Below are 52,991 nucleotides of genomic sequence, written 5' to 3'. Positions count from 1 at the left end.
TGCAGTCCTGGCCACGGACGCAGAACCCCCACCCCTCAGGGCAGCAGCGGTCGGCCCGATAGCCTTCGATTTCAAAGCCTCCACCGACCGATCGAGGAACCGTCCGATGGCGAACGGCAAGCCGGCCCGCTCCGAGACGAGCACGGGCACGGCGTACGGGTTCGTCGCCTACCTGCTGTGGGGCGCCTTCCCGCTGTACTTCCACGCGATCGAGCCCGTCGGCGCGTGGGAGGTGCTGGCGCACCGGGTGCTGTGGACGCTGCTCGTGTGTGCGGTCATCCTGGCGGTACGCCGGCGGATGGGCTTCGTGCGCGAGGTGCTGTCGGAGCCGCGCCGGCTGATAGCGCTCAGCATCGCCAGCCTCCTGATCGCCGCGAACTGGACGATCTACGTGCAGGCCGTGGTCACCGGCCACGTCACCGAGGCCGCGCTCGGCTACTTCCTGAACCCACTGGTCACCGTGGCGCTCGGCGTCGTCGTCCTGAAGGAACGGCTGCGGATGCTGCAGTGGGTGGCCGTCGCGATCGGCCTCGCCGCGTGCGTCTATCTCGGCATCGACTACGGCAAACCGCCGTGGATCGCTGTGAGCCTCGCCCTGTCGTTCGCCGGCTACGGACTGATGAAGAAACGGGTCGGTGGTCGCCTGACAGCGCTGGAGAGCCTCTCCTTCGAGACCGCGGTGCTCGCCCCGATCGCCGCGATCCTGCTGGTGGTGCTGACGATCCGCGGCGACTCCACCTTCACGACCGAGGGCACGAGCCACGCGGTCCTGCTGGCCGTGTCCGGCATCGTCACCGCCGTGCCGCTGCTGCTCTTCGCCGCTGCCGCGCGCCGCGTGCCGCTGGTGACGATCGGCTTGCTGCAGTTCCTCACCCCGATCCTGCAGCTCATCTGCGGGGTGGCACTGCTGGGCGAGCACATGTCGTCCGCGCGCTGGGTGGGATTCGGGATCGTGTGGATCGCCCTGGTGCTGCTCGTGATCGACTCCGTTCTGAGCGCGAGCAGAGGGCGCCGTATCGGCCGCTCGGCGGCCAGCCTCGCTGCCTGATGGAGCGGGTCTGGTACGCCGCGTACGGCTCGAACCTGTCCCGGGAACGGTTCAGCTACTACCTGGTAGGTGGCCGACCGGCCGGCGCCGCCCGCACCTACCCCGGCGCTCGCGATCGGACGCCGCCTGCCCGCGACCAGGCGCTGCTCTTGCCCGGACAGCTCTACTTCGCGTGGGAGTCGCCGACCTGGACCGGCGGAGTCGCCTTCTACGACCCGGCGGCGCGGGACGGTACGCCGGGCGTCGCGGCGCGCGCGTACCTGCTGTCCGTGCGGCAGTTCAGTGACGTCGCCGCGCAGGAGATGCACCGCCCACCCGGCGAGGAGGTCGATGTCGCGGGACTGCTCGCGCACGCACCGGTGGCGACGCTCGGCCCCGGCCGGTACGAGACGCTGCATCGCGTCGCAGAGCTCGAGGGGCTTCCCGTCGTGACGTTCTCCGCGCCCTGGTCGATCGAGACCGCGCCGCTCAACGCGCCCAGCACGGCGTACCTGCGCAGGATCGCGGACGGCCTGCGCGAGGCGCACGAATGGTCGACGGATGAGGTCTGCGACTACCTGCTCGCCTGCCCTGGCATGCGGCCCACCTGGGACCGCGAGTCCCTGGCGCGATCGACCGGGTAGCGCCGCGCTTCGTCACCGCCATTCGAGGAGTTCGAAGGCCTCACCGCCGGCCGGCAGCTCGTCCAGCAGGGGTCGGAAGTGCGGATCGGTGTCATGGCCATCGAACGAGATGGCGGCGATGTCGTCCTCGGCGAGCGACAGCAGACTGTCCCGGACGCACGCACGCAGCAGCACCAGCCCGTCGACCTCGCTGCGCTCACGACACTCGGCCACCACCACGGGCTCCGGCTCGTCTGCGAAGACGAAGGCAGCGGCCCTGATACGGCTCCCACCTACGACCCTGGTATGCACGAGGTCGACCTCGTCGGAGAAGTCCGCGAGCAGGTGCGCCGCGAAACCCGGCGCCACGGGAGCCCAGTCGGCGTGCATCCACTCGTAGATGTCGATCCACGCTGCGCGCAGTTCGCAGAGGTCGACGGCAGTACCCGCGACGGTCGCCACGGGCGAGCTGATGAGCCGCCTGGCGTCGGCCGTCCGCACCCGTTCGGGCGGGCAGGTCTGGTACGCGTGCGCACCCAGACCTCGCGCGAAGCGGGCGGCCTCTGAGGAGACGAACCCACGTGAGCACAGTGGCTTGGAGTCGGCGCGCAGGTCCGACAGGAACATCGCGATGCTGCGACCCAAGCCACGGCGGCGGAACTGCGGCGCCACCATGACCTCCACCCAGTACCGGTCGTCGTGGACGCGGCTGGTGAAGAGACGCCCCGCTGCCACGACCGCGCCGTTCTCCGTGCCCACGACCGCACGGGTGGCCTCGTCGCGCCAGCGGTCCGCGCGCAGGTCGATGCCCACGAGCCAGTCCGGTGCCGCTGTCACATCGCCGTCGGTCGCCAACCGGATGTCCACCACCCCATCCTGGACCGCCGGGAGGGGCAGCGACGTGATCCGGCGGCACGATCACTGGGGGCACAAGGGTGTCCGCCCGACGCCGGCGGTGGCATCCTGAGCCGATGGAGACGCTCTACGACGCCGCCGGCGGGACGGCGGGGCTGACCCGACTGGCGCAGACCTGGCACGAGCGGGTCATGGCCGACGAGGTCGTGGCCCACGCCTTCAGCCATGGGTACCGACCCGACCACACCGGACGGCTCGCGGCGTACTGGGCGGAGGCGCTCGGTGGCCCCGCGTCGTACACCGGCACGTACGGCGACGAGACTTACGTGCGCCGGCTGCACGCGGGCCAGGGGCAGCACGATGACATGGACCAGCGCGCGATCGCCTGTTTCGACCAGGCCCTCGCCGACACCGGTCTGACGCAGGATCCCCGCCTCGCCGGTGCCCTGCACGACTACTTCGCGTGGGCGACCACGACCACGATGGCGAACTACCCCCGCAGCGCGGACGACGTACCCGCGGCGCTGGGGCTGCCGCGATGGACCTGGGACGGCCTGCAGGAAGCCCAGTAAGACGTCGCCGCTTGGTGACCGGCGGGGCACGCCGGCATGGGATCAACCCCACGGACTAGGAGCATCGTGTTCGCCAGCACAACCGCCACGGACGCCGAACGGGCGGTCCCCCGCCCCGGGGATGACCTGGTCGCGCCCGCCGACGTGACCATGGACCGCGCCTTCACGCTCGACGCGCCACCACAGATCGTCTGGCCCTGGCTGGTGCAGCTCGGGAAGGCTCGAGCCGGTTGGTATCTCCCGCGGTCGGTCGAGCGCTTCGTGCCGCCCGGCCGACGCGCCGCGCGCCGCATCCTGCCGCAGTGGCAGGCCCTCGCCGTTGGGGAGGTCATCCCCGACTACGGCGGCAAGAACGAGACGTTCCGGGTCGAGCAGCTGCAACGACCGGCATCCATCGTCTACACGTCGCAGCGAGGGAGGACGACGGTGAGCTGGTCGATCACGCTCGAGCCGGACTCGGACGACGTCTCGCGCCGCACCCGGGTCTTCCTGCGTCTGTGTGCGGCGCCGGTGCGGCGCAAGCGCCTGATGGAGACCGGTGGGGAGTTCTTCGACGCGTTGACCGTGGCCCTGATGGTCGCCGGCCTGCGCGAGCGGCTCGCCGAAGCCTCGGTTGTCAGCGGATCTCTGGCGCCGACATCACGAGGACGCTGACAATCGGGACACCCCTCCACGGTTGTCAGCGGATCTCTGGCGCCGACACCACGAGGACGCTGACAATCGGGCGGCGTCAGCCGAGGACGCGCTCCAGATAGGGATTGCTGAACACCCGCCGGGGGTCCAACGTGTCGCGCAACTGCACGAAATCGTCGAATCGCGGGTACCTGGAACGAAGTTCGTCGGCGTCCAGATCGTGCATCTTGCCCCAGTGCGGCCGGGCGTCGTGGTCGCGCAGCATCGCCCAGAACGCCTCGAAGTACGCGCGGTGGTCGCGCCGGTGGTACTGGTGCACCGCGACGTACCCCGTCTCGCGCCCGTACGCCGTCGACAGCCACAGGTCGTCGGCCGCGGCGAACCGCACCTCGACGGGGAACGGGATCCGTGCATCGTGCCGGTCGCACCAGGTGTGCAGCTGACGCAGCAGCTCCGGCACCGAGGCCCGGGGCACGCTGTACTCGCTCTCCCGGAAGCGCACCGTGCGCCGCGTGGCGAAGACGTCGTACGACGTGTCGGTGTAGGTGCGTGCGGACAGCGCCCGCGCGGCGACCTGGTTCGCGGCCGGAGTGAGACGCGGCGCGCGGGTGAGCAGGCGGTTCACTCCCTCGAAGAGAGTGTTCGACAGCAGATCGTCGTCGAGCCGCGCCCGCCAGGTGGGCAGCGGATCGCGGGCACCGGCATCGAGCACTCGCGTGTTCGTCTTCGTCTGCACCCGGTCGGTGTGCGGAAACCAGTAGAACTCGAAATGGTCTGTCGTGTCGACGGTTTCGTCGAGTGACTCGAGCACGGAGTCGAGCGCGTCCGGCTGCTCGTGCGCGCGCAACAGGAACGACGGCACGCACTGGATCTGCAGCGCCGTCACGATCCCCAGCGCCCCGAGCGACAGCGCGACACCGCCCCACTCCGGGTCGCCGCGGTCGTACCGTCGTACCTCCCCGTCCGCCGTCACCAGCTCCACCCCGGTCAGTTGTCCGGCGAGACCGGTGTACGCCGCGCCCGTCCCGTGGGTGCCCGTCGAGACCGCCCCGGCGACGGTCTGCCGGTCGATGTCACCCATGTTGGTCAGCGCCAGTCCTTCGCCGGCGAGCAGCGGCCCGAGCACGTGCAGCGGCGTGCCGGCGCCGACCCACACTCGTCCGCTCCCTCGCTCGACCGACAGCAGGCCGCTCAGCCGATCCACCCGCACCAGCACGTCGGTGGCCTCGGCGATGGCGGTGAACGAGTGGCCGGACCCGACCACCTTGAGCGCTCCCCCGGCGGCACCCGTCGTACGGCACAGATCCTGCGCGTGCCGTACGTCGCGCACCATCACCTCGGTGCGAGGCCTTGCACGCACGGTGCCTGCCCAGTTCGTCCAGACCCTCATGCTCTCTTCGTCCTTCCGAGTGGCAGACATATCTTCCGAGCGGCGTACTTACAACTGCGCCACTCGACACATATGTATGCCACTCGGCGGGTGGGTGTGGTGCGCCTTGGCCGAAACCGCCAACCGTCAGCCGAAGCTGTGGCCCTCACCCCGGTAGGTCGGCACGCGTTGCACAACCGCGCCGTTCCGCACCAGCAGCAGCTCGTCGAACCGCTCGCACATCTCGCCCGCCTTCGCGTACCGGAACCACACGGGATCCCCCACCCGCAGCGATCGCGCATCCGGGCCGCGCAACGGGGTCTGCACCTCGCCGGCACCCTCCTGCCCGAAGTACGAAAGGCCCTCCGGATGAACGGGTCTCGGCACGCGCGACTTCGAGGCCGGACCGGAGGCGACGTACCCGCCCGCGAAGGTCACCGCCACCGAAGGCGACGGCTTGCGCACCACGGGCGACACGAAATACGCCGCCGGCGTCAGGCCGCTGTCGTCGTAGGAATCGAAGAGGGTCGGGGTGAACAGGCCCGACCCCGCGGCGATCTCGGTGACGGACGGGTCGCGTCGGGTGACGGCGATGCTCCCCGTGCCACCGCCGTTGACGAACTCCAGGGGCGAGATCGCCGCGACGGCCCGCGCGATCGCGACCCGTCGCGGAAGCAACTGCGCCAACGAACGCTGCTTCATGGCCCGTACGACGCGGCTACTGTCGGGCACCCCGGCGACCTGCGCCTCGTAGAACATCAGCCCCACCAGCCGCACCCCTGGGGTGTTCGCGATGGTCCGGGCGAGACGGCACACCTCGGCCTCGGTATGCACACTCGAGCGGTGCACGCCCAGGTGCAGCCGACCGATCCGCAGCGACGCGTCCACGTCGATGCACACCCGCAAGGGGGTCGTGCCGGCCGCGGCCGCGAGCATCGCCACATGCTCCGGCAGGTCGACCATGAACGTCACCTGCTCGGCCACCGAGGGCGAACCGGCTACGGCAGCAATGGTCTCGGTGTCGACGGTCGGATATCCGATCACCACGTCCCGCACCCCCCAGGACACCAGCCACGCGGCCTCGGCCGCGGAGTAGGCGAGCACGCCGGAGAAGCCGGGCGACTGCAAAGCCCGGTCGATCAACGCGCGACAGCGCACCGACTTCGAGGCCAGCCGCAAGGGCCGGCCCTGCGCGCGCGCCACCATCGCGGCGAGATTCGCGTCGAACGCGTCGAGGTCGACCACCGCCGTCGGAGCCACCGGCGCGGGCACCGACGACCACAGGTCGCCGCCCGGCAGAGCCTGCTCCATCCGGACACGCCCCACCTGTGGGCGGGTGGGCTCGTGCGCGGACATCAGGGTCAGGCCGTGCGGCCGGCCACGGAGATCGGAAGCATGCGCAGAGCTCGTACGGCGTCGCCGTCGGGCAGATCCTGGAGCAGATCGACCGCCTCCGTCGCCACGGCCATCGTGTGGTCGCGTGCCTGCTGCATCGCCTTATGCGCTCGCAGCAGGCCGAGCGCCTCGTCCAGCTCGGCCGCGTCCGTGATCGGGCGCGACAACAAGTGCTGCAGCCGCGCGTCGTCAGGGTCGGCCGACGCCCGCACGTAGAGGACCGGCAGCGTGGTGACGCCCTCGCGCAGGTCCGTGCCGGCCTTCTTGCCGGACTCCTCCTGGTCGGAGGTGATGTCGAGCAGGTCGTCGGACAGCTGGAAGACCATGCCCAGCAGCTCGCCGTACCGCACCACGAGCTCGATCGTCGCGGCAGGTACGTCGCCGAAGATGCCCCCGTAGCGCGCCGCGGTCGAGATCAGCGACCCGGTCTTGTCCTCCAGCACCCGCAGGTAGTAAGCCATCGGATCCTGACCCTCCGGCGCCTGCCGGTCGTCCTCGATCTGGCCGGCGCACAACCGCACGAAGGTGTCGGCCTGGATCCGCACCGCCTCGGCGCCGAGGCCCGCGACCAGCTGCGAGGCCCGCCCGAAGAGCAGGTCGCCGATGAGGATCGCGGTCGAGTTGTCGTAGGCGACGTTGGCCGCGGTCACCCCGCGGCGCAGGGTCGCCTCGTCCATCACGTCGTCGTGGTAGAGCGAGGCGAGGTGGGTCAGCTCGACGCCCGCGGCGGCGTCGACGACGCGCTCGTTGCAGCCGGAGCCGAGCTCGCTGACGAGCAGCGTCAGCAGCGGCCGGAACCGTTTGCCGCCCGCGTCCAGCAGGTGCCGGGAGGCGCCGGCGATGAACGGCTCGTCGTGCCGCAGCACCTCACGGAGCCGCTGGTCGACCAGTTCCAATCCGTCGTTCAGGCGTTGGTCGAACGCGCTGTCGAGGCCGGGTACGACGCTCACGCGAGCGACCTCATCGCATGAACTGCGAGTAGTTGTGCGCCATGTCCAGCAGCGGCGTCGGGAAGACGCCGAGGGCCACGGTGAGCACGGCCGCCACGGTCACGGCGATGCCGGTCAGCGCCGACGGGGTGAGCACGACGGTGTCGCCGGTGGGCTCGGAGAAGTACATGAGCACGATGACCCGCACGTAGACGAACGCCGCCACGGCGCTGAAGATCACGCCGATCAGCGCCAGCCAGGTGCCGCCGTGACCGACGGCCGCGGAGAAGATCGCGTACTTCGCGGTGAAGAGGGAGGTCAGCGGGATCCCGGCGAAGGCGATCATCATCAGGGCCATCAGCGCCGCGACGACCGGACTGGTCTTGCCCAGGCCGGCCCACTGCGACAGGTGGGTCGCCTCGTTACCGCCCGAGCGCACCATCGCGACCAGCGCGAAGGCGGCGATCGTGGCGAACCCGTAGGTGATGACGTAGACGATCGTGCCGGACACGGCCTGCCGGTCGAGCGCGACGACGCCGACCAGGATGAAACCCGCCTGGGTGATCGAGCTGTACGCGAGCAGCCGCTTGATGTCCGTCTGGGTCACCGAGAGCACGGCGCCGACGACCATCGTGAGGATCGCGACGACCACGACGATCGGCTGCCAGTTCCACTTCATCCCGGGGAAGGCGACGTAGAAGACGCGCAGGAACGCACCGAACGCCGCGACCTTGGTGCAGGCGGCCATGAATCCGGCCACCGGGGTCGGCGCACCCTGGTACGCGTCCGGCGTCCAGGAGTGGAAGGGCACGGCGCCGATCTTGAAGAGCAGGCCGACGGCGACCAGGAAGATGCCGGGGATCAGGATCCCGTCCCGACCGCTGCCCGCCGAGACGGCCGCCGCGATCGTGCCGAAGTTCAGCGACCCGGCGTACCCGAAGACGAGGGCGGCGCCGAAGAGGAAGAACGCCGAGGAGAACGCGCCGAGGAGGAAGTACTTCATCGACGCCTCCTGCGACAGCAGGCGGCGACGCCGGGCCAGGCCGGTGAGGATGTAGAGCGGCAGCGACAGCACCTCGAGCGCGATGAAGACCGTGAGCAGGTCACCCGCCGCGGGGAAGAGCATCATGCCGCCGACCGCGAAGAGCACCAGCGGGAAGACCTCCGTGGAGGTCGCGCCGAGGCGCACCGCGTTGGTCTCCATCGGCGACCCGGGCACCGACGCACCGGACTGGGTGAAGGCGTCGATCGAGGGGGTGTCGAACCGCTCGGCCATCACCAGCACCGCGAGGAAGGACAGCACCAGCACGGTCCCCTGGAACATCAGGGCCGGTCCGTCGATGACGACCGATCCACCGGCGGTGACCGCCTTGTGGTCGCGGGCGCTGAAGATCAGCGTGAGGAACGCGGCGAGCAGCCCGAGCAGCGTGACGGCCACCTGGACGACGTACCGCAACCTGCGCGGCACGAACGCCTCGATCACGACACCGAGCATCGCGACGCCGAAGATCACCAGCATCGGTACGACGGCGGCGTACTCGATCTTGGTCTGGGAGAAGCCGGTGGCGGCGGCGATCACTTCGAGTTCACCTGACTAGTCGGGACGCTGGGCGCCGGGTCGTGCATGTGGACCAGATTCATCGTGACGTTCGTGGCGGGACGCAGCACATCGAGTACCGGCTTGGGGTAGAAGCCCAGCGCGACGATGATCGCCACGAGGACACCCGCGACGACCCGCTCGCGCAGGTCGAGGTCGGGTACGGCGAGCACCCGTCCGCACGGCGCGGTGTGCCCGGCGGACGCGTGGTCCTCGTTCGCACCCTGCTCGGAGCGCGTGCCGGAGTCACCGTGCACCGAGGCGTGCGAGCCGTCGTCGTCACCGGCCTGCGTGGCGACGCTGCCGCCACCGGCGGGTACGAGCTCGCCCGCGCGACCGTCGCCTCCACCGTGTTCTCCATGACCGCCGTCACCGGACTCGTCCGCCAGCGGCGCCGGCCCGGTGAAGACGTTCTTGTAGAGCAGCAGCACGTAGAGCGCGGCGAGGATGACACCGAGGGCGGCGACGCCACCGGCGACCTTGTAGCGCTGGAAGGTGCCGACCATCACCAGGAACTCGGAGATGAACGAGTTCATCCCGGGCAGGGAGAGTGCGGACAGCCCGGCGATCAGGAAGACGCCGGCGAGCATCGGGGTGACCCGCTGCCAGCCGCCGTAGTCGCGGATGTCGCGGCTGCGACCCCGGGCGACCAGGAAGCCGCCGAAGAGGAAGAGCGCCGCGGTCGTGAAGCCGTGGTTGACCATGTAGAGGTCGGACCCGGCCTGCGAGGTCGTCGTCATGGCGAAGATCCCGAGCACGATGAAGCCGAAGTGGCTCACCGAGGTGTAGGCGATCAGGCGCATCATGTCGGTCTGCCCGATCGCGACGAGCGCGCCGTAGATGATCGAGATCAGTGCGAGCACGATGATCACCGGCGTGGCCCACTTGCTGGCCTCGGGGAACATCTGCAGGCAGAACCGGATCATCCCGAAGGTGCCGACCTTGTCGAGCACACCCACGAGGAGTACGGCGGTGGCCGGGCGCCCCTCGGACGCGGCGTCGGGCAGCCAGGTGTGCACCGGCCACATCGGCGCCTTCACCGCGAACGCGAAGAAGAAGCCGAGGAAGAGCCAGCGACCCGGCCAGGTGCCGAGGTGCAGCCCGGTGAGGTTGGACAGCAGGAAGCCCTGGTGCCCGCCCGGACCGTAGTTGTAGAGCGCGATGACGGCGATCAGCATCACGAAGCCGCCGAGCAGGCTGAAGAGCAGGAACTTCACTGCCGCGTACTGCCGGCGGGCGCCGCCGTAGGACCCGATCAGGAAGTAGACCGGGATCAGCATCGCCTCGAAGAAGACGTAGAAGAGGAAGACGTCGGTGGCGGAGAAGACCCCGACCATGAACGTCTCCAGCACCAGCATCAGCGCGAAGTAGTTCTGCATCCGGCGGGTGCCGTCGGCGGGCACGTCGCGCCACGCCGCGAGCAACGAGACGGGCACGAGCACGAGGCTCATCAGGATCAGCGCGAGCGCGAGACCGTCGATGCCGACCTGGTAGGAGACGCCGAACTGGCGGATCCACTCGTGCGTCTCGACGAACTGGAACTGCTGCTTGGTGGTTCCGCCCTTGTACTGGGTCCACATCGCGATGCCGACGACCAGCGTGGCCACGGAGCCGACCAGGGCGACCGGCCGGGCCGCGCGACCCGCGACGCCGGTGGGCAGCGCGAAGACGACGACCGCGGTCACCAGGGGGATCAGGCCGAGCACCGTCAGCCAGGGAAAGCTCGAAGTCATCACTGCACCACCCAGACCACACCGAGGATCGCGACGACGCCCACCAGCATGGTGAGCGCGTACGTCCGCACGAAACCGTTCTGCGCCCGCTTGACCCGGGCCGACGTACCGCCGATCGCGGCCGCCAGACCACCGGAGGCGCCGTCGACGCCGCGGTTGTCGGCGAAGACCAGCGCACGCGTCAGGTACAGACCCGGACGCTGGAACACCGCCTCGTTGAGGTCGTCCTGCCCGAGGTCGCGGCGCGCGGCCTGGGTCGCGATCGACCCGACCGGCGGGGTGACCGGCACCTCGTCACGCCAGTAGCGCAACCAGGCCAGCGCCACACCCCCCGCGACCAGCAGGAAGGTGATGATCATCAGCAGCGCGGAGGGAATCTTGGAGGCTCCTTCGGTGTGCCCGGTCACCGGCTCCAGCCAGTGCTGGATGATGCCCGTCGGGCCGAGGATGAGACCGAGGAACGCCGATCCGACGGCCAGGATCATCATCGGGACGGTCATGGTCAACGGCGACTCGTGCGGGTGCACGTCGTCGGTCCAGCGGCGCTTGCCGTGGAAGACCATGAAGAACAGTCGCGACATGTAGAACGCGGTGATGCCGGCGGCGATCAGGGCCGTGAGGCCGAACACCCAGGGACGCCAGCCCTCTCCGACGAACGCCGCCTCGATGATCTTGTCCTTGGACCAGAAGCCGGACAGCAGCGGGAAGCCGATGATGGCGAGGAAGCCGAGCCCGAAGGTCACCCAGGTGATCTTCATGACCCCGGACAGGCCGCCGAAGCGTCGCATGTCGACCTGGTCGTTCATCCCGTGCATCACCGAGCCGGCGCCGAGGAACATGCCGGCCTTGAAGAAGCCGTGGGTCACCAGGTGGAAGATCGCGAAGACGTAGCCGACCGGGCCGAGCCCGGCGGCCAGGATCATGTAGCCGATCTGGCTCATGGTGGAGGCGGCCAGCGCCTTCTTCATGTCGTCCTTGGCGCAGCCGACGATCGCACCGAACATCAAAGTGATCGCCCCGACGATGCAGACCGCGAGGCGCGCGTTCGGTGCCGCGTCGAAGATGACGTGGCTGCGCACGATCAGGTAGACGCCGGCGGTGACCATGGTCGCGGCGTGGATCAGCGCGGAGACCGGCGTGGGACCGGCCATCGCGTCGCCCAGCCAGGACTGCAGCGGGAACTGCGCGGACTTGCCGCACGCCCCGATCAGCAGGAAGAGACCCATCCAGGTCAGCGACGTCTGGCTCGCGTGCGGCGCCGCGGCGAAGACGCCGTCGAAGTCGAGCCGGCCGAACGTCAGGTACATGGTGAAGAGGGCCAGCAGCATGCCGACGTCACCGACGCGGTTGACGACGAACGCCTTGTTGGCCGCCGTCGCGTACGCCGGGTTCCAGTTCCAGAAGCCGATGAGCAGGTACGACGCGAGGCCGACGCCCTCCCAGCCGACGAACAGACCCACGAAGGAGTCCGCCAGCACCAGCGTCAGCATCGCGGCGACGAAGAGGTTGAGGTAGGCGAAGAACCGGCGGCGGTCCGGGTCGTGCTCCATGTAGCCCAGCGAGTACACGTGTATCAGCGTGCCGACGAAGGTGATCAGCATGACGAAGGTCAGCGACAGCTGGTCGACCCGCAGCCCGGCCGCCACGTGCAGCGAGCTCGTGTCGATCCAGTCGAAGAGGTGCACGTGGCTCTTGATGCCGCGGTCTTGCGTCGACATGCCGCGGGTGTGCAGCAGCATGATCAGGCCGAGCACGAACGAGGCGCCGGACAGGCACACGGCGAGCAGCGGGCCGACCTTGTCCAGCGCCTTCCCGCCCACCATCAGCAGAGCGGCACCGAGCAACGGCAGCGCGATGATCAGCCACGCGTACTGGTTGATGCCGGTGGCGGCGGTTGTGACCGCACCGGGATCGGACGAGGGAAGACTCCCCACCAAGGACAGCAAGAGCAGGCTCCCTTACAACTTCAACAGGTTCGCGTCGTCGACCGAGGCCGACCGGCGAGCACGGAAGATGGACATGATGATCGCCAGACCGACGACGACCTCGGCGGCGGCCACGACCATCACGAACAACGCGATGACCTGACCTTCCAGCGAGCCGTAAATCCGCGCGAAGGTCACGAACATCAGGTTGGCGGCGTTGAGCATCAGCTCCACGCCCATGAAGACGATGATGGCGTTACGCCGCAGCAGCACCGTGGCGGAGCCGATGCTGAAGAGCACCACCGACAGGTAGAGGTAGACCTCGACGCTCATCGCTGCTCCCCTCGGTTGGCGTCGGACATATCGCCGGCCTCTGTCTCGATCTCCTTGCTGACCGCGACCTGGGTGTCCGCGCCGTAGACCTGACCGCGGGCCTTGAGCACCCGGTTGATCGACAGGTCGCTGGGGGTGCCGTCGGGCAGCAGCGCCGGGGTGTCCACGGCGTTGTGCCGCGCGTAGACACCGGGCGCGGGTAGACCGGCCACGTTGACGCCCTCACGGATCCGCCGGCGCGACCAGTCGGCCTGGCTCGCCTTGGGCGTGAGCCGCTCGCGGTGTGCCAGGATCATGGCGCCGATCGCCGCGGTGATGAGCAGTGCGGAGGTGACCTCGAAGGCCCACACGTAGCGGCCGAAGATCAGCTGGGCGATGCCGCCGACGTTGCCGCCCTGTGCGGCGTTCGCGGCGTCCAGGCCCTTGCCGGTGGCGAACGTCGCCTTGCTCACCCCGGAGACCAGCAGCGCGATCAGCGCCAGCGAGAGCAGCAGCCCCGCGACCTTCTGACCGCGGATGGTCTCCACGAGGGAGTCGGAGGAGTCGACGCCGACCAGCATGACGACGAAGAGGAACAGCATCATCACCGCGCCGGAGTAGACGAAGATCTGGATGATCCCCAGGAACTCGGCCTGCTCGGCGATGTAGAAGACGCCCAGCATGATCATGCACAGCGCCATGCCCATCGCCGCGTGCACGGCCTTGCGGGCGAAGAGCAACGCAAGGGCGCCGACCACGGACAGCGGTGCGCCGAAGAAGAACAGCGTGGACTCGGCCCCGCCCAGGTGCATCATTTCTTGGTCTCCGAGTCGAGCAGGGCGCGGTCCATCGGACCGTCGCCGTCCGGTCCCTTGTCGGGGCCGCCCTGGGCCACCGGGTGGTGCGGTCCCCCACCGGGCCCCTTGGTCTGGTCCGGTCCGCGGTCCTCGACCGCGACGTTCGGCTCGCCGGTGACCGACGCGGACTCCGACGGGGTGCCCTCGTCGCGCATGGCCGGATCGAACTCGTCCTGCCGGGCCGCGGCGTGGTGGTCGGCGTTCTGCTCGACCCACTCGCGCTGCGCGGGGGTCGCACCGTTGACCTTGCCCTGGTAGTAGTCGCGCTCCTCCATGCCGTCGGCCATCGGGTGCGGCGCGGGCAGCATGCCCTGCTGGATCGGGGCCAGCAGCTGGTCCTTGGTGAAGATGAGGTCGGCGCGGTTGTTGTCGGCCAGCTCGTACTCGTTGGTCATCGTGAGCGCCCGGGTCGGGCACGCCTCGATGCACAGGCCGCAGAAGATGCAGCGCAGGTAGTTGATCTGGTAGACGCGGCCGTAGCGCTCACCGGGCGAGAACCGCTCCCCCGTGGCGTCCAGGTTGTTCGCACCCTCGACGAGGATCGCGTCCGCGGGGCAGGCCCAGGCGCACAGCTCGCAGCCGACGCACTTCTCCAGCCCGTCGGGATGCCGGTTGAGCTGGTGACGGCCGTGGAACCGCGGCTGGGTGGGCCGCTTCTCCTCGGGGTACTCCTCGGTCGCCACCTTGCGGAACATCGTCGAGAAGGTGACACCGAAACCGGCCACCCCGGCGAAGATGCCGGGACGCTCGGGCTTGGCGGGCGGCACGCTGGCGTGCGCGCCGTGGGTCTTCTTGTCAGCCACGGGGTTCCTTCTGGCGTACGTCGTCTTCTCGGCGGGACTCGCGCGTCGTCGCCCGGGGGCCGGACGCGGCGGTCAGGACAGGCACCGGCTCCACCAGGCGCTGCCCGGGGAGCGGTGGCACCGGGTGTCCACCCGCGAACGGGTCGATCTCGTCGGGCACCTGGTTGCGGTCCTCGACCGCCTGCCGGCGTGCGGCACCGGCGTCCCACACCCATGCCGCCGCGAGGACGAGGACGGCCGTCGCCGCGATCACGATGAGGGTCGCCCGGTGGATGTCGCGACCCAGCAGGCTGATCTGCGTCTCACCGAGGAACCCGGCGTTCGAGGCGCGGATGAAGGCGATGACGACCACCCACACCAGGGTGCTCGGGATCATCAGCTTCCAGCCCAGCTTCATGAACTGGTCGTAGCGCACCCGCGGCAGCGAGCCGCGCAGCCAGACGAAGAAGAACATGAAGATCCACAGCTTGACGACGAACCACAGGACGCCCCACCAGCCGTGGTTGAACAGGCCGCCGTCGATCGCCGCGATCCCCGGAGGGGCCTGCCAGCCGCCCAGGAAGAGGGTGGTGGCGAGCGCGGAGACGGTGAACATGTTGACGTACTCGCCGAGGAAGAACATCGCGAACTTCAGCGAGGAGTACTCGGTGTGGAACCCACCGGTGAGCTCGCCCTCGCCCTCGGCGAGGTCGAACGGCAGCCGGTTGGTCTCGCCGACCATCGTCACCACGTAGATGATGAAGGAGAAGAACGCCGGAATGATGTACCAGACGCCGTGCCCCTGTGCCAGGACGATCTGGCTGGTCGACATCGACCCCGCGTAGAGGAAGACCGCGACGAGGGCCAGGCCCATCGCGATCTCGTACGAGATGACCTGGGCGCTGGAGCGCAGGCCACCGAGCAGGGGGTAGGTCGAGCCGCTGGACCAGCCGGCGAGCACGATGCCGTACACGCCGACGCCCGCGACCGCGAGCACGAGGAGCACGGCCACCGGGGTGTCGGTCAGCTGCAGCGGCGTGTAGTGGCCGAACATCCACACGTTGCCGGAGACGGGGATGATCGCGAACGAGACGAACGCCATGGCGCCGGCGATGATCGGCGCGATGAGGAACATCAGCTTGTCGGCGTTCTTGGGGGTCAGGTCCTCCTTGAGGGCCAGCTTCACCCCGTCGGCCAGCGTCTGCAGCAGCCCGAACGGGCCGACCCGGTTGGGGCCGGGACGCTGCTGCATCCGGCCGATGACGCGCCGCTCGAACCAGATCACCAGCAGGGTCTGCACGAGCAGGAAGACGAAGAGCAGCACCGCCTTGATCAACGACAGCCACCAGGGGGTGTCGCTGAAGTCAGCGGCCGGGGTGCCGGTGGCGGCGCCCAATGCTGCCAAGTGACTCAGCTGCGTCATACCTGCACCTCCGTGCGGCGTCCGAGGGAGACCAGGTCGCCTGCGTCGGCGTGCAGGGTGGCACGCACGGCGCTGCCGGCCGAGTTGGTGGGCAGCCAGACGACGTGATCGGGCATGTCGGTGACGACGACGGGCGCGGTGATCGCACCCGCACGAGTGCTGACCGTGAGTTCCTCACCCTCCCGTACGCCGACCGCGGCGGCGGTGGCCGCCGACAGGCGGGCCGTCGAGACGGGTGCGGTTCCGGCCAGGAACGGCTCGCCGTCCTGCATCCGGCCGCGGTCCAGCAGGTGCGACCAGGTCGCAAGGACGGCCTGCCCGACAAGCGGACGCGGCACACCGGCGGCCCGGACGCGCGGGGCGGTGGGGCGGGCGCCGGTCCAGGGACCGAGCTCCTGCATCTCCTCGCGGATCTGCTCGGTGGTGCGGGTGCCGAGGAACTCCCCCAGCTCACCGGCGAGCAGGTCGAGCACCCGGTAGTCGCTCATGGCCAGGCTCTCGATCGCCCGCTGGAAGGGCCGCACGCGACCTTCCCAGTCGACGTACATGCCGGTCTTCTCCTGCTGCGGCGCGACCGGGAAGACCACGTCGGCGTCCTGGGTGACCGCGCTGCCACGGATCTCCAGGCTCACCGTGAAGGCCCGCCGGACCGCTTCGGTCGCGAGTGCCGGGTCGGGCAGGTCGGCGGTGTCGACGCCGCCGATCACCAGACCGGCCAATTCACCGGATGCCGCCGCGGCGAGCATCGCGGCCGTGTCGCGGCCGGCCGCGTCGGGCAGGTCGGCGCCCCAGACGGTGCCGACCTGGGACCGGGCCGCCTCGTCGTCGACCGGACGGCCACCGGGCAGCAGGTTGGCCAGGGCACCTGCCTCGAGCGCACCGCGCTCACCGGCCCGTCGGGGCACCCACGCGATGCGGGCACCCTTGCGGTCGGCCAGGCGCAGCGCGGCGGACAGGGCACCCGGAACGGTCCCCAGTCGTTCACCGACCAGGATGATCGACTCACCTGTCAGCTGCTCGCCGTGCGCTGCGAGCTCACCCGTCGTGGCGCCCAGCGCCTCGACGACCTCGGCCTCGGTGCCGGGAGCGGCCTGGATCAGGACGCCGCCCATCTTGGCCAGGCCGCGGGTCGCGAACGGCGCCACGGACAGCACGGCGGCCAGACCCTTGCGGGAGGCCTTGCGCAGCCGCAGGAAGATCATCGGCGACTCCTCCTCGGGCTCCAGCCCGAGGAGGAGGACGGACGAGGCGTGCTCCAGGTCCTCGTACGTCACCGCGCCCGGAGCACCGGGGCCCGTGGTCGCGACACCGTGAGCGAGGAACGCGGCCTCCTCGGCCGAGTGCGGCCGGGCACGGAAGTCGATGTCGTTGGTGCCGAGCACCAGACGCGCGAACTTGCTGTAGGCGTAGGCGTCTTCGGCGCTGACGCGGCCGCCGGTGAGGACACCGACCCCGCCGCGCTCACGCGCCGCGGACAGTCCGGCGGCAGCTGCTTCGAGGGCCTCGGGCCATCCTGCGACCTGCAGCTGACCGTCGGCTCCGCGCACGAGGGGCGACGTCAGACGGTCGGCGGCGTCGGCGTACGTGAACGCCCAGCGACCCTTGTCGCAGTTCCACTCCTCGTTGACGGCCGGGTCGAGCAGCGCCATCCGGCGCAGCACGTGGCCGCGACGGGTGTCGGTGCGGGTCGCGCATCCGCTGGCGCAGTGCTCGCAGACGCTCGGCGTCGAGACCAGGTCGAACGGGCGGGACCGGAAGCGGTACGCCGCACCCGTGAGCGCGCCGACCGGGCAGATCTGGACGGTGTTGCCGGAGAAGTAGGACTCGAACGGCTGCTCCTCGTAGATGCCGACCTGCTGCAGCGCACCGCGCTCGATCAGGGCGATGAACGGGTCACCGGCGATCTGGTCGGAGAACCGGGTGCACCGGGCGCACAGCACGCAGCGCTCCCGGTCGAGCAGCACCTGGGAGGAGATGTTGATGGGCTTGGGGTAGGTGCGCTTGACGTCGTCGAAGCGGCTGCGCGGGCGGCCGTTGCTGATCGCCTGGTTCTGCAGCGGGCACTCCCCGCCCTTGTCGCAGACCGGGCAGTCCAGCGGGTGGTTGATGAGCAGCAGCTCCATCACGCCCTGCTGTGCCTTGTCGGCGACCTGCGAGGTGTGCTGCGTCTGCACGGCCATGCCCTCGGTCGCCTCGAGCGTGCAGGAGGCCTGCGGCTTCGGCATCGGGCGCATCGACCCGTCCGGTCCCTTGGTGGACACGTCGACCAGGCACTGGCGGCAGGCGCCAACCGGGTCCAGCAGCGGGTGGTCGCAGAAGCGCGGCACCTGGATGCCGACCTGCTCCGCCGCTCGGATCACCAGGGTGCCCTTGGGCACGCTGACGGAGACCCCGTCGACCGTCAGGGTGATCGCGTCGGGCGCCGTCGGCGTCGGGCTGGCGTTCCCACCCTTGTCGACGGCGTTGCCACCGGCAGCGGGCGAGGTGAGTGTCGTCATACGGACACGGCCTCCTTGATGTCGCGGGCGGGAACGTCGAACAGGACCGAGCGCTCCGGCGGGAAGGCCTCCCACCAGGGGCTGTGCGTGCCGGCTTCGAACTCCTCGCGGAAGTAGTGCACCGCGGAGGTCACCGGGCTGGTGGCGCCGTCGCCGAGCGCACAGAAGCTGCGGCCCAGGATGTTGTCACAGATGTCGACCAGCTTGTCGATGTCCTCCGGCGTGCCCTGACCGTGCTCCAGGCGCGTGAGGATCTGCTTGAGCCAGAAGGTGCCCTCGCGGCACGGCGTGCACTTGCCGCAGGACTCGTGCGCGTAGAAGTCGATCCAGCGGCTGACCGCGCGGACGACCGAGACCGACTCGTCGAAGATCTGCAGCGCGCGGGTGCCGAGCATGGAGCCCGCAGCGGCCACCGACTCGAAGTCCAACGGGACGTCGAGGTGTTCGTCGGTGAAGATCGGCGTCGAGGAGCCACCGGGGGTCCAGAACTTCAGCTTCGCGCCGTTCCGCATGCCGCCGGCCATGTCGAGCAGCTCGCGCAGCGTGATGCCGAGCGGCGCTTCGTACTGCCCCGGCCGGGTGACGTGCCCGGACAGGCTGAAGATGCCGTAGCCCTTGGACTTCTCGGTGCCCATCGCGGAGAACCAGTCGGCGCCGTGCAGCACGATCGAGGGCACCGAGGCGATGGACTCCACGTTGTTGACCACGGTCGGGCGGGCGTAGAGGCCCTCGACGGCGGGGAACGGCGGCTTGAGGCGCGGCTGACCGCGCCGGCCCTCCAGGGAGTCCAGCAGCGCGGTCTCCTCACCGCAGATGTACGCGCCGGCGCCGGCGTGCACGGTGACGTCCAGGTCGAAACCGGTGCCGTGGATGTCCTTGCCCAGGTGCCCCGCGGCGTACGCCTCCTCGACCGCCTTCAGCAGGCGGCGGTAGACGTGCACGAGCTCGCCGCGCAGGTAGATGAACGCGTGGTGGCAGCCGATCGCGAACGACGTGATCGCGACGCCCTCGATGAGGAAGTGCGGCGCCGCGAGCATGAGCGGGGTGTCCTTGCAGGTGCCCGGCTCGGACTCGTCGGCGTTGACCACCAGGTAGCGGGGGCCGCCGTCCGGCTTGGGCAGGAAGCCCCACTTCATGCCGGTCGGGAAGCCGGCACCGCCGCGGCCGCGAAGGCCGGAGGACTTGGTCGCGGTGACCAGTTCCTCCTGGGTCATCGTCAGGGCCTTGTCGAGGGCCTGGTAGCCCTCGTAGCGCAGGTAGGTCTCCATCGTCCAGCTCTGCGGCTCGTCCCAGAACCGGGTCAGGATCGGTGTCAGCGGTGTGCTCATTTGTCGCCCGCCTTCTCGCCGGCCTTGCTGTCGGCGGGGTTCGCTGGGGTGTCGGTGGACCCTGCCAGGCCCGGTGCCATGTCGTCGGCGGGGCTCTCGGCGTCGGAGTCGCCGCGGATCTCACCGGAGGACGCGTACGGGTCGAAGCCGTCGGCCTTGGCCAGCCGCAGCCCCTCCAGGGACGGGCCGCCCGCGCCGACACCCTCGTCGGCCAGGCCGTCGTTGAATCCCGCGAGGACCCGGGAGACGTGCTTGAAGCTGCACACCCTGGCGGCTCCCCGGGTGGGGCGCACCTCCTTGCCGGCGCGCAGGTCGTCGACCAGCTGCGTCGCCGAGGCGGGCGTCTGGTTGTCGATGAACTCCCAGTTGGCCATGACCACCGGTGCGTAGTCGCACGCGGCATTGCACTCGACCCGCTCCAGGGTGACCTTGCCGTCCGGCGTCGTCTCGTCGTGCCCGATCCCGAGGTACTCGCTCAGCGTGTCGAAGATCAGGTCGCCGCCCATCACCGCGCAGAGCGTGTTGGTGCAGACCCCGACGGTGTACTCGCCGTTGGGGTGGCGCTTGTACTGGGTGTAGAACGTCGCCACTCCGCTGACCTCGGCGTCGGTCAGCTCCAGCTTCTGGGCACAGAAGCTCACGCCACGGCCGGTGACGTAGCCGTCGACGCTCTGGATCAGGTGCAGCAGCGGCAGCAGCGCCGAACGCTTCTGCGGGTAGCGCGCCACGACGAGGTCGGCGTCGGCGTGCAGGGAGCGCAGCGTCTCCTCGTCGTACGGCGTCTCGCTGGCGTGCAGCGGCGTCAGCTCGTGGAACGGAGCCTCGACGTGTGCGTCTGTCATCTATCGACACCACCCATGACTGGATCGATGGAGGCGACCGCCACGATGACGTCGGCGACCGAGCCGCCCTCCGACATCGCGGCGACCGCCTGCAGGTTGTTGAACGACGGGTCGCGGAAGTGCGCCCGGTAGGGCCGGGTCGCGCCGTCGGAGACGATGTGCACGCCGAGCTCGCCCTTGGGGCTCTCGATCGCGGCGTACGTCTGGCCGGGCGGCACCCGGAAACCCTCGGTCACCAGCTTGAAGTGGTGGATGAGCGACTCCATCGACTCGCCCATGATCTCGCGGATGTGGTCGAGGCTGTTGCCCTGACCGTCCGAGCCGACGGACAGCTGTGCCGGCCAGGCGATCTTCTTGTCCGCCACCATCACGGGACCCGGTTCGGCGTCCAGCCGCTCGATGCACTGCTCGACGATGCGCAGCGACTGGTGCATCTCGTCGATGCGCACCCGCAGGCGGCCGTACGCATCGCAGCTGTCGCGCGTCGGGATGTCGAACTCGTAGGTCTCGTAGCCGCAGTACGGGTCGGCCTTGCGCAGGTCGTAGGGCAGGCCCGCCGCGCGCAGGATCGGACCGGTGAGCCCGAGCGACATGCAACCGGTGAGGTCGAGGTAGCCCACGTCGACGGTGCGGCCCTTGAGGATGGGGTTCTCGTTGAGCAGCGCCTCGAGCTCGCCGAGGCCGCGACGCAGCTCCGGGATGATCTCCCGCACCTGGTCGGTCGTGCCCTCGGGGACGTCCTGCGCGACGCCTCCGGGGCGGACGTACGCGTTGTTCATCCGCAGACCGGTGACGGCCTCGAAGACCTGCAGGATCCGCTCGCGCTCGCGGAAGCCGATGGTCATGACCGTGGTCGCGCCCATCTCCATGCCGCCGGTCGCGAGGGCCACCAGGTGCGACCCCATCCGGTTGAGCTCCATCATCATCACGCGGATGACGCTGGCGCGCGCCGGGATCTGGTCGGTGATGCCGAGGGCCTTCTCGATCGCGAGGCAGTACGCGGTCTCGTTGAAGGTCGGCATGAGGTAGTCCATGCGGGTGCAGAAGGTCACGCCCTGGGTCCAGGTGCGGAACTCCATGTTCTTCTCGATACCGGTGTGCAGGTAGCCGATACCGGCCCGCGCCTCGGTGACGGTCTCGCCGTCCAGCTCCAGGATCAGTCGGAGCACGCCGTGGGTGGACGGGTGCTGCGGACCCATGTTGACGACGATCCGCTCCTCGTGGAGTGCGGCGGCCTCGTCGACCAGGTCGTCCCAGTCGCCACCGACGGCGTTGAGGACGGGAGTGTCCTCGTCGACCCCGGCGTCCGGCGTCGTCGCTCCGAAGGCGTCTTGCTGTGCAGTGGTGCTCATCGGTAGGACCTCCGCGTGTCCGGGGGCGGCACGGTGGCGCCCTTGTACTCCACCGGAATTCCGCCCAGTGGGTAGTCCTTGCGTTGCGGGTGACCCGGCCAGTCGTCCGGCATCAGGATCCGGGTCAGGGCCGGGTGGCCGTCGAAGATGATGCCGAACATGTCCCAGGTCTCCCGCTCGTGCCAGTCGGCACCGGGGTACGTCGACACGATGCTGGGGATGTGCGCGTCGCCGTCGGCTACAGCGACCTCGACGCGGATCCGCCTGCTGTTGTTGGTGATCGACAGGAAGTGGTAGACGGCGTGCAGCTCCGCGCCGGTCTCCTGCGGGTAGTGCACACCCGACACGCTGAGGCACATCTCGAAGCGCAGCCGCGGCTCGTCGCGCAGCGCGCGGGCGACCGCGGGCAGGTGCTCGCGGCGTACGAAGAGGGTCAGTTCGTCGTGGGAGACGACGGTGCGCTCGACCGCGTCGTCGTACGAGGAGTCGGCCTCCCGCAGCGCCGAACCGAGGGCATCGGCCATCAGGTCGAACGCACCGCCGAACGGCCGCTGCGTGTTGCCCGGGAAGAGCACCGGTCGCTGCAGGCCGCCGTACCCGGTGGTGTCGTTGCCGAGGGAGGAGCCGAACATGCCCTCCCGCTCCGCCACGACGACGGGACCCGCGTCTCCGACGGCATGGTGCTCGTGCGGCTGGACCGCACCCTCCTGGTCGGCCGTGGTCCGGTCGACCGGCCCACCCGCCGGTTCGGAGACCGGACCGGTCGCCGGGTTGCCGGCCACCGGCTTCGCGTCGTCACTCACGCCAACAAGCCCTTCATCGCGTGCGTCGGCGTCGCCTCGAGCGCCGCGGCCTCGGCGGCGCGGGCGGCGGCGACCCGGTTGACCCCGAACTTCATGCCCTGGATCTGCTTGTGCAGCTCCAGGATGGCGTTCAGCAGCATCTGCGGGCGGGGCGGACACCCCGGCAGGAAGATGTCGACCGGGATGATGTGGTCCACGCCCTGCACGATCGCGTAGTTGTTGAACATGCCGCCGGAGCTCGCGCAGACACCCATCGAGATGACCCACTTGGGCTCGGGCATCTGGTCGTAGACCTGGCGCACGACCGGGGCCATCTTCTGGCTCACCCGGCCCGCCACGATCATCAGGTCCGCCTGACGCGGGGTGGCGCTGAAGCGCTCCATCCCGAAACGGGCGATGTCGTAGTCGGGGGTGCCGACCGCCATCATCTCGATCGCGCAGCACGCGAGGCCGAAGGTCGCCGGCCACACCGAGCCCTTGCGCATGTAGCCCGCGACCTGCTCGACCGTGCTGAGCAGGAAACCGGCCGGGAGCTTCTCTTCGATACCCATGTTCACACTTCGATTCGCATTGTCGTGCCCGACGTTCCAAGCATGCTTTCTGTCGCGCTCAATCCCATTCCAAGCCGCCCCTGCGCCACACGTACGCGTACGCCACGAACACGGTGATCACGAACAGCACCATCTCGACCAGCGCGAAGAGGCCCATCCGGTCGAAGTTCACCGCGAACGGGTAGAGGAAGACGCTCTCGATGTCGAAGACGATGAAGAGCATCGCGGTCAGGTAGTACTTGATCGGCACCCGGCCACCGCCGTCGGCGTGCGGGCTCGGCTGGATGCCGCACTCGTACGCGTCCGCCTTGGCCCGGTTGTAGCGCTTGGGTCCGGCGAGTCCCGCCGCCCCGAGCACGGAGAAGACCGCGAACCCGGTGCCGAGGGCCGCGAAGATCAGCAGCGGGTAGTAGGAGTAGTGGTTCATACGGGCTCCTTCACGAGATCCCGGGCCAGCCCGAGGTTACGGCCGTTCCACCCGACTGTGGGCGCGCTGAGGTCCATCATGCCGCCGGTGTCATCCGGGACAGCAGAGCCAGGGCCCTGTCGTCGATCCGGCCACCCGTGGTGTCCCCCAGGTTGGCCATCACCTTGAGCAGGAACTGCATCATCGTCTTGCGGGGTAGGCCGTACTTGACCGCCAACCGCATCACGTCGGGGTTGCCGATCATCTTGGCGAACATCCGGCCCAACGTGTAGTACCCGCCGAGCGCGTCGCGCATCACCTGCGGATAGCTCTGCAGCACCCGCTCGCGGCTCGCGTCGTCGGTGCGGGCGAACGCCTGGGCCACCACTTCGGCGGCCAGGCGGGCCGACTCCATCGCGTACGCGATCCCCTCGCCGTTGAACGGATTCACCATCCCGCCTGCGTCGCCGACCAGCAGCAACCCGTCGGCGTAGTGCGGTTGACGGTTGAAGCCCATCGGCAGTGCGGCGCCCTTGATCGGGCCGGTGATGGTCTCCTCGTTGTAGGTCCACTCATCCGGCATGGTGGCGACCCACTGCCGCATGACCTCCTTGTAGTCGGTCTTGCCGAACGCCGAGGAGGTGTTGAGGATGCCGAGGCCGACGTTGGAGGTGCCGTCGCCGACCCCGAAGATCCAGCCGTAGCCGGGCAGCAGCACGCGCTTGCCCTGCGCGTCCTTGGACCACAGCTCCAGCCAGGACTCCAGGTAGTCGTCGTCGTGCCGGGGGCTCGTGTAGTACGCCCGGACGGCCACACCCATCGGGCGGTCCTCGCGCTTCTCACGGCCCATCGCCAGCGACAGCCGGCTGGAGTTGCCGTCCGCGGCGATGACCAGCGGCGCCCGGTAGCTCATGGTGGCGCCCGTGGCGCGTCCGTCGACGCCCATCTCCTTGGCCTCGACGCCCACGATGTGCCCGTTCGAGCCGCGGACCGGCGCCACGACGTTCACGCCCTGGCGAAGCTGCGCGCCCTGCTTGACCGCGTGCCGGGCCAGGATGTCGTCGAAGTCCTGGCGGGTGCGCACCAGGCCGTACGGCGGGAAGCTCGCGTTGTCGGGCCAGTCCAGCTGCAGTCGCATGCCGCCGCCGATGATCCGCAGCCCCTTGTTCTTGATCCAGCCGTCGTCCTCGGGCATCGCGATGCCCAGGCTGACCAGCTCACGGACCGCGCGGGGGGTGAGCCCGTCGCCGCAGACCTTCTCCCGCGGGAAGTGCGTCTTCTCCAGCAGCAGGACGTCGAGCCCGGCCATCGCGAGGTACGCGGCGACGGACGACCCGCCGGGGCCGGCGCCGACGACGATGACATCGGCGGTCTCGGGAGCGGACGTGGTGAGCGCGCCGCCCGACAGTGACTGGCTCACGGGGCGTCCTTGGGAGGTCTTGTGACAGTTTTCACGAGCGTCTGAACTCTACGACCGCCTCGTTCGTTCGCGAACTGAGGGGCCCCTAAGAAGGCGACCGGCATACGCCGGATTGCCGGCGGACGAGCCCCGGTCATGGTGCCTTGTGGCCGCGGTGCATCGCCACGATGCCGCCGCTGGCGTTGCGCCACTCGACCGACGCCCAACCCGCGTCCTGCAACAGGCCGGCCAGTCCCGCCTGGTCCGGCCAGGACTGGATCGACTCGGCGAGGTAGACGTAGGACTCCGCGTTCGACCCGACCCGCCGGGCGATCTTCGGGAGTGCCTGCATCAGGTACTCCGAGTAGACCTTGCGGAACGCGGGGTTGGTCGGGGTGGAGAACTCGCATACGACCAGGCGCCCGCCCGGCTTGGTCACCCGTAGGAACTCCCGCAGAGCGACGACCGGGTCCGCGACGTTGCGCAGCCCGAAGGACATCGTGACGGCATCGAAGACGGCGTCCGCGAACGGCAGCCGCATGGCGTCCGCGGCGGCGAACGCGAGCCCGGGGTAGGTGCGTACGCCCTGTCGCAGCATGCCGAGGGAGAAGTCGGCGGGCACGACGTGGGCGCCACGGGTCTGGAAGGGCACGCTGCTCGTCCCGGTCCCGGCGGCGATGTCGAGGACCGTCTCGCCCGGCCGCGGGTCGACCGAGTCCAGGACGACCTTGCGCCAGCGCCGGTCCTGCCCGAGCGACAGCACGTCGTTCGTCAGGTCGTACCGCTTGGCGACGTCGTCGAACATCCGGGCGACGTCGGCCGGTTGCTTGTCCAGGCTGGCGCGATTCATGCCCGCATCCTTCCCCACCCTCGCGACGACCGCGTCGTCCGTCCCCGCCGCAGCAGCCGCGAGCGCCCGCTCGCCGATGTTACCGACGGGTAGACGACATACCTACGCTGCGGTAACCTCGGGCCCGTCGTGTGACCCCGATCACCTGGAGCGTTCATGAAGACCCGACGTTCGACCCGCGCCACCCTCGCCACCGTCGTGGCCGCAGCAGGCGTCGCGGCAGGAGCCGGCCTCGGCATGCCGAGCGCCCACGCCAGCGGCACCGACGCGTTCTACAGCTACGACGGCAGCGCGCCGTTGTCGTCGTACGCGCCAGGCACCGTGCTGAAGACCCGCACGATCCCCTACCACGTGGTCGGGATCCCGACGCCGGTCCAGGCGGTGCAGCTGCTCTACCGCACCACCGACGCCCAGGGGCGCGCCGTCGCGAACGTGACGTCCGTGCTGAAGCCGACCGTCACCATCAACCGCACGAAGGCGGTGTCCTACCAGTCGTTCTACGACTCCCTGAACCCCGAGGACTCGCCCTCGCGCTCCATCGCCGGCGACGTCTCGATGGGCGGGGCGGTGAACGACGCCGAGGGGCTCTTCATCGTGCCGGAGCTGCTGCAGGGCTACCCGGTCATCGTGGCCGACACCCAGGGCCAGAAGGCCGACTTCGCCGCGGGCCCCGAGTACGGCACGAGCACCCTGGACTCGATCCGGGCGGCGACCGCCTCCTCCGCGACCGGAATTTCGCCGTCGGCGAAGGTGGGGCTGCTGGGCTACTCCGGTGGCGCGATCGCCACCAACTGGGCCGCGGCCCTCGCACCCGGCTACGCGCCTGACGTCAACAAGAACCTGGTGGGTGCCACCGAGGGCGGTCTGCTCGTGGATCCCGCGCACAACCTGAAGTACGTCGACGGTTCGTCGTTCTGGGCCGGCGTCTCGCCGATGGCGATCATCGGCGTCGCGCGGGCCTACGGGCTGGACCTGACGCCGTACCTGAGTGCCTACGGCGCCACGATCTTCGCCAAGCTGCAGAACGCCTCCATCGCGAACGTGCTCGGGCAGTACCCGGGGCTGACCTATGCGCAGTTGGTGAAGCCGCAGTACGCCGACCCGAACTCGATCCCGGAGTTCGTCACGGCGGTCAACAAGCTCGATCTCGGCTCACGGCCCACCCCGACCGTCCCGTTGTCGATCGCGCAGGGTGAGGGCGGTTTCGCCGAGGGCACGCCAGGTGACAAGCCCGGCATCGGCAAGGGCGACGGCGTGATGATCGCCGGCGACGTCCGCACCCTCGCGCGCCAGTACTGCTCGACCGGGAACGGCTCGGTGCAGTACACGCCGTACGCGCTCACCAGCCACATCCCGACGGCGGCCGCGTGGGCACCGTCGGCGATCGCGTGGCTGGACGGCCGGTTCTCCGGGCTGAAGGCGCCCTCCAGCTGCGGTTCCATCCCGGCGGGCAACCCGCTGACCCCGCAGGTGTCGACCGCCGGTTGATCGGACATGGAGGCGAGCGGGCCCGCGGCGGCCGCCGCAGGCCCGCTCGACGTCGGCACCTCAAAGCGGCGCGACCGGCCGGGCTAGGCTGGTCGGTCGTGACCTCGCTCGTGGCTGCAGGACCTGCCGGCATACCGGATCTGGTGGTCCGCACCACCCGCATCCCGGACCCGGGCGACCTGACCCGCCTGATCCCCGCTGACGTGCCTCCGACCGACGTCCTCAGCTGGGTGCGCAGCGGGGACGGCATCGTCGGCTGGGGCCGCGCCGCAGAGATCGAGACCGGCGGGACCGGTCGGTTCCGCGATGCCGGCGACTGGTGGCAGGAGGTCATCACCAGCGCGATCTGCCGCTCCGAGGTGGACCTGCCCGGCGCGGGTCTGGTGGCCTTCGGTTCCTTCGCCTTCTCCAAGAACTCCCCCGCCGGTGGGTCGCTCATTGTCCCGTCGACCGTGGTCGGACGACGCGGCGGCATCGCCTGGGTCACCCGGATCAGCGACCGCCTCGAGCCGAGCACGGCGCCGGGCGTGGCCGCCGACCCGGTCGGGCCCGGTGCCGCCCGGTTCTCCGACGGTGCCTTGAGCGGTGCGCAATGGACGCAGGCGGTCGCGCACGCCGTCCGCGGGATCCTCGCCGGTGACGTCGACAAGGTCGTGATGGCCCGCGACGTCATCGCCGACACCGACGCGCCCATCGACCCGCGCTGGCTGATCGGCCGCCTCGCGACCCGCTACGCGAACACCTGGACCTTCGCGGTCGACGGTCTCGTCGGCGCCACCCCGGAGATGCTCGTACGCCGCGAGAAGGGCCTGGTCACCTCCCGGGTGCTCGCCGGCACGATCCAGCGCACCGGCGACGACGCGCACGACCTGGCGCTCGCCGGGTCGCTCGCGCGCTCCTCGAAGGACCTCGAGGAGCACGAGTACGCCGTCCGCTCGGTCGCCGACTCCCTGCGCCCGCACTGCTCGTCGATGAACGTGCCCGAGTCGCCGTTCGTGCTGCACCTGCCCAACGTCATGCACCTCGCGACCGACGTGGTCGGCGTCCTCGCGGACTACACGACCTCGCTCACCCTGGCCGAGTCGCTGCACCCGTCGGCGGCGGTGTGCGGCACGCCCACGGACGCCGCGGCCGCCATGATCGGATCGCTCGAACACCTCGACCGCGGCCGGTACGCCGGGCCGGTGGGCTGGTTGGACGCGAGCGGCGACGGCGAGTGGGGCATCGCGCTGCGCAGCGGGCAGCTGGATGCGGCGGACCCGACCCGGATGCGGCTGTTCGCGGGCTGCGGGATCGTGGCCGGATCGGAACCGGAGGCCGAACTGGCCGAGTCCGAGTCCAAGCTGCTGCCGATGCGCGAAGCCCTCGCGGACTGACTCCGCCCCCCACCCGCCGAGTGGCATACCTATGTTTCCAGTGGCGCACTCGTTGGTGTGCCACTCGGCCGGTAAGCACGCCACTCGAGCGGATGGCATCCGCGCGTTCCGCGGCACCGAACAACCCGGCGTACGACCGACGCCGTAGACCCGCAAAGGAAACCTCGATGACCACGTTGCACGACTTCACCGCCGACACCCTCGCCGGACAGGAACAGCCGCTGTCGCTCTACGACGGCAAGGTGGCCCTGGTGGTCAACACCGCGAGCAAGTGCGGTTTCACCCCTCAGTTCGAGGGACTGGAGACCCTGTGGCGGCGGTTCGGCGGCGACGGACTGGTCGTGTTGGGCTTCCCGTGCAACCAGTTCAACTCCCAGGACCCGGGCGACGCGGCGCAGATCGGCGAGTTCTGCCAGGCCAACTACGGCGTGAGCTTCCCGATGTTCGCCAAGATCGAGGTCAACGGCGGCGGCGCGCACCCGCTCTACCAGTGGTTGCGCAAGCAGAAGGGCGGCCTGCTCGGCAGCCGTATCAAGTGGAACTTCACCAAGTTCCTGGTGGGCCGCGACGGTCAGGTCATCAAGCGCTACGGCCCCACCACGAAGCCGGCCGACATCGCCGCGGACATCGAAGCCGCGCTCGGCGCGTCCGCCTGACCCGCTCGGTTGTCAGCGTTTCGGTGGCGGCGACACCAGAAACCCGCTGACAACCACGTGGCACCCCGCTCGGTTGTCAGCGTTTCGGTGGCGGCGACACCAGAAACCCGCTGACAACCACGTGGCACCCCGCTCGGTTGTCAGCGTTTCGGTGGCGGCGACACCAGAGATCCGCTGACAACCGACGGATCACAGACTGCCGCGGCGTACGCGGTCGGCCGACTCCTCGTCGCCCTCACCGGCGAGCCCCTCGAGGACACCGGCACGGTCGGCGGCGTCCTTGTCCTGGCTCCACTTGGCACGGGCCTGCACCGACTCGACCTGGATCTCGATCCCGACGATGGCGCGCAACCGACCCTCGACCCACTTCGCCGGTGCGTCGTCGACCGCCCACGGCCGCTCGCGGGGCGCCTCGTGCGCCCGCGTCAGGCGGGTGACCATGTCGAGGGTCCAGTCGGCGTCGTCGTGCAACTGCACCCTGCCCCGCAGCTGCACCACGGAGTAGTTCCAGGTCGGCACCACCCGGCCGTGCTCCACCTTGGACGCGTACCAGCTCGGGGTGATGTACCGGTGCGGCCCTTGCACGACGAGCAGCGCCTGTGACCCGTCGACCACCCGCGCCCACTGCTCGCCGGCCCGGGCCAGATGCGCGAGCACCCGGTCGCCCTCCCACAGCACCGGCACGAACGTCGCATCGGGAGTGCCGTCGGCGCCCACCGTGATCAGGGTGCCCGCAGCGGCGGCGGCGACGAACTCGCGCGCCTCCCGTTCGTCGACGTGGTTGAACTCAGGGGAGTACATCGGACGTCACCTCGAAGAGTCGTTCCTGCAGCCCGCGCTGCAACGCACGGTCGAATCGCACCTCGGCGACGTGGATTCCCCTGGCAGGGTTGGCGATCCGCTCAGCGAGGGCATCGGCGTCCTGGATCAACTGGTGCGGCACCCCGTACGCCGCGCAGAGCCCCTCGATCGACACCCGGGTCGGCGTGCCGAAGACCCGTTCGTACGACGCGTCGACACCGGCGAGGGACCCGCCGGACGCGCCGGCGCCCGGCTCCAACGTGCCGAAGATGCCCCCGCCGTCGTCGTTGAGCACCACGATCGTCAGGTCCGGTCGCGGCTCGTCCGGGCCGATGAGCAGGCCGTTGGCGTCATGGGCGAACGTGAGGTCGCCCAGCACGGCGTACGACGGTCGACCACCGCGGGTGAGCGCGAATCCGATGGCACTGGAGACCGATCCGTCGATGCCGGCGAGGCCGCGGTTGGCGACGGAGACGACGTCGCGGGCCACCTGGCCGGAATCGCGCGCCAGGTCGAGGTAGCGGGCCGCGCTCGAGGAGCCGACGAACAGGCCGGACCCGACCGGCAGGGCGTGGGCGATCACCCGCGACGCGGCGAATCCGCTCGGCCACGACCCGTCGATCACCGGACCCACGGCCGCCGCGAGTCGCTCACCGACCGACCTCCACGCGTCGGCCCAGACCCGGTCGGCGCACCCGGCGACCGACCCGTGGGCGGAGTCGAGGGCTCCCCAGTCGTGCACCCGGCGGACGGCGTGCGACGGATCCGCCCACGACCCGCCGGACGACACCACCTCCAGCTCGATGTCGGGGTGGCGCAGCAGTTGCGCCAACCCGCGGTCCAGGGTCGGCCGGCCGCCGACCAGGACTCGGTCGGGCAGGTGGGACTGCACCCACCGCGTGGCCTGCAGGACCAACGGGCCGTGCGGCAGCACCCGCGTGCTGTGGAACGCGCCGAACGGCTCTGCCAGTACGGGCCATCCGGCGGATTCGGCCAGCCGGGTGAAGCGTGCGGCCTGGGCCGGATCCGGTACGTCGCCGAGCACCGCCAGCGTGCGCGGCACCGCGGCGATCGTGTCGCCGCCGTCGGGGACCGCAGGGGTCGCGACCGCCCACGGCGCACCGCCGGGCCGGCCCTCGAGGGAGTCGGTCCAGTCGTCGCCGCCCGTGGGCACCAGGGGCGCACGGAACGGCAGGTTCAGATGCACGGGCCCGGCTTCACCGGACGGCACTCCCCGTGCGTGCGCGACCGCCCGCGAGGCCACCGATCGCCAGAGCGCGCCCTGGCCCGGCCGGGCCTCGGGAGTCCCGAGATCGTGGAACCAGCGCGTGGCACCGCCGAAGATGCGCACCTGGTCGGTGGTCTGGTTGGCGCCGGTGCCGCGCAGTTCCGGCGGCCGGTCCGCCGACAGGACGATCAGCGGCACCTGAGCGTGCGACGCCTCGAGCACCGCGGGGTGCAGGTTGGCCACGGCCGTACCGCTCGTGACGACGATCGGCACGGGCACCCGAGTGGCCTTGGCCAAGCCGAGCGCGAGGAACGCCGCGGTGCGCTCGTCGACGCGTACGTGCAGCCGCAACCGCCCGGCCCGGTCGGCCTCCTGGAGCGCGTACGCCAGCGGCGCGGAGCGGGACCCTGGCGACAGCACCGCGTCGCGGATCCCGTGGCGGACCAGCTCATCGACCAGGGTGCTCGCGAAGGCGGCCGCAGGATTCACCCCGTCATGATCCACCACCGTCGCGCCCTCGACCGGTCGTCCCCCGAGCGGCGCACCCACCCGCGCGAAATCGAACGGCCCGGTAATGGTTCAACCCGTCGTGGCGGGGTATCCGGTACCCACGTCCGTCGGTGCAGGACGCCGGCGGTAGCCGTGGAGGGAAGTGGACCCCATGCGTGTGGAGTCGATGGAGGCAGAGGGCGCACGACAGCGACTGCACGCCGCGTTGCGCGCCGTGCGCAGCGCGGACCGACAGGTGCCGTGCGAGATCACTCCGAAGCTGTGGACCAGCAACATCCGCTCCGAACGCGAGGCGGCCGGGCACCGTTGCCTCGCCTGCCCGGTGCGGGTGCAGTGCATGGAGGTGAGTGAGTTCGAGCGCGTCGGCGTCTGGGGCGGGAAGGTGCGCGCGGCCGGTTCGCTGGAGTGGTGAGAGTCTCGGCCCCGATCAGGACGGCGAGCCGGCGAGGGCGTTGACGGCCGCGTCGAAGAGCCATGGCGCACGCCGCGCGGCGGGCACGATCGTGCGGCGTACGACGCCCACCCGCGTCGCCCGCAGCAGACCCGCGGTGAGCGCCTGGTATCGCCAGGTCGCGGTGCGCCAGGAGCGTTCGTAGTCCTGCGGTCGCCCCGCAGCGACGGCCTCGACCGCGGCGCGGGCGTGTGCCATCCCGAGGGCGATGCCCTCCCCGGTCAGTGCGTCGATGTAGCCCGAGGCGTCCCCGACCAGCAGCACCCGCCCCGCGACCCGGGCAGTGCTGCGCTGGCGCAGCGGACCGGCGCCGCTGATCTTGTCGTGGGTAGAACCGGCGACCCGCTCGGCGACCTGCGGCAACTGCGCCAGGTGGTCGGCGTACGTCCCCTTCCCGGACGTCAGCACCGCGACGCCGACGGCATCGTCCGAGACCGGCGTGACGTAGGCCTCGCACCGCGGCGACCAGTGCACCTCCACGAACGAACTCCACGGCGCCATCTCGAAGTGGGTGCGCAGGCCGAACCGCACCGGACCCCGCGCCTCCCGGTCCAGGCCCAGCGAACGCCGGATGCCCGAGTGCAACCCGTCCGCCGCGATCAGATGACCGAAGGAGACGCCGTCGACGACGACCCGGCGGTCGTCCTGTCGGATGTCCTTGACGGCACGGTGCTCGATCGGCACCCCCGCGGCCTCGACGGCCGTGCGCAGCGCGTCGTGCAACGTCGTACGACGGACGCCGCGCCCGTCGCCCGCGGCGAACGACGCCTGCGCCTCCGACCCCCCGGCGATGTAGCGGATCCCGGTCAGGTCGTGACCCGGCGGGTCGACGCCGAGGTCGAGGAGTGCCGTGAGCGCAGCCGGCATCAGTCCCTCGCCGCAGGCCTTCTCGATGCTGCCCGCCCGCGGCTCCCAGACCGTGACGTCGAGACCGGCGCGGGCCGCGTACAGGGCTGTGGCGAGACCCGCGGGCCCGCCACCGGCGACAAGAAGACCTCTGTGGTCGCTCATCGGTTCGACACGGAGACGGCTGCAGGAGAAGGAAGCTGGGCCAATGCCGCGTTCTCGCAGCGGATGCGGACGGTGAGCAGCCAGGCGTTGAGGACGGTGAAGACGAGAGCGGTGATCCAGGCGGCGTGCACCAACGGCAGCGCGATCCCCTCGGCGACGACCGCCACGTAGTTGGGGTGGGAGAAGAACCGGTAGGGACCGGCGGCGACCGGCGCCAGTCCGGGCACGATGATCACCCGGGTGTTCCAGCGGTGGCCGAGGGTGGTGATGCACCACCAGCGCAGCGCCTGGGAGGCCAGCAGGACCAGCACCATCAGCACCGCGAACCACGCGTCGACGTGCGGTCGCCGCACCCACACCTCGATCAGCGCGCCCGCCAGCAACCCGGTGTGCAGCACGACCATCGGCGGGTAGTGCCGCGCGCCGAACTCCCGCCCGCCGCGCGCCATCGACCAGGCCTCGTTGCGCTTGGAGACCACGAGTTCCGCCACGCGTTCCAGGCCGACGAGCAGCACCAGGACGGTGTAGGCGATCTCGCTGTTCATGCCGCGATCTCCGGCGCCTGCAGGAGCACCAGCTCCGAGCAGAAGCCCGGCCCCATCGCGATCATCAGTCCGTAGGTGCCTGGCTCGGGTGGTCGGTCCGCGAGCGTGTCGGTCAGCACGTGCAGCACCGACACCGACGACATGTTTCCGACGCGGGACAACGAATCCCAGGTGACCGCAAGGGCATCCGCAGAGACTCCAAGGGTGTCCTGCATGGCCTCGAGGACCTTGGGGCCACCGGGATGCGCGACGTACCAGCCGATGTCGGCGCGGGTCAGGCCGTGGTCGGCGACGAACGCGTCGACATCGTCGCCGAGGTAGGTGCGCACCATGTCGGGCACCGCCGCGTCCAGCACGATCCGCAGGCCGGAGCTGGTCACGTCGAAGCCCATGGTGCGCTCCGAGTCGGGGTAGAGGTGACTGCGGGTCGCGAGGATGCGCGGTTGGACCGGTTCGCGGGTGATGCGGTCTGCGAGCGAGGCGGCACGACGGGTTCCGGCCGCCACCACGGCGCCCGCACCGTCACCGAAGAGGCCACTGGCCACGAGGTTCGGCAGCGACCGATCGGTGCGCTGCAGCGTCAGCGAGCACAACTCGACCGCCACGAGGACACCGACGGCGTCCGGCCGTCCGCGCAGGAAGTCGTCCAGGCGGGCGACGCCCGCCGCGCCGGCGACGCATCCGAGACCGACCAGCGGCACCCGCACGACGTCCGGTCGCAACCCGATCGTCGCGGCGATGCGGGCGTCCAACGACGGCACCGCCAGGCCGGTGACGGTGGCGGAGATGATCACGTCGACGTCACCAGGCTCGAGACCCGCGGCCTTCAACGCGTCGAGCACCGCCTGCGACCCGAGCTCCACGGCCACCCGGATGAACGTGTCGTTGGCCGCTCCGAAGTCCGCGAGCGCGGCGTACTCCTCCAACGGGACGGCCGTATGCCGAAACGCGACACCGGCATTGCCGTGGAAGCGGCGTACGAGACGTTCGTCGGTGCCGGGCACCATCGACTCCAGGAACGTGTCGGTGATGTGCTGCTGGGAGTACCGGTGGGGCGGCAACGCGCCCCGCGAGCTCAATATCTGCACCGTCATCCCGAAAGCTCCGTCCGCTGGGTTGCCGTTCCGAGAAGGTGGCGAGTGAGGCGCCGCAGCACCACCGGGGTGATCCTGCCGTTCGCCAGTCCGAGGTCGACGAGATCGTCGAAGACCCGTTGATCCGACTGCGCGGCCCGGACCCCGGCGTCCAGCAGCCGACCGCTGCGACACAGTCTTGCCGCTAGAGCGCTGTGCCGCAGATGCGGTCCCAGAATCGTGCGGACGCCGCGGGTGTAATCGCGGCCGAAGAGCTGTGGGTCGCCGGCGTCCAGGGCTGCGGCGGCGGCCCGGCCGGCGAGCAAACCGGTCAGCACGGCGTAGTAGATGCCTTCTCCGGTCATCGGATTCACCATTCCCGCGGCGTCACCCACCAGCGCCACACGGCCGTCGGCGACCTGCGCACCCCACGCGGACAGCGGCAGGTGCGCGCCCTTCCACTGCGTGCCGTCGGTGGTCGACCCCGGCAGCAGCTGCTCGATCTGCGCCATCAGCTCCGATCGCGACAGGCGCGGCGCGCCCGGTGCCTGCACCTCGCCGTACCCCACGTTGGCGAGGCCGTCACCGCGGTCGAACGACCAGGCGTACGACGGCTGGCGGGTCTCCCCGAAGACCATCGCCTGGGTGCCGCCGCGATGCGCGGTCGTGGGTGCGTAGCCGCGCAGAGCGAACGCTGTGGGCCCCGGCGGCAGCCCGATGGCACGGCGTACGACGGAGTGCGCACCGTCCGCACCGACCACGAGGGGAGCGCTGAACCGCTCGTCGACCTGCACCTCGTCCGCTCCGACGGCCACCCGGGTCACGCGGTGCGTGTGCGGCTGAGCTCCGGCCCGGACGGCTGCTTGGTGCAGCCGGTGGTCGAAGACGGCCCGCGGGATCACCCAGGTCGACCTGGCCATCGTGCGCTCGACGACCCGCTCGCCCCGCCGCATGGACAGGCGGTCGACCGGGGCCCAGCCCTCGGCGACATCCTCGACGCCGGCCTCGCTCAGCAGGTCGAACACCTCGGGTGCGATCCCGTCGCCGCAGGTCTTGTCACGAGGGAAGTCGGCACGGTCCAGCAGCGCCACGGACATCCCGGGTCGGGCCTGCAACGCGCCGAGCGCGGCCGCCGCGCCGGCGGGACCGCCTCCCGCGATCACCAGGTCGTGGGTGGTCATCGGGCGCCCGACACCAGCAGGCCGGCGTCGATGAGCGCGATGGCGATCGCGGCCCGGAAAGGAGTGCGGCCGGTGCCGCGCAACGCGACCGCGCCGAGGGCGCCGTTGGCGGCGAGCGCCGACCACGCGGCCGGCGAGGGCGACCCCGTCGGGCCCAGCACGATCGCGACGGACGCCAGACCCAGCAGCCCGGTCGCCAGTTGCTGTCCGCGCCGCGCACCCAGCCGGTGCGGCAGGCCGCGCACCCCGGTGGCGTCGTCCTGCGCGAGATCCGGGAGGGCGTTGAGGATGTGCGCGCAGACCCCGAGGGCGGCGGCCGGTGCCGTGATCCACAATGGCGAGCGGCGCCGGTCGCCACCGGCCTGACTCACCACGGAGGGCAGCGAGCCGAAGGCGACGGCGTACGGCACCCACGACCAGACCGTGCTCTTCAGACCCAGGTTGTAGGCGTGGGCCGGGCCCACACCGAGGGCGAGGTGGGTCAGCGCACTGCGACGGCCGAGACGTGCGGAGGCGATGGCACACCCGACGAGCGAGGCCGCCACTGCGCCGGCGACGACCGGCATCCCGACCTCACCGGCGGCGAGGGGTTTGTCGGCACGGGCGACCGCGCGGTCCCTGGCGGCGTCGACCAGGTCGTTGCCCCAGCCGATCGACAGCTGCCCCAGGAAGACGGCGGCGGTGCTCCCGGCGATCTCGCGCGGGCGCAGCCGGGCCGAGGAGCCGAGCAGGGCAGTGAGGGTGGTGACGGCGAGTCCGGGCCCCAGGTGGGCGGAACGCAGCAGGGGCAGCACGGGCAGCACAGTGTCTGGGGATGTGACCCGAGACCGAACCGCCATCTGTGCGTCCTTCCTGTCCGCAGGTCCTCACAGTAAGCCGCGGGGCACCGACAGCTCGCACAGCGGCCCCGCTCCCGGCGTCGGGCATCGCGCCGTTCACCTGCAGGTGCAGTACCCGTCCGATGCTCCGCATAACGGACCAGGGCATCCGTTTGTCCCGCAGCGTCCCGACCGCCGCGGGCGGATCAGCCCGCCGCGCCGACCAGGTCGCCCTCCGCCTGCTCACCGGTCTCGGCGTCGCGGACCAGCTCGGCGTAGCGGCCGCCCGCCGCGAGCAGCTCGTCGTGGCGACCGCTCTGCACGATGCGGCCGTGGTCCAGCACCACGATCTGGTCCGCGTGCCGCACGGTGGAGAGTCGGTGCGCAATCGTGAGAGTCGTCCGTCCAACGCTCAGTTCGTCGAGCGCCTCCTGCACGGCGCGCTCCGTCGTGTTGTCCAGTGCGCTGGTCGCCTCGTCGAGCACCAGGATCGGCGGGTCGCGAAGGATGGTGCGCGCCAACGCGATCCGCTGCTTCTCGCCGCCCGAGAAGCGGTATCCCCGAGCGCCCACCACCGTGTCGTATCCGTCGGGGAGCGCCTCGATCAGCTCGTGCACCTGCGCCGCACGCGCCGCGCGGACGAGGTCCTCGTCGGTGGCGTCCGGCCTGGCGTAGCGCAGGTTGTCGGCGATCGAGGCGTGCAGCAGGTAGGTGTCCTGCGAGACCACACCCACGGCTGCCGCGACGTACGCGAGCGGCAGGTCGCGCAGGTCGTGCCCGTCGATGAGCACCCGCCCGACGGTGGGGTCGTGCAGGCGGGACACCAGCGCGGCGAGCGTCGACTTGCCGGATCCGGTGCTGCCGACCACGGCGACCCGCGCACCGGCAGGCAGCCGCAGGTCGATGTCGCCCAGCGCGTCCTCCGGGGAGCCGGGGTAGCGGAAGCCGACCCCGTCGAAGCGCACCTCGCCGCGCACGGAGGTCGGGACCGGGCCGCTCGGCGTGACGGGGTCGTCGATCTCGACGGGCGCATCCAGGAACTCGAAGACCCTGCTGAAGAGGGCCATCGAGGTGGTGACCTGGATGCCGACGTTGAGCACGCCCATCACCGGGCGGAAGAGGGAGGTCTGCAGCGCGGTGAAGGCGACCAGCGTGCCGATCGTCATCCCGCGCCCGGTCGCCGGGAGCCCGGCTGCCAGATAGATGAACGCCGGGATCGCGGCGAAGATCAGGGCCATCGACCCCATCCGCCAGCGGCCGGCCATCTGGGACTGCAGCTCCTGCTCGGTCAGTTCCCGGGAGGTCTGCTCGAACCGGCGCGACAGCATCGGGCCGGATCCCAGCGTCTTGGCCAGCTGCACCCCCGAGATCGACAGCGACTCTTCGATCTGGGTCTGCATGTCGGCCAGTGAGCGCTGGGCACGGGTCTGGATCGACTTGCGCAGTCGGGCGACGCGGCGGGTCAGGTAGATCGCCGGCGGCAGGATCACCAGGCTGATCAGGGACAGCCGCCACGACAGCGCGACCATCGCGACGGCGACCCCGATGGTGGTCGTCACGTTGGTCGCGATCGAGGTGGCGGTGTCGGTGACGACGGACTGCATCGCGTTGACGTCGTTGGTGATGCGCGACTGCAGCTCACCGCCTCGGGTGCGGGTGAAGAAGCCGAGCGGCAACCGCTGGAGATGGGTGAAGAGCCGGGTCCGCAGGGTGTGCATCACCTGCTGGCCGATGCGGGTGGAGACGTAGGTCTGCACCACGCCCAGCAGCTGGGTCACCGCGGTGATCGCGAGCATCGACCCGACGAGCAGGGTGAGAAGTCGCACGTCCTGCTGGGGGATCGCCTGGTCGATGAGGGCGCGCAGGATGAACGGGGAGGCCAGCCCGAGGAGCGCACTGACCACGATGATCGAGGTGACGCCGAGCAGGGGCCGGCGGTACGGCGCGAAGAGGGCGAGCACCCTCCGGGCGCTGACCGGGTAGTCCTGCAACTGGGCGGTGTCGGCGGCGCTGACCTGCAGGGACGCGCGCTGGCCGGGTCCGGGGGCACCGGTGGCGCCGGTGCGGGTACGAGATGTGGTGGGTGTCGTCATACGACCCTCCTTCCGATGAAGAGGCGATCCCCCTATTGCTGAGGTTACCTCACAATGAAGTAACAACGGCATTCGACGTACCATTCCCGGATGACCACCGAGGAGGCCGGGCTGAGCGAGCTGGTGCTGCGCACCGCCCGCGTGCTGCGCCGAGCGCACCGCGAGGCGCTCGAGCCCTACGGCCTGTCGCCGCACCAGTCCCGCGCGATGGGCGTCATCGTCCGATCGGGCGCGGAGGACGGCGACGGTCTGCGCCTGTCCGACCTGGCGGCGCAGTTGGGTATCGCGCCCCGGTCGGCCACGGACGTCGTGGACGCGCTGGAAGAGCACGGACTCGTCGAACGTCGTCCCAGCGAGCATGACCGCCGCGCCGTGGACCTGCGTCTCACCCCCGCCGGCAGGGCGCTGCGCCGCACCCTGGAGCGCGCCCGGGCAACGGTCAGCGACCGGCACTTCGCATCCCTCACGGACGCGGAGCGGGCGACCTTGGCGCGGTTGCTGCGGTCCGCGCTCGAGGCGTCCGATCCTGCCGGACCGCAGGCCTGAGGGGTCCACCGGGCGCATGCCGGACGGGGCCCGGACAACGATCGCGACACGTCCTGCCATTCGGCCCCGCGACAGCCGGCGGACCCCTACGATCTGGCTCAGCCGGTCTTCGCAGGGGGCGAAGCCGACCAGGAAAGCGAGCCATCGATGATCCGTCGTAGCGCGATCACAGTCGTTCCCGTCGTCGCGGCCCTGGGTGTCGCCCTGGCCGCTCCGGCAGTTGCCGCGGGCGGACACCATCCGGTCCCGGGTGCCGCCGTTCGCGCGATGGTGCGGACCCACGCGAAATCCGCGGGGCCGTACGGCAGTTGCTCGCTCGTCGTGCCTGCCGCGGTGCGCGTGGTGCGGCCCGGCACCGCCGTGCCGGTGCGGGTGACCGGCGGATGCGCGGTGAGTGCCCACCCGAGCACGATCGCCGGCTGGTACATCGGCCCCGAGCGGGCGCCGGTCGACTACATCTCGTTCGACTTCTCCAACCGCTCCTCCTGGGAGGTGTTCTCCTTCACTCCCCTGGGCACGCGCACCTGGTTGGGCGACGTCGCCTTCGATGCGGACAGCGAGAACGAGCGGGACTACGCCCAGAACGCTCCGCGTACGACGGTCAAGGTGGGGTCCTGGGCCGGGTTGTCGAGCAGCCGCAAGGGCAACACGGTCACCCTCAGCACGCGCGTCGTGCGCTACTCGACCTCCCGCGACGAGAACATCGTCTGGGCCGGCGAGAACGGCGTCATCCAGTACCGCGCCGTGGGGGGCACGGCCTGGACGGCCCTGAAGAACATCACGAGCAGCGCCAAAGGCACCGCGTCGTACACCTACACCTCGTCGGCCGCCCGCGATTACCGGGTGGTCTACGGGGAGACCACCTACGTGTGGGGCGCGACCAGCCCGACGTCACGTCGCTGACGACCTGCCACACCACCACGCCATCGGGCCTCGCGGCCCACGTCTCGGGAGGAACGGATCGGATGAAGAAAGCATGGGGGGCCGCCCTGGTCGTCGCTGCGGCCGGCAGCGCGCTCAGCGGTTGGACGGTGTCGCCGGCACGCGCTTCCGCGGCGACGGAGAAGAACTCGGTCTACTACCACGGCACGACCCGCGAGGCTCAGTTCACCAGCCGCGCGACGTGTGACGCGCACGCCCGGGCCGAGGTCAAGGTGGTCCAGGCCCACCCGTCCCAGGCCGTGGTCATCCCGGCGTTCTCGCCGCCCGGAGTCGTCGGACCGGAACTGCGCACGACCTGCTACCCGGTCGCGTCCGGTCACTGGTCCTACCTCATCGCCTACTTCGCCAAGAAGGGCGTGCCGCTGTCGAAGTACGACCGGTACGTCGACGTGAACAGCCGGATGTTCAGCCCGGCGTTCCCGCCGGACGACGAACGCGCGTACCTCTACGTCCACCAGGTCAGCCACACCGCCAGGTACTGGAGCGTGGCGACCTGCAACAAGTACGCGAACGCGACGACGGCGACCGTCAGGTCACGCTCGTCACTGCGGCTGCTGATCTCCCAGCAGTGCTTCTCCCAGGCCGGCAAGGTCGGCTATTTCGTCGCCTACTCCGGCTCGACGCCCGCCCGCGGCGTGGCCAAGGGAGACGGGCCTCAACTGGTGGGCGCCTCGGCAAGTGACGCCTTCCCGATGCTCGACGTCCTCGGGTACGACTACGCCTACCTGTCGGACCCACAGGTATCCGGGCTCCTCGCGAAGCAGCAGGCCCACCTGCGCCAGAGGCTCGTCAGCAGCCACCGCTGACCCGGGCTCGACGGAGCCGCAGGTGGGCGATCCCACCTGCGGCTCCGTCCTGACCGCCTCGTCACACCGAAGGGCCGTCCCGACCTGACTCCTTCTGTTCATCTTCGCTCGAAAGACTGCGGCACCGGCCTGTCTGCGCCGCCGTTCGAGCCGAAGGAGTGGTGTGTCCGCGCTGATCCGGTCAGCCGCCGCGCCCGACCCGCGCACGCTGGTCGAGGTGTTCCGGGAGGTGGTCGTCGCGTTCCCGGACGCGGCCGCCCTGGACAACGGCGTCGAGGTGATGACGTACGCGGAATTCGACACCGCTGCCGGTGAGCTGGCGCAACTCCTCAACGCCGGCGGGGTGGGTCGCGGCGACAAGGTCGGTGTCCGGGTGCCGTCCGGCACGCTCGATCTCTACATCTCGATCATGGGCATCCTCCTCGCGGGCGCGGCCTACGTGCCGGTCGACGTCGACGACCCGGACGAGCGCGCCCGCACCGTCTTCGACGAGGCCGAGGTCGCGGCGGTGGTCGGAGCGGAAGGCGCCGTCTCCCACCGGCGCCTCGGCATGCCGCCCGTCGAGCCCCAGGATCCGGCGCCCGGGGACGACGCCTGGGTGATCTTCACCTCCGGCTCGACCGGGCGCCCCAAGGGTGTGGCGGTCTCCCACCGTTCGGCGGCGGCGTTCGTCGACGCGGAGTCGCGACTCTTCCTGCAACCGGATCCGTTGAACGAGACCGACCGGGTCATGGCCGGCCTGTCCGTCGCCTTCGACGCGTCGTGCGAGGAGATGTGGCTGGCCTGGGCACACGGCGGCTGCCTGGTGCCGGCACCGCGCTCGCTGGTGCGCAGCGGTGTCGACGTCGGCCCGTGGCTGGTCGCCAACGACATCACGGTCATCTCCACGGTGCCCACCCTGGTCTCGCTCTGGCCGACCGATGCGCTGGACCGGGTGCGGCTGCTCATCATGGGCGGCGAGGCCTGTCCCCCGGAGATCGGCGCCCGCCTGGCCCGCCCGGGCCGGGAACTGTGGAACACCTACGGCCCCACCGAGGCCACCGTGGTCGCGTGCGGTGCGCAGCTGACGGCCGAGGGGCCGGTCCGGATCGGGCTGCCGTTGGACGGCTGGGATCTCGCCGTCGTCGACACCGCGGGCCGCCACGTCGCACCGGGCGAGATCGGCGAGTTGATCATCGGCGGCGTCGGCCTGGCGCGCTATCTCGACCCGGAGAAGGGCGCCGAGAAGTACGCGCCGTTCCCGACCCTCGGGTGGGACCGCGCGTACCGATCCGGCGACCGCGTGGTCTACGACGAGGACGGTCTGATGTTCGCGGGCCGGGCCGACGACCAGATCAAACTCGGCGGTCGGCGCATCGAGTTGGGCGAGGTCGACAACGCGCTGCTCTTACTCCCCGGGGTGGTCGGTGCCGCGGCCGCCGTACGACGCAGCGCAGCGGGCAACCAGCTCCTCGTCGGGTACATCGCCACCCAGCCAGGATTCCGGGCGGCCGACGCCACCCGGCTCCTGCGCCGCCGGATGCCGGCCGCCCTCGTCCCGCGACTGGCGGTGGTCGAGGACCTCCCGACGCGCACCTCGGGGAAGATCGACCGCGACGCCCTCCCGTGGCCGCTGCCCGCCGCGACGGCCGGCCCGTCGACGACGACCCTCTCCCCGACCCAGCACTGGATCCGCGACATCTGGCTGGAGGTGATCGGCGCCTCCGCGGACTCCCCCGCGGACGACTTCTTCGACCTCGGCGGGGGCAGCCTCACGGCGGCGCAGGTGACCTCCCGGTTGCGCAGCCGCTATCCCGAGGTCACCGTCGCCGATCTCTACGAGCAGGAGACGCTGGGCGCGTTGGCGGCGTACCTCGACACCCTGGCCGTCGGCGAGCAGCAAGAGCGGCGCGCGGTCCGACCGACCCCGAGGAAGACCCAACGGGGGCAGGTGGCGTTCACGGTGGGGCTGCGGGTGCTGCCCGGACTGCGGTGGGTGACGTGGGTGGCCGGGGTGAGCACGCTGGCCTCCTCGATGTTCGGACTCACGTTCCTGCCCCGTACGTCCTGGTGGTGGATCGCCGCGGGCTGGCTGCTCTTCGTCGCGGCGCCGGGTCGGATGGCCCTGTCGGCGGCAGCGGCCCGGCTGCTGCTGCGCGACCTCGAACCCGGTGACTACCCGCGCGGCGGACGGGTGCACCTGCGCGTCTGGCTAGCCGAGCGGATCGCCGACGAGTTGGGGGCGGCCAACCTCGCCGGCGCTGCGTGGATGCCCTGGTACGCGCGTGCGCTGGGAGCCCGCATCGCACGCGACGTCGACCTGCACTCCCTGCCCCCGATCACCGGCATGCTCCGGCTCGGCCGCGGCTGCTCGATCGAGCCCGAGGTGGACCTCAGCGGTCACTGGTTGGACGGCGACGTGCTGCACCTCGGCGCGATCAGGGTCGGTGCCGAAGCACGCGTCGGCACCCGCACCACGCTGGCTCCGGGCGCGGTCATCGCCGCCCACGCGGAGGTGGCGCCTGGCTCGGCGGTCCTGGGACGGATCGGCAAGCGGGAGTACTGGAGCGGCGCGCCCGCCCGGCCCATCGGACCCACCCGTGGGCCGTGGTCACCGGCGCGGCCGCCGCGACGCCCGGCCTGGACGGTGGCGTACGCCGTCGCGGCGAACGTCATCGCCCTGCTGCCGTTCGTCGCCGGTGCGATCGGGCTGATCGCCACCTGGCCGCTCTGGCACGGCGCGGACTCCTTCGCCGCCCTGGCCCGCGTCGCGCCCGCCGTCGTCGTCCTCGGCACCCTGATCGGGCTGCTCGCGCTCGCCCTCCTCATCGCCGCGCTGACCCGGCTGCTCAGCGTGCGGGTGGAGCCCGGCGGACACCCCGTCCACAGCCGTCCGGCGTGGCAGGCGTGGGCGACGATCCGGCTGCTCGACGAGGCGCGTACCTGGCTGTTCCCCCTCTACGCCGGCTCGCTCACGCCGGGGTGGCTGCGGTTGCTCGGCGCCACGGTGGGCAGCCGCGTCGAGGCGTCCACCGTCCTCTTGATCCCGCACCTCACGAGGATCGGCGACGAGTCCTTCCTCGCCGACGACACCCTCATCGGCAGCTACGAACTGGGCGGCGGCTGGTTGCGCGTCGAGCGCACCGCGATCGGCAAGCGCGCGTTCGTCGGCAACTCGGGGATGGCCGCCCCCGGTCGCAAAGTGCCCAAGAAGGCCCTGGTCGCCGTCCTGTCCGCGGTCCCCCAGCGCAAGGAGGCCAAAGCCGGGTCGTCCTGGTTGGGCAGTCCTCCGGTGCTGCTGCGCCGCCCGAAGTCCGACACCGACGACAGCCGTACCTACCGCCCGTCCCGTCGGCTGCTGGTCGCGCGGGGTCTCGTCGAGGCGTGCCGACTCCTGGCGCCCGTGGTGAGCTCGGCACTGGGCGCGGCCACCGCGTTCGCGCTCGCCGCGGCGCTGGGCAGTGCGGTGCCCTGGGTGGCATTGCTGCTCGCGGGTCCGGTGCTCATGGTGGTGGGCGCGCTCGCCGCCGCGATCACGAGCCTGGTCAAGCGGGTGCTCGTCGGGCGCATCGAGGCCGTGGACCATCCGCTGTGGAGCTCGTTCGTGTGGCGCAGCGAACTCGCCGACATGTTCGTGGAGGCCGTGGCGGCACCGTGGTTCGCGCGCGCCGCCCTCGGCACTCCGGTCCTCAACACCTGGCTGCGCAGCATGGGCGCCGACATCGGGCACGGCGTCTGGTGCGACACCTACTGGCTGCCCGAGCCGGACCTGGTCCACCTGCACGACGGCGCGACCGTCAACCGGGGCTGCGTCGTGCAGACCCACCTCTTCCACGATCGCGTGCTCAGCATCGACGAGGTCGTGCTGGAGACCGGCTCCACGCTGGGCCCGAACAGCGTGATCCTGCCCGCGTCCCGGCTCGGTCGCCACGCTACGGTGGGCCCGGTGTCACTGGTGATGAGGGGCGAGTCCGTGCCCGACAAGACCCGATGGATCGGCAACCCGATCGGGCCCTGGGCCGACGAATCGTCTCCTCCCGCTGCGGACGACGACCACGTGGACACCCGCGCATGATGTTCCGCGACGATGCCGACCCGTACGTCCCCGGTCACGGCGATCTCGGGTTCGACGTCCTGCGCTACGACCTCGAACTCGGCTACCGCGTCGACGGGAACACCCTCGACGGCACCGCCACGCTCACCTGTCGCGCGCCCGAGGCGACGGAGCGGATCCACCTCGACCTGCACAAGCTGAACGTGCAGAAGGTGCTCGTGGACGGCGTACGGGCCAAGCACCGGCACGGTCGCAACCGTCTCTCGATCGAGTGCGACATCGAGGCGGGGGCGCAGTTCGTCGTGCGGGTGCAGTACGGCGGGCGCCCCGGTCCGCTCTCCAAGAGGACCCTCGGCGAAGCGGGGTGGGAGGAACTTGAGGACGGCGTCATCGTGGCGGCGCAACCCCACGGTGCTCCGACCTGGTTCCCGTGCAACGACCGACCGTCCGACAAGGCCTCCTACCGGATTCGGCTCACTGTCGGATCGACGTACACCGTGGTGAGCAACGGGCGACTCGTCTCGACGACACCGCGCGCCAGCACGACGACGTGGGAGTACGTGCAGGACGAGCCGATGGCCAGCTATCTGGCGACGGTGCAGATCGGTCGCTACCAGCTGTTCGACTTCGAGTCCGTGGTCCCGCTGCGGGCGGCCGTCCCCGCCGCGCTCACCGATCGCTACGACGCGGCGTTCGGTCGGCAACCGCAGATGCTCGAGACCTTCTCGCAGCTCTTCGGCGAATACCCGTTCGACAGCTACACGGTGGTCGTCACCGAGGACGACCTGGAGATCCCGCTGGAGTCGCAGAGCCTGTCGACGTTCGGCGCCAACTTCCTCACGACCGCCTGGGACGCCGAGCGGCTGATCGCCCACGAGTTGTCGCACCAGTGGTTCGGCAACAGCCTGACCCTCGGTGCGTGGAAGGACATCTGGCTGCACGAGGGGTTCGCCTGCTACGCCGAGTGGCTGTGGTCGGAGGCCTCCTGCCGGGGCTCTGCCCAGGAGCGGGCCGAGGAGCACTGGAGTCTGCTGGCCGGATCGGACCAGGAGCTCGTGCTGGCCGACCCGGGACCGGACAAGATGTTCGACGACCGCGTCTACAAGCGCGGTGCCCTGCTGCTGCACAGCCTGCGGCTCACCCTCGGCGACCACGTCTTCTTCGATCTCCTGCGGTCGTGGGTGAGCGAGCACGCCCACTCCACCGTCTCGACCGAGATGTTCCGCGAGCACGTACGCCGCGCGCCCGGCGACGCCGTCGACGTACTCCTCGACGCGTGGCTCACCGAGCCGGAGCTTCCTCCCCTGCCGCCCGCATCCTGACCTGCGGCCAGGCATCGGCGACCACCGCGAGAGCCATCACGTAGCCGTCGACGTCGACGTCCCGGACCAGGACAGTCAGCCCGCCGCGCCGCACCGCCCCACCCTCGACCGACAGGCTGGACGGCTGCGTGGTCAACCCTTCACCGGTCGCCTTGAGCACGGCCTCCTTGCGCACCCAGCTGCGCAGCGGGTCACCACGCTCGTCCGGGTGCAGGATCATCGCGCTCACCGACGACGACACGTGCCGATCGGCCGGCTCCACGTCGACGCCGACCGGCACCTGCGCGAGGGCCACGACGACCAGGCCCTCCGTGCGGGAGACGCCGAGGTACGGCGCTCGGTCCGGGCCGACCAGGAACGGTCGCCCGTGCGCCGATCCGCCGCACCGCGGGCACAGGTGCGCCACGCGTACGTCGTCCGGGTCGAGACCCGACCCGGCCAGTCCATCGCGCACGAGATCCCTGACCGGCGTGCCGTCCGTGCCGTGCAGGAGGGTGATGCCCTCTGTCGACTCCGGCCTCGGGAGCCGGTGATCGTTCAGGGCTGACACGGTGGAGAGTCAACGGTGAGAACGTCGCTCGCGCAAGCAGGCCCGCGGCGCGCCACTCGCTACCCGCTCGGGTGGTAGCGGTGCTCGGGCCGGCCTGCGGCGCCGTACTTCAGCCGTAGCCGCACGAGACCGTGCTGCTCGAGGTAGTTCAGATACCGCTGCGCGGTGGCGCGGCTGATCCCGACCTCCTGCGCGACCTCGGCGGCCGACACGTCACTGGTCGTGGCACGCACGACGTTGCGCACCAGTTCCAGCGTCGGGGCGGAGTGTCCCTTCGTGGGTCGGGGCGTCGGCGAGGCGCTCGAACGCAGCATCCGGAAGAGTTCGTCCACCTCGGACTGCACAGGATCGCCCCGCAGCCCGGCGAGGTGGCGCCGCAAATGCCGGTACGCCGTGAGCCGCTCGGTCAGGAGGCTGAAGTCGAAGGGCTTCACGAGGTAGTGCACCGCCCCCAGCTGCATCGCCACCCGGACCGAGGCGATCTCGCGGGCAGCCGTGATGACGATGACGGCAGGAGGATCGGGCTCGTCGAGCAATGTCCGGAGGACGTCCAGCCCGTTGCCGTCCGGGAGGTAGATGTCCATGAGGACCAGGTCCGGGCGCAACGTCCGTGTCAGATCCACCGCTTCCGCCGCGGTGTGCGCCTTCCCCACGACGTGATACCCGGGGACGCGTTGGACGAGGGCGCCGTGGATGTCCGCGACCCGGAAGTCGTCGTCGACGATGACGACGCCGAGCAGGCCCTCGCTCATTCGGGAGCTCCGCTGCCGACGGACACGGCCGATTGACCGACCGGCAGCCGCACGGTGAACGTGGCACCGGGCCCCCCGGAGACGATGGTCGAGCCGCCGAGCTTGGTGACGAGCCGTTCGACCAGGGCGAGCCCCAGGCCGCGGGGACGAGCCCCGGCCTGATCGTTCGTGCTGTACCCGTCCCGGAAGATCATCCGCTCGCTGCCTTCGGGGATGCCGGGACCGTTGTCGGCGACGGTGATCACCACCTCGCGCTCGTCCTCGACGATGGCGATGACGACGCTGCGCGGCGCGGGCACGGTGGCGAGGGCGGCGAACGCGTTGTCGATCAGGTTGCCGAGGATGCTGGTCAGCGCCTGCACCTTCTCGGGCGACTCGCTGAGCCAGGTCTCCGGGGCGATCACCAGATCGATGCCGCGCTCGCTCGCCTCGGCCGCCTTCCCCAACAGGAGCCCGACGATCTGGGGGGCCTCGATGTGCGTGCGCAGCGAGTTGTCGAAGTCAGCGGCCGTCCCCTGGATCTGCAGGACGTAGTCCAGCGCCTCGTCGGGGTAGCCCAGTTGCAGCAGCCCGGCCACGGCGTGCAGACGGTTCGCGAACTCGTGCTGCTGGGCTCGCAGGGAGTCGGTGAGCCCCCGTTCGCCGTCCAGTTCGCTGCGCAGCCCGGCGACCTCGGTGCGGTCCCGCAGCGTCACGACCGCCCCGTGCGGGCGTCCGGCCACCGTGACCGGCATCCGGTTGATCACCAGGCACAGGTCGTCGGTGAGGACGATGTCGTCCCCTCTGATGCCTCGACCTGCCAACGCGTCGCGCAGGCGCCCGTCGGGCAGTACGTCGTTCAGGTGCTGCCCGATGGCGCTCACGCGCAACCCCAGCAGTCGCTGCGCCTCGTCGTTCACGACGCTGACCCGATCGCGCCGGTCGAAGGCGATGACGCCCTCCCGGATGCCGTGCAGCATGCCCTCCCGCTCCTGCAGCAGCTGCGAGATCTCATCGAGCTCCAGGCCGAACGTCCGGCGCTTCAGGTGCGCGGCGAGACCGAACGACGCGAGGGTTCCCAGCGCCAGCGCAATGGCGAACCACGTTGCGTACGAGGGAAGTTGCTTCGCCAGAGCACTCGACACCGAGCTCTCCTTGATGCCCACGGAGACCTCGCCGACCATCCGTCCGGCGGGACTGTAGAGCGGCGCCTTGCCGTTCGCCGAACGCCCGGTGCTGCCGTTGTCGGCACCCAGGTGGACCTGGCCGTCGACGGTCACGATCGGCTCGGTCACCGGCTGCCCGATCAGCGCCGGATTCGGGTGGGAGTGACGCACCCGGTGCATGTCGATCACCACGACGTACGACGCGCCCGTCTTGCTCCGGATCGTCGTCGCGATGTCCTGGATCGTTGCGGTGCACCCCGGCACCTCGTGCGCCATGCAGCTGCGGATCGACGGCACGGCGGAGACGGCAGAGGCGATCGACCCGGCGCGCGCCTCGTACTGCCGGTCGAGGTGGGCGCGCTCGCCGTAGGCGAACAGCAGGAAGCCGATCACGATGGTCGCAGCCAGGATCACCAGCTGAGCCATCAGGATCTGGCTCGACAGCTTGCGCATCCTGGTTCGCACGCCGTCATTGTGATCGCGGTCACGCCCACGGACAAGCTGCGTGCGCACAATGCGCAAAACCCCCGAAAACGAGGGTTAAGAAGCGATTCGACCGCAACCGTGACGTGACCTGCGTCACGAACCTACGTTCTGCGGAATGCCCACCCCGCAGAACGGAAGGAACTCGCACATGGCCCACGGCGACGCGGCCCGCATCGAGATCTCAGGACTGACCAAACGATTCCTCACCCCGAACGGTGAGGTCTTCACCGCGATCCAGGACGTCAGCTTCGTGATCGAGCCCGGTCAGTTCTGCGCGATCGTCGGACCCACCGGATGTGGCAAGTCCACCACCCTCGGTCAAGTGTCCGGCCTGGAGCGGCCGAGCGCGGGCACCGTCACGGTCGGCGGTCAGCCGGTGGACGGGATCACCGACGGGGTCAGCTTCATGTTCCAGGCGGACGCCCTCTTCCCCTGGAAGACGGTACTCGCGAACGTGATGACCGGGCCGACGCTGCGCGGGATGGGCAAGAAGGAGGCCTCCTCACTGGCGCGGGACTGGCTGCGACGGGTCGGCCTCTCAGGATTCGAGGACCGCTACCCCCACCAGCTGTCCGGCGGAATGCGCAAGCGGGTCGGGATGGCCGCAGCCCTGATCAACGAACCGCGGATCCTGCTGATGGATGAGCCGTTCGGCGCCCTCGACGTACAGACCAAGGCGATCATGCAGACCGAGCTGCTCGGGCTGTGGGAGCAGCTGCGCCCGTCCGTGCTCTTCATCACCCACGACCTGGACGAGGCCGTCGCGCTCTCCGACCGGGTGCTGATCATGACCAGCAGCCCCGGCTCGATCAAGCACTCGTTCGACATCGACCTGCCGCGGCCGCGCGGCGACGTCCAGACGATCCGGCACGAACCCCGGTTCCTGGAGTTGCAGGACCGGATCTGGTCCTCCCTCAAGGACGAGGTCGAGCGGGCGTACGCGGCGACGGCAGGTGCGGCATGAGTTCGACGATCCCCGCCACCAAGGCCATCGAGAGCGACACCGACGCGCAGGCCGCGTCGCGTCGAGCCCGGCGCCGGCACACCCAGCGGGTGTGGATCGGCCGGATCCTGGTGCCGGTCGTCTTCCTCGGCAGCTGGCAGATTGCCACCGAGGTGGGCTGGCTCGACAAGTTCTTCTTCGGTCAGCCGACCGCCGTCTGGCAGGCTTTGGTGCATCTGTTCACCGCCGGGACGGCGTTCGGATCGATCTGGCTGAACCTGTGGGTGACCATCAAGGAGGCCCTCTACGGCTTCCTCCTGGGCACCGGCACCGGGGTCGTCATCGGTCTGCTCCTCGGTCAAAACCGCCTCCTCGCCGAGGTGTTCGGCCCCTACATCAAGGTCCTCAACTCGATTCCGCGGATCATCCTGGGCTCGATCTTCATCGTCGCGTTCGGCCTCGGCACCTTCCCCAAGGTACTGCTGGCCGCGGTCCTCGTCTTCTTCGTCGTCTTCTTCAACGCCTTCCAGGGAGTGCGCGAGGTCGACCAGAACCTGATCGCGAACATCCGGGTCCTCGGGGCGTCGCCCCTGCAGATCGCCCGCCACGTCACCATCCCGTCGGCATTGACCTGGATCATCGCGAGCCTGCACACCGCGTTCGGCTTCGCCATCATCGGCGCGCTCGTGGAGGAGGTGCTCGGGGCACAGCACGGGATCGGTCTGATCATCAAGGTGGCCCAGGGCAACTTCGACCCGGACACCGTCTTCGCCTGCATGGCGATCATGGGCGTCGTCACGCTCGCCGCGGAGTACCTCATCACCCTCCTGGAACGGCGCGTCCTGTCCTGGCGCCCGCCGAATCGCTCTGAAGCACAGGCGATCTGAATGACCCTCCTCACCTCACCGTCAGTCCCTACGAAAGGAACCCACCCCATGTACAAGTCCGCGATCGCGATCGCTGCGGCAGGAGCGCTCGCCCTCGGCGTCACCGCCTGCGGGAGCTCCACTTCCGGCTCCGGCTCCGGCTCCGGCTCTGGCTCCGCAAGCTCGGGCGGATCGAAGGGCGGCTCCTTGCCCACCGTGAAGCTGATGGTCGGCGGCATCGACAAGCAGATCTACCTGCCCTACCAGCTCGCTCAGAACCTCGGCTTCTACAAGAAGTACGGCGTCAAGGTCGAGTTGTCGACGGAGAGCAACGGAGGGGTCGGCGCCGAGGACGCGATGGCCTCCGGGTCGGTCGACATGGCGGGCGCGTGGTACATCCACACGATCGACTTCCAGGCCAAGGGCAAGGACGTGATCGACATCGTCCAGCTCTCCGGAGCGCCCGGCGAGCGTGAGATGTGCGGGAACGGCAGCGGTGTCCACAGCGCCGCGGACTTCAAGGGCAAGACGCTCGGCGTGACCGACCTCGGATCCGGCACCGACGAGCTGACGCAGTTCCTCGCGGCCCAGAAGGGCGTCAAACACAGCGATTACCACACCCTCGCCGTCGGTGCCGGCTCGACCGCCGTCGCGGCGATCCAGCGCAAGTCCGCCCAATGCGTCATGACCACCCAACCGACCGTCGGTGCCTTGGAGTCCAAGAAGCTCGGGTATTCCGCGCTCGACCTCGCGACGACCGCCGGTGCCACCAAGGCCCTCGGCGGCGCGTGGCCGGCCGCCGGTGTCCTGGCGAACGCCAGCTGGGTGAAGTCGCACGAGGGCGCGACCCAGAGCGTCGTCGACGCCCTGGTCGCGACCATGCACTGGATCAGCACCCACTCGGCGGCGGACATCGCGAACGCGCTTCCCCCGGAATTCACGTCCAACCCCACGATCACCAAGGCCCAGTACATCGCCGGCCTCACCACCGACAAGGGCCAGTTCCTGCCTGACGGCATCATGCCCGCCGGCGGCCCGAAGACGGTCTACGCCATGGAGAAGCAGCTGGGGGTCAACGTCGGGAAGGTGACGATCGGGGGTACGTTCACCAACACCTACGCGATGAAGGCGAACAAGCTGGAGGGCACGAAGGTGACCACCACCCCGGCCGGCGCCACCGGCTGACCGAGAACGCACGAGGGCTCTGATCGCCTACGACCGCTTCCGCAAGGTGCCGAACTATCCCGGTGTCGACGACTCGTGGGCTCAGCACATCGGCAAGCCCCTGACCTCGGTCCCGCCGCCCAG

At 70.3% G+C, this 52,991-nt stretch carries 46 protein-coding genes and 1 pseudogene; 16 read left to right on the top strand and 31 right to left on the bottom strand.

Going from position 1 to position 52,991, the window contains the following annotated elements; all coding sequences use genetic code 11:
- Nucleotides 1-106 precede the first annotated feature (106 nt).
- Together rarD and J4030_RS08325 are read left to right on the top strand one after the other, a co-directional pair.
- Complete coding sequence (gene rarD / locus J4030_RS08330; RefSeq protein ID WP_208048762.1) at nt 107-1,048, top strand: EamA family transporter RarD; 942 nt, start codon at nt 107-109, stop codon at nt 1,046-1,048.
- Nucleotides 1,048-1,671, top strand: coding sequence for a histone deacetylase (locus J4030_RS08325; protein WP_208048761.1), 624 nt, complete (start codon nt 1,048-1,050; stop codon nt 1,669-1,671). Before rarD ends, J4030_RS08325 begins: the two co-directional genes overlap by 1 nt.
- Before the next feature lie 12 nt (nt 1,672-1,683).
- Here J4030_RS08325 and J4030_RS08320 read toward each other — a convergent pair whose 3' ends face one another.
- Nucleotides 1,684-2,517: a GNAT family N-acetyltransferase gene (locus J4030_RS08320; RefSeq protein ID WP_208048760.1), complete on the bottom strand. Its 834-nt coding sequence runs from the start codon at nt 2,515-2,517 to the stop codon at nt 1,684-1,686.
- 104 nt (nt 2,518-2,621) lie between these two features.
- On the opposite strand from J4030_RS08320, the gene J4030_RS08315 reads away from it, so the two are divergent.
- Both J4030_RS08315 and J4030_RS08310 read left to right on the top strand, forming a co-directional pair.
- Complete coding sequence (locus J4030_RS08315; RefSeq protein ID WP_208048759.1) at nt 2,622-3,077, top strand: group II truncated hemoglobin; 456 nt, start codon at nt 2,622-2,624, stop codon at nt 3,075-3,077.
- Between the two features lie 66 nt (nt 3,078-3,143).
- A complete protein-coding gene (locus J4030_RS08310) occupies nt 3,144-3,731 on the top strand; it encodes a hypothetical protein (RefSeq protein ID WP_208048758.1) in 588 nt (195 codons plus the stop codon).
- Between the two features lie 76 nt (nt 3,732-3,807).
- Here the strand turns inward: J4030_RS08310 and J4030_RS08305 are convergent, their stop codons facing one another.
- From J4030_RS08305 to J4030_RS08215, 19 genes and pseudogenes are all read right to left on the bottom strand, one after another.
- A complete protein-coding gene (locus J4030_RS08305) occupies nt 3,808-5,100 on the bottom strand; it encodes a D-arabinono-1,4-lactone oxidase (RefSeq protein WP_279538119.1) in 1,293 nt (430 codons plus the stop codon).
- 126 nt (nt 5,101-5,226) lie between these two features.
- On the bottom strand, nt 5,227-6,390 hold the full coding sequence (locus J4030_RS08300) for an alanine racemase (protein ID WP_243763059.1): 1,164 nt from the start codon (nt 6,388-6,390) through the stop codon (nt 5,227-5,229).
- 50 nt (nt 6,391-6,440) lie between these two features.
- Complete coding sequence (locus J4030_RS08295; protein ID WP_208048755.1) at nt 6,441-7,424, bottom strand: polyprenyl synthetase family protein; 984 nt, start codon at nt 7,422-7,424, stop codon at nt 6,441-6,443.
- A 10-nt stretch (nt 7,425-7,434) separates the two neighbouring features.
- Nucleotides 7,435-8,922: an NADH-quinone oxidoreductase subunit NuoN gene (nuoN, locus tag J4030_RS08290; protein ID WP_243763067.1), complete on the bottom strand. Its 1,488-nt coding sequence runs from the start codon at nt 8,920-8,922 to the stop codon at nt 7,435-7,437.
- Between the two features lie 56 nt (nt 8,923-8,978).
- Complete coding sequence (locus tag J4030_RS08285) at nt 8,979-10,733, bottom strand: NADH-quinone oxidoreductase subunit M (RefSeq protein WP_208048753.1); 1,755 nt, start codon at nt 10,731-10,733, stop codon at nt 8,979-8,981.
- Nucleotides 10,733-12,679 (bottom strand): NADH-quinone oxidoreductase subunit L, encoded by a 1,947-nt coding sequence (gene nuoL / locus J4030_RS08280; protein WP_374221985.1) that lies wholly within the window; start codon nt 12,677-12,679, stop codon nt 10,733-10,735. Before nuoL ends, J4030_RS08285 begins: the two co-directional genes overlap by 1 nt.
- Before the next feature lie 12 nt (nt 12,680-12,691).
- Nucleotides 12,692-12,991: an NADH-quinone oxidoreductase subunit NuoK gene (nuoK, locus tag J4030_RS08275; protein WP_208048752.1), complete on the bottom strand. Its 300-nt coding sequence runs from the start codon at nt 12,989-12,991 to the stop codon at nt 12,692-12,694.
- Nucleotides 12,988-13,785, bottom strand: coding sequence for an NADH-quinone oxidoreductase subunit J (locus J4030_RS08270; RefSeq protein WP_208048751.1), 798 nt, complete (start codon nt 13,783-13,785; stop codon nt 12,988-12,990). Before J4030_RS08270 ends, nuoK begins: the two co-directional genes overlap by 4 nt.
- Nucleotides 13,786-14,015: 230 nt before the next feature.
- Nucleotides 14,016-14,594: pseudogene (nuoI, locus tag J4030_RS08265) on the bottom strand (NADH-quinone oxidoreductase subunit NuoI); the annotation flags it as partial.
- Between the two features lie 28 nt (nt 14,595-14,622).
- Nucleotides 14,623-16,032: an NADH-quinone oxidoreductase subunit NuoH gene (gene nuoH / locus J4030_RS08260; protein WP_208048750.1), complete on the bottom strand. Its 1,410-nt coding sequence runs from the start codon at nt 16,030-16,032 to the stop codon at nt 14,623-14,625.
- Entirely contained in the window at nt 16,029-18,530 is a 2,502-nt protein-coding gene (locus J4030_RS08255) for an NADH-quinone oxidoreductase subunit G (protein WP_208048749.1), read from the bottom strand. Before J4030_RS08255 ends, nuoH begins: the two co-directional genes overlap by 4 nt.
- Nucleotides 18,527-19,858, bottom strand: a complete 1,332-nt coding sequence (gene nuoF, locus J4030_RS08250) for an NADH-quinone oxidoreductase subunit NuoF (protein ID WP_208048748.1) — start codon at nt 19,856-19,858, stop codon at nt 18,527-18,529. Before nuoF ends, J4030_RS08255 begins: the two co-directional genes overlap by 4 nt.
- A complete protein-coding gene (gene nuoE, locus J4030_RS08245) occupies nt 19,855-20,700 on the bottom strand; it encodes an NADH-quinone oxidoreductase subunit NuoE (RefSeq protein ID WP_208048747.1) in 846 nt (281 codons plus the stop codon). The genes nuoF and nuoE overlap by 4 nt, the downstream gene beginning before the upstream one ends.
- Entirely contained in the window at nt 20,697-22,052 is a 1,356-nt protein-coding gene (locus J4030_RS08240; protein ID WP_208048746.1) for an NADH-quinone oxidoreductase subunit D, read from the bottom strand. The genes nuoE and J4030_RS08240 overlap by 4 nt, the downstream gene beginning before the upstream one ends.
- Complete coding sequence (locus J4030_RS08235) at nt 22,049-22,855, bottom strand: NADH-quinone oxidoreductase subunit C (protein ID WP_307864617.1); 807 nt, start codon at nt 22,853-22,855, stop codon at nt 22,049-22,051. Before J4030_RS08235 ends, J4030_RS08240 begins: the two co-directional genes overlap by 4 nt.
- Nucleotides 22,852-23,406: an NADH-quinone oxidoreductase subunit B family protein gene (locus tag J4030_RS08230; protein ID WP_179482805.1), complete on the bottom strand. Its 555-nt coding sequence runs from the start codon at nt 23,404-23,406 to the stop codon at nt 22,852-22,854. The genes J4030_RS08235 and J4030_RS08230 overlap by 4 nt, the downstream gene beginning before the upstream one ends.
- A 58-nt stretch (nt 23,407-23,464) precedes the next feature.
- On the bottom strand, nt 23,465-23,833 hold the full coding sequence (locus J4030_RS08225) for an NADH-quinone oxidoreductase subunit A (RefSeq protein ID WP_179482807.1): 369 nt from the start codon (nt 23,831-23,833) through the stop codon (nt 23,465-23,467).
- A gap of 76 nt (nt 23,834-23,909) precedes the next feature.
- Complete coding sequence (locus J4030_RS08220) at nt 23,910-25,232, bottom strand: geranylgeranyl reductase family protein (RefSeq protein WP_307864616.1); 1,323 nt, start codon at nt 25,230-25,232, stop codon at nt 23,910-23,912.
- 133 nt (nt 25,233-25,365) lie between these two features.
- Nucleotides 25,366-26,061 (bottom strand): demethylmenaquinone methyltransferase, encoded by a 696-nt coding sequence (locus J4030_RS08215; protein WP_208048745.1) that lies wholly within the window; start codon nt 26,059-26,061, stop codon nt 25,366-25,368.
- Nucleotides 26,062-26,217: 156 nt separating this feature from the next.
- Here J4030_RS08215 and J4030_RS08210 point away from each other — a divergent pair, with 156 nt between their 5' ends.
- From J4030_RS08210 to J4030_RS08200, 3 genes are all read left to right on the top strand, one after another.
- Entirely contained in the window at nt 26,218-27,549 is a 1,332-nt protein-coding gene (locus J4030_RS08210) for a lipase family protein (protein ID WP_208048744.1), read from the top strand.
- Nucleotides 27,550-27,647: 98 nt separating this feature from the next.
- Entirely contained in the window at nt 27,648-28,925 is a 1,278-nt protein-coding gene (locus tag J4030_RS08205) for an isochorismate synthase MenF (RefSeq protein ID WP_208048743.1), read from the top strand.
- Nucleotides 28,926-29,092: 167 nt separating this feature from the next.
- Nucleotides 29,093-29,581, top strand: a complete 489-nt coding sequence (locus J4030_RS08200; RefSeq protein ID WP_208048742.1) for a glutathione peroxidase — start codon at nt 29,093-29,095, stop codon at nt 29,579-29,581.
- 189 nt (nt 29,582-29,770) lie between these two features.
- On the opposite strand, the gene J4030_RS08195 is transcribed toward J4030_RS08200, so the two are convergent.
- Together J4030_RS08195 and menD are read right to left on the bottom strand one after the other, a co-directional pair.
- Nucleotides 29,771-30,382, bottom strand: coding sequence for an FMN-binding negative transcriptional regulator (locus J4030_RS08195; protein WP_208048741.1), 612 nt, complete (start codon nt 30,380-30,382; stop codon nt 29,771-29,773).
- Nucleotides 30,369-32,099 carry a 2-succinyl-5-enolpyruvyl-6-hydroxy-3-cyclohexene-1-carboxylic-acid synthase gene (gene menD / locus J4030_RS08190; RefSeq protein WP_307864615.1) on the bottom strand — a complete coding sequence of 577 codons (1,731 nt, stop codon included), beginning with the start codon at nt 32,097-32,099 and terminating at the stop codon, nt 30,369-30,371. The genes J4030_RS08195 and menD overlap by 14 nt, the downstream gene beginning before the upstream one ends.
- Nucleotides 32,100-32,271: 172 nt before the next feature.
- On the opposite strand from menD, the gene J4030_RS08185 reads away from it, so the two are divergent.
- On the top strand, nt 32,272-32,532 hold the full coding sequence (locus J4030_RS08185) for a WhiB family transcriptional regulator (protein WP_243763063.1): 261 nt from the start codon (nt 32,272-32,274) through the stop codon (nt 32,530-32,532).
- Between the two features lie 15 nt (nt 32,533-32,547).
- On the opposite strand, the gene J4030_RS08180 is transcribed toward J4030_RS08185, so the two are convergent.
- The 6 genes from J4030_RS08180 to J4030_RS08155 all read right to left on the bottom strand — a co-directional run bounded on the left by J4030_RS08180 (nt 32,548) and on the right by J4030_RS08155 (nt 39,292).
- Entirely contained in the window at nt 32,548-33,582 is a 1,035-nt protein-coding gene (locus J4030_RS08180) for an NAD(P)/FAD-dependent oxidoreductase (RefSeq protein WP_208048738.1), read from the bottom strand.
- Entirely contained in the window at nt 33,579-34,127 is a 549-nt protein-coding gene (locus J4030_RS08175) for an isoprenylcysteine carboxyl methyltransferase family protein (RefSeq protein ID WP_208048737.1), read from the bottom strand. Before J4030_RS08175 ends, J4030_RS08180 begins: the two co-directional genes overlap by 4 nt.
- Complete coding sequence (locus tag J4030_RS08170; protein WP_208048736.1) at nt 34,124-35,221, bottom strand: type III polyketide synthase; 1,098 nt, start codon at nt 35,219-35,221, stop codon at nt 34,124-34,126. The genes J4030_RS08175 and J4030_RS08170 overlap by 4 nt, the downstream gene beginning before the upstream one ends.
- Nucleotides 35,218-36,381 (bottom strand): NAD(P)/FAD-dependent oxidoreductase, encoded by a 1,164-nt coding sequence (locus J4030_RS08165; RefSeq protein ID WP_208048735.1) that lies wholly within the window; start codon nt 36,379-36,381, stop codon nt 35,218-35,220. Before J4030_RS08165 ends, J4030_RS08170 begins: the two co-directional genes overlap by 4 nt.
- Entirely contained in the window at nt 36,378-37,220 is an 843-nt protein-coding gene (locus J4030_RS08160; RefSeq protein WP_208048734.1) for a UbiA family prenyltransferase, read from the bottom strand. Before J4030_RS08160 ends, J4030_RS08165 begins: the two co-directional genes overlap by 4 nt.
- Nucleotides 37,221-37,405: 185 nt before the next feature.
- A complete protein-coding gene (locus tag J4030_RS08155) occupies nt 37,406-39,292 on the bottom strand; it encodes an ABC transporter ATP-binding protein (protein WP_208048733.1) in 1,887 nt (628 codons plus the stop codon).
- A 90-nt stretch (nt 39,293-39,382) separates the two neighbouring features.
- On the opposite strand from J4030_RS08155, the gene J4030_RS08150 reads away from it, so the two are divergent.
- The 5 genes from J4030_RS08150 to J4030_RS08130 all read left to right on the top strand — a co-directional run bounded on the left by J4030_RS08150 (nt 39,383) and on the right by J4030_RS08130 (nt 46,941).
- Nucleotides 39,383-39,838: a MarR family winged helix-turn-helix transcriptional regulator gene (locus J4030_RS08150; RefSeq protein ID WP_208048732.1), complete on the top strand. Its 456-nt coding sequence runs from the start codon at nt 39,383-39,385 to the stop codon at nt 39,836-39,838.
- Between the two features lie 147 nt (nt 39,839-39,985).
- Entirely contained in the window at nt 39,986-40,741 is a 756-nt protein-coding gene (locus J4030_RS08145) for a hypothetical protein (RefSeq protein WP_208048731.1), read from the top strand.
- 62 nt (nt 40,742-40,803) lie between these two features.
- Entirely contained in the window at nt 40,804-41,586 is a 783-nt protein-coding gene (locus J4030_RS08140) for a hypothetical protein (RefSeq protein WP_208048730.1), read from the top strand.
- A 163-nt stretch (nt 41,587-41,749) separates the two neighbouring features.
- Entirely contained in the window at nt 41,750-45,640 is a 3,891-nt protein-coding gene (locus J4030_RS08135; protein WP_307864614.1) for a Pls/PosA family non-ribosomal peptide synthetase, read from the top strand.
- The gene (locus tag J4030_RS08130; protein ID WP_208048729.1) at nt 45,637-46,941 is read left to right on the top strand and encodes a M1 family metallopeptidase; all 1,305 of its coding nucleotides are present in this window, start codon (nt 45,637-45,639) and stop codon (nt 46,939-46,941) included. Before J4030_RS08135 ends, J4030_RS08130 begins: the two co-directional genes overlap by 4 nt.
- On the opposite strand, the gene J4030_RS08125 is transcribed toward J4030_RS08130, so the two are convergent.
- The 3 genes from J4030_RS08125 to J4030_RS08115 are packed head-to-tail and all read right to left on the bottom strand — an operon-like array spanning nt 46,901 to nt 49,853.
- Nucleotides 46,901-47,491, bottom strand: coding sequence for a 4'-phosphopantetheinyl transferase superfamily protein (locus J4030_RS08125; protein ID WP_208048728.1), 591 nt, complete (start codon nt 47,489-47,491; stop codon nt 46,901-46,903). The genes J4030_RS08130 and J4030_RS08125 overlap by 41 nt on opposite strands.
- Nucleotides 47,492-47,550: 59 nt before the next feature.
- Nucleotides 47,551-48,243 carry a response regulator gene (locus tag J4030_RS08120; protein WP_243763058.1) on the bottom strand — a complete coding sequence of 231 codons (693 nt, stop codon included), beginning with the start codon at nt 48,241-48,243 and terminating at the stop codon, nt 47,551-47,553.
- Entirely contained in the window at nt 48,240-49,853 is a 1,614-nt protein-coding gene (locus tag J4030_RS08115; protein ID WP_208048727.1) for a sensor histidine kinase, read from the bottom strand. Before J4030_RS08115 ends, J4030_RS08120 begins: the two co-directional genes overlap by 4 nt.
- 136 nt (nt 49,854-49,989) lie before the next feature.
- Between J4030_RS08115 and J4030_RS08110 the strand changes: the two genes are divergently transcribed.
- From J4030_RS08110 to J4030_RS08100, 3 genes are read left to right on the top strand one after another with little or no spacing between them, the layout of a single operon-like run.
- Nucleotides 49,990-50,838, top strand: a complete 849-nt coding sequence (locus tag J4030_RS08110; protein ID WP_208048726.1) for an ABC transporter ATP-binding protein — start codon at nt 49,990-49,992, stop codon at nt 50,836-50,838.
- The gene (locus J4030_RS08105) at nt 50,835-51,704 is read left to right on the top strand and encodes an ABC transporter permease (protein ID WP_208048725.1); all 870 of its coding nucleotides are present in this window, start codon (nt 50,835-50,837) and stop codon (nt 51,702-51,704) included. Before J4030_RS08110 ends, J4030_RS08105 begins: the two co-directional genes overlap by 4 nt.
- Nucleotides 51,705-51,752: 48 nt before the next feature.
- Complete coding sequence (locus J4030_RS08100; protein ID WP_208048724.1) at nt 51,753-52,868, top strand: ABC transporter substrate-binding protein; 1,116 nt, start codon at nt 51,753-51,755, stop codon at nt 52,866-52,868.
- Nucleotides 52,869-52,991 lie beyond the last annotated feature (123 nt).

This window comes from Allobranchiibius sp. CTAmp26 (assembly GCF_017565405.1).
In the GTDB taxonomy this organism is placed as follows: Bacteria; Actinomycetota; Actinomycetes; order Actinomycetales; family Dermatophilaceae; genus Allobranchiibius.
The sequence above is the reverse complement of the archived record's forward strand: the minus strand, read 5'-3'. Positions and strand labels throughout refer to the sequence as shown.

Bases quoted from the DNA above. Each gene is read 5' to 3' on its own strand.
- rarD (WP_208048762.1), top strand. From the start codon at position 107: ATGGCGAACGGCAAGCCGGCCCGCTCCGAGACGAGCACGGGCACGGCG.
- J4030_RS08325 (WP_208048761.1), top strand. From the start codon at position 1,048: ATGGAGCGGGTCTGGTACGCCGCGTACGGCTCGAACCTGTCCCGGGAA.
- J4030_RS08315 (WP_208048759.1), top strand. From the start codon at position 2,622: ATGGAGACGCTCTACGACGCCGCCGGCGGGACGGCGGGGCTGACCCGA.
- J4030_RS08305 (WP_279538119.1), bottom strand. From the start codon at position 5,100: ATGAGGGTCTGGACGAACTGGGCAGGCACCGTGCGTGCAAGGCCTCGC.
- J4030_RS08300 (WP_243763059.1), bottom strand. From the start codon at position 6,390: ATGGAGCAGGCTCTGCCGGGCGGCGACCTGTGGTCGTCGGTGCCCGCG.
- nuoN (WP_243763067.1), bottom strand. From the start codon at position 8,922: ATGCTGGTGATCTTCGGCGTCGCGATGCTCGGTGTCGTGATCGAGGCG.
- J4030_RS08285 (WP_208048753.1), bottom strand. From the start codon at position 10,733: ATGACTTCGAGCTTTCCCTGGCTGACGGTGCTCGGCCTGATCCCCCTG.
- nuoK (WP_208048752.1), bottom strand. From the start codon at position 12,991: ATGAGCGTCGAGGTCTACCTCTACCTGTCGGTGGTGCTCTTCAGCATC.
- J4030_RS08270 (WP_208048751.1), bottom strand. From the start codon at position 13,785: ATGATGCACCTGGGCGGGGCCGAGTCCACGCTGTTCTTCTTCGGCGCA.
- nuoH (WP_208048750.1), bottom strand. From the start codon at position 16,032: ATGACGCAGCTGAGTCACTTGGCAGCATTGGGCGCCGCCACCGGCACC.
- J4030_RS08255 (WP_208048749.1), bottom strand. From the start codon at position 18,530: ATGACGACACTCACCTCGCCCGCTGCCGGTGGCAACGCCGTCGACAAG.
- nuoF (WP_208048748.1), bottom strand. From the start codon at position 19,858: ATGAGCACACCGCTGACACCGATCCTGACCCGGTTCTGGGACGAGCCG.
- nuoE (WP_208048747.1), bottom strand. From the start codon at position 20,700: ATGACAGACGCACACGTCGAGGCTCCGTTCCACGAGCTGACGCCGCTG.
- J4030_RS08240 (WP_208048746.1), bottom strand. From the start codon at position 22,052: ATGAGCACCACTGCACAGCAAGACGCCTTCGGAGCGACGACGCCGGAC.
- J4030_RS08230 (WP_179482805.1), bottom strand. From the start codon at position 23,406: ATGGGTATCGAAGAGAAGCTCCCGGCCGGTTTCCTGCTCAGCACGGTC.
- J4030_RS08225 (WP_179482807.1), bottom strand. From the start codon at position 23,833: ATGAACCACTACTCCTACTACCCGCTGCTGATCTTCGCGGCCCTCGGC.
- J4030_RS08215 (WP_208048745.1), bottom strand. From the start codon at position 26,061: ATGAATCGCGCCAGCCTGGACAAGCAACCGGCCGACGTCGCCCGGATG.
- J4030_RS08210 (WP_208048744.1), top strand. From the start codon at position 26,218: ATGAAGACCCGACGTTCGACCCGCGCCACCCTCGCCACCGTCGTGGCC.
- J4030_RS08200 (WP_208048742.1), top strand. From the start codon at position 29,093: ATGACCACGTTGCACGACTTCACCGCCGACACCCTCGCCGGACAGGAA.
- J4030_RS08195 (WP_208048741.1), bottom strand. From the start codon at position 30,382: ATGTACTCCCCTGAGTTCAACCACGTCGACGAACGGGAGGCGCGCGAG.
- J4030_RS08185 (WP_243763063.1), top strand. From the start codon at position 32,272: ATGCGTGTGGAGTCGATGGAGGCAGAGGGCGCACGACAGCGACTGCAC.
- J4030_RS08180 (WP_208048738.1), bottom strand. From the start codon at position 33,582: ATGAGCGACCACAGAGGTCTTCTTGTCGCCGGTGGCGGGCCCGCGGGT.
- J4030_RS08175 (WP_208048737.1), bottom strand. From the start codon at position 34,127: ATGAACAGCGAGATCGCCTACACCGTCCTGGTGCTGCTCGTCGGCCTG.
- J4030_RS08170 (WP_208048736.1), bottom strand. From the start codon at position 35,221: ATGACGGTGCAGATATTGAGCTCGCGGGGCGCGTTGCCGCCCCACCGG.
- J4030_RS08165 (WP_208048735.1), bottom strand. From the start codon at position 36,381: ATGACCACCCACGACCTGGTGATCGCGGGAGGCGGTCCCGCCGGCGCG.
- J4030_RS08160 (WP_208048734.1), bottom strand. From the start codon at position 37,220: ATGGCGGTTCGGTCTCGGGTCACATCCCCAGACACTGTGCTGCCCGTG.
- J4030_RS08155 (WP_208048733.1), bottom strand. From the start codon at position 39,292: ATGACGACACCCACCACATCTCGTACCCGCACCGGCGCCACCGGTGCC.
- J4030_RS08150 (WP_208048732.1), top strand. From the start codon at position 39,383: ATGACCACCGAGGAGGCCGGGCTGAGCGAGCTGGTGCTGCGCACCGCC.
- J4030_RS08145 (WP_208048731.1), top strand. From the start codon at position 39,986: ATGATCCGTCGTAGCGCGATCACAGTCGTTCCCGTCGTCGCGGCCCTG.
- J4030_RS08140 (WP_208048730.1), top strand. From the start codon at position 40,804: ATGAAGAAAGCATGGGGGGCCGCCCTGGTCGTCGCTGCGGCCGGCAGC.
- J4030_RS08130 (WP_208048729.1), top strand. From the start codon at position 45,637: ATGATGTTCCGCGACGATGCCGACCCGTACGTCCCCGGTCACGGCGAT.
- J4030_RS08120 (WP_243763058.1), bottom strand. From the start codon at position 48,243: ATGAGCGAGGGCCTGCTCGGCGTCGTCATCGTCGACGACGACTTCCGG.
- J4030_RS08110 (WP_208048726.1), top strand. From the start codon at position 49,990: ATGCCCACCCCGCAGAACGGAAGGAACTCGCACATGGCCCACGGCGAC.
- J4030_RS08105 (WP_208048725.1), top strand. From the start codon at position 50,835: ATGAGTTCGACGATCCCCGCCACCAAGGCCATCGAGAGCGACACCGAC.
- J4030_RS08100 (WP_208048724.1), top strand. From the start codon at position 51,753: ATGTACAAGTCCGCGATCGCGATCGCTGCGGCAGGAGCGCTCGCCCTC.